Raw genomic sequence first — 57671 nt, forward strand, 5'->3', positions numbered from 1 at the left:
GACCCGAGGCGCCCCTCACCAACCCGAACGACGCCGCACGTATTCGCCTACAGGCCGGTGATACGAATACCGGCGTGGGTCTTGTAGCGGCGGTTGACCGCGATGAGGTTGGCGGTGAGCGCCTCCACCTGGTGGGCGTTGCGCAACCGGCCGCCGAACACGCCTCGCGCCCCGGGGATGAGCTCGGCCAGTGCCCGCACCACGTCCGTGGCCTCGCGGTCCTCGCCCAACACCAGCACGTCCAGGTCGATCTCCGCCACCTCCGGGTCCAGCAGCAGCACCGCGGACACGTGGTGGAAGGCTGCGGTGACCCGGCTGCCCGGCAGGACCTCGGCGGCCTGCTGTGCGGCGCTGCCCTCGGGCACGTTCAGCGCGAACGGCCCCTTCTTGTCGAAGCCGAGCGGGTTGACGCAGTCCACCACGATCTTCCCGGCGAGCTTGTCGGCCAACGAGACCAGCAGTTCGCGGTGACCCTCCCAGGGCACCGCGACGATCACGATGTCGCCTTGGGCGGCGGCCTCGGCGTTGTCCAGCCCGTGCACCCGCACCTGTGAGGACTTGCCCTCGACCAAGGCGTTCGCGGCCTTGGCGGCGCGCTCGGCGCTGCGAGAACCGATGTAGACGGTGTGTCCGGCCAGGGCGAACCGGCGGGCCAACCCTCGGCCCTGGTCGCCGGTGCCACCGAGCACGGCGATGGTCTTCCCGGTGATGTCCACGCCCTGCGGCGCCTTCTGTTCGCTCATGGGGCCGATCCTGTCAGAACGGGGTTCGGTACCGAGCGCGCAGGGCCGCGCTCAACGGTCACCTTCGTTCTCCTCTTGTTCCTCCCAGGCCTCGTTGCGTTCGGCGGCGATGCTCAACGCCCGCGACGCCGTCTCCCGGTCCGGGTAGGGCCCCAACCTCTCGCTGTTGGGACATCCCTTGCCGTGTTCGACCTCGTTGTGCCGCAGACAGAACCACCAAGCGTCCTCCCGAACGTCCACCATGGTCGACCGCCTTTCTCTAGCCGTTCTCGTGGGGGCATCTACCCGGACCTGGGGTGCTCCTCACACCGGTCGTCGCGCCCCACCGGTTCCACCCGCGAATACAATCAGTGTCCATGACTACTCCGCTGGTTCCTGGGCGCATCTCGCCGCAACGTTCGGTCCCCTCGCACATCGTCCGCCCGGAGTACGTCGGCAAGAAGCATCCGGTCGAGGGCGTCCTGGGCGACGTCCACGACACCGAGACGATCGAGCGCGTGCGCGTGGCGAGCCGGATCGCCGCGCAGGCCTTGGAAGAGATCGGCAAGCGCGTCGAGCCGGGCGTGACCACCGACGAACTGGACCGGGTCGGCCACGAGTTCCTGCTGGACCACGGCGCCTACCCGAGCACCCTGGGATACAAGGGATACCCGAAGTCGCTGTGCTCCTCCCTCAACGAGGTCATCTGTCACGGCATCCCCGACGACACGGTGCTCTCCGACGGTGACATCGTCAACATCGACATCACCGCCTACAAGGACGGTGTGCACGGCGACACCAACGCCACCTTCCTTTCGGGGAACGTCGCCGAGGAGAACCGGCTGCTGGTGGAGCGCACCCACGAGGCGACCATGCGCGCCATCAAGGCGTGCCGTCCGGGGCGCCAGATCAACGTGATCGGCCGGGTGATCGAGTCCTACGCCAAGCGGTTCGGCTACGGCGTGGTCCGCGACTTCACCGGCCACGGCGTGGGTCCGGAGTTCCACTCCGGGCTGATCGTCCCCCACTACGACGACCCGCGCGCCACCACGGTCATGGAGCCGGGCATGGTGTTCACCATCGAGCCGATGATCACCCTGGGCGGGGTCGAGTACGACCTGTGGGAGGACGGTTGGACCGCGGTGACCGCGGACCACTCCTGGACGGCCCAGTTCGAGCACACCCTGGTCATCACCGACTCCGGTGCCGAGATCCTCACCCTTCCCTAGGACGACCCGTGGAGTGCACGGGCCCCGGCCGCACCGCCGTGGCCCGTACCCGCGACGACCTGGGGCGCGTGTGCTCACGGGGGGTGTCGGGACCCTTCCTCTGCGCATGGGATTAGAATTCTGAATCATGCGTCTGAGCGCGCTGGTCGAGACCACCCGTACCTTCGGGTGCGAGTCATACGCCGGAGAGTGTCCGGCCCCGCGTGTACTACTGAGAACCCTGTACAAGGCTCGTGAGATCGGCAGCCGACACCTCCGACCGACAGGGATCCACCCCATGGCGTTCTTCGTCCATCTGACCTCCCGCGCCAACATCGCCCGCGTCCAGCGGTCCGGTGTGCGTACCTCCCCCGGGCAGGGGGACGTCCGCGGGGTCTTCTGCTTCCCCATGCTCGCCTCCTACGCGGTGACGCACCAGTGGTTGCACGCGCTGGAACCCCATCACGAGCCACAGGGCATGGTCGCGGTGGACGTGCGGATCCCGGACGACGAGCCGGTGACGGTGGGCCACTTCGATGACCGCGACGCCCGCCGGGTCACCGCCTTGGAGGCGGTCCGCGTGGTCAGGGCCCTGGAGGATCCCGGCGGCTGGGAGGTGGTGGTGCCCCGCCCGGTGCTGCGCCGCGAGGTGGAACGCATCCGGGAGGTCGGCCGGGCCGGCGCGCGGCCGCTCGTCCCCGAACCCTGTGCCCACACGGTGCCCACGGGCCCGCCCGCCCCCTTCCTTCCCCCGTTCCCCACCGAGCCGCCCGTCGGCGTGCCCGACGTCTTCCTCCACTTCGAGTGGGCCATTCCGGAACAGGTCCGCGGCGACTGACCGGACCCGGCCCCGCCACTATGGCCCCGCGAGGTGATGGGGCTCTAGGCTCTGCCGAATGAAGATCCTGATCTCCGCTGACATGGAGGGCGCCACGGGCGTCACCTGGCCCGCGGACTGTGAACCCGGAACCGAACAGTGGCAGCGCTGTCGTGGGATGTTCACCAGCGACGTCAACGCCGCCATCGCCGGACTCTTCGACGGTGGCGCCACCGAGGTCCTCGTCAACGAGGCCCACTCCACCATGCGCAACCTCCTGTTGGAGGAGCTGGACGAGCGAGCCTCCATGATCACCGGCAGGCACAAGGAACTCTCCATGGTCGAGGGGGTGCAGACCGGTGACGTGGACGGGATCGTGTTCCTGGGCTACCACTGCGGGGCCGGGGACGACGGGGTACTGGCCCACACCTACCTTCCCAACGCCATCACCGGGGTGTGGCTGGACGGCGAGCCCGCGAGCGAGGGCCGGCTCAACGCCGCTGTGGTCGCCGAGTACGGAACTCCCGTCATCCTGGTCACCGGCGACGACCGGGCCTGTGAGGACGCCGAGTCCTACGCGCCCTTCGCCCGCACGGTCGCGGTGAAGGACCACGTCAGCCGGTACGCCGCGCGCTGCCGACCGCCCGCGCGCACCGCCGCCGACATCCGTGCGGCCGCGGAACGGTCGATGACGCTGGCGGGCCGCATCGACCCGGTCGATTCCTCGCCCAAGGCCATGGAGATCGAGGTGGACTCCGCCCAGCTCGCCCAGGCCGCGGCGATCGTGCCGGGGGTGACCCGCACCGGCGCGCTCAGGGTCCGTTACACCTCCCCCGACGCCTACGAGATGATCCGTGCGTTCAAGACCGTCACCACGATGATCTCCAACGGCATGGAAAAGGATTACGGCTGAACCATCCCGGCCGTCCTGAAGTCCCACTTCCGGGCGGTTCACCGGACAATCGCACGTGAGAACCGGTAGAACTGTGCCCGGGACCCGGTAACGGCCGACCCCTGCCCCGAGCACGGTTCACCACCTCCCACCACCGAAAACCCCGAAGAAAGGCCGAGCCCGTGGGCCACACCGACACTTCCCTGCCCGACAGCGCCAGAGAAGAGGCGCTGGTCGCGGCAGGCGAGGACGCCATCCACCTGACCCGCGAGCTGATCAGACGCGACTCCACCAACCACGGCAAGGGCGAGGGCGACGAGCGCGCCGCCGCCGAGTTCGTGGCCGAGGCCCTGGGCGCCGCCGGCCTGTCCCCCGCGATCCTGGAGTCCGCCGACCGCCGCGCGAACGTGGTGGTGCGCGTCCCCGGCACCGACCCGGACGCCGACGCCCTGCTGGTGCACGGGCACCTGGACGTGGTGCCCGCCGACGCGCACGACTGGTCGGTGCCGCCGTTCTCCGGTGAGATCACCGACTGCCCGGTCACCGGCGCGCCTTCTCTGTGGGGTCGCGGCGCCGTGGACATGAAGAACACCATCGGCATGGTCACCGCGGTGGTGCGGTACTGGTCGAAGCTGGGGCTGCGTCCGCGCCGCGACATCGTGTTGGCGTTCGTGGCCGACGAGGAGGACAGCGCCGCCTACGGGGCGGACTACCTGGTGCGCGGGCACGCCGACCTGTTCGAGGACTGCACGGTGGCGATCGGTGAGGGCGGTGGCCACACGGTGCACACCCGCGACGCCGCCGGGGCTCCGGTACGGCTGTATCCGATCGGTTCGGCCGAGCGTGGCAGCGCGTGGCTGACCCTGCGCTCACACGGTACGGCCGGGCACGGTTCCAGGCCGCCGCGGGACAACGCGGTGGGCGCGTTGGCCGCCGCCGTGGCGCGGATCGACCGGCATGAGTGGCCGTTGCACCTGACTCCGGTGGTGCGCTCGGCGATCGACTCGATCGCCGACGCCCTGGGCACGGAGCGGATCCCGGGCGACACCGACACCAACGAGGCGGTGGACGCCCTGGTGGCCCGTCTGGGCACCGCCGCGTCACTGGTGGGACCGACGGTGCGCAACAGCGCCACCCCCACGATGCTCTCGGCCGGGTACAAGGTGAACGTGGTGCCGGGCGAGGCGACCGCGGGCGTGGACGGCCGGGTGTTGCCCGGTGGCGAGGACGCGTTCGCCGCCACCATGGACGAGCTGACCGGGGACAGCGTGAGCTGGGAGTTCGCGCACGATTCGCCTCCGGTGGCCGCGCCGGTGGATTCGTCGGCCTTCGACGCGTTCCGGAACGCGTTGATCGCCCACGACCCCGAGGCTCGGGTGGTTCCGGTGTGCCTGGCCGGCGGTACGGACGCCAAGGTGTTCTCGCGGTTGGGCATCGACTGTTACGGCTTCTCCCCGATGCGTCTGCCCGCGGGGGTGGACTACCCGGGGCTACTGCACGGGGTGGACGAGCGGGTGCCGTTGGAGGGTCTGCGGTTCGGGGTGCGGGTGTTGGACGGTTTCCTGCGCTCCTGACCGGTGGAGGGGACGACGACAGAGGATGGGGAGCGACGTGGGTGATTCTGTGGCCGAGGTACGCGAGGAGTTCACGGGTGGAGGGGCGTCGGTGGCCGGGCCGACGACACTGCGTCGGCCGCCGAGGCTGCGTGAGGGCGATCGGGTCCGGTTGGTGGCCCCGTGCAGCCCGGTACCGGACGATCGGTTGGACGCGTCGGTGGAGATCCTCACCGGGTGGGGGTTGGAGGTCGAACTGGCCCCGCACGTACGCGACCGGCATCCTGGTCTGCCCTATCTGGCGGGTCTCGATCGGGATCGTGCCGCCGACCTACAGGACGCCTGGTGCGACCCGGACGTTCGGGCGGTGTTCTGTGCCCGTGGCGGCGACGGCGCGCACCGGATGCTGGACCTGTTGGATTTCGAGGCGATGCGCCGGGCCGAGCCCAAGGCGCTGATCGGGTTCAGCGACATCACGGCGTTGCACGAGGCGTTCGCCGTGGAGTTGGGCGTGACGACGGTGCACGGTCCGGTGGTGGGCACCCTGTACTTCGTGGGTGACGAGACGGCCCAAACGGAGCTGCGCACCACCCTGTTCACCCCCGAGCAGCGGATGGTGCTCACCTCGCCGGGGGCCCGCGCCCTGGTGCCGGGCCGGGCCGAGGGTGTGCTGTTCGGCGGAAACCTGAGCCTGCTCAACGACGGGTTGGCCACACCGCACAGCCGTCTGTCGACCAACGGTGGCATCCTGGTCCTGGAGGACATCAACGAGGACGCAGCCCGGGTGGACCGGATGCTGACCCACCTGCTGCGCACCGGCTGGTTGGACGGGGTGGCGGGGGTGGCGATCGGCACCTGGACGGACTGTCCGCCGGCTCCGGAGGCGATCGCCGACCTGATCCGCGACCGGCTCTCTCCTCTGGGGGTTCCGGTGCTGTGGGGGCTGGAGTTCGGGCACTGCGCCGCCCAGCTCACCCTTCCGCTGGGGGTCATGGCCACCCTGGACACCGAACGTGCCCGTCTGGAACTGGCGGTCCCCGGCCTGGAGTGAGCCCGGTGGCCCCGGTGCCGGGCCCTCACACCACGACGGTCCGGCACCGACCATCGATGGCCTTGGCCAGGCGCAGGTCCGAGGTGAGCACCGGGCAATCGAGTTGGAGTGCGCAGGCGGCGTAGGCGGCGTCATATCCGCTCACGTTGTCCCGCAGCTCCCACATGAGGGGGAAGAGCCGCCGAACGTCCATCAGTTCGATCTCCATCTCCTCGGCCGGCACCGCCAGTGCGTCGCTCGCCCTGCCCCGGGTGATCCTGCCACCCAGGCAGAGTCCTCTGACCGCCGAGAACACCTCCATCGGCAGGTGTTCTGGGGCTGCCCAGGCATCGTCTTCGGACAATGCCGCACGCGCACGTTCCCCAGTCTCTCCGTCGAAGACCAGCGCGTTGACGAGGACACTCGCGTCGATGACGTGCACTAGCCACCTTCCGTTCCACCCTGGAGCCCGAAGCGGGCCATGCGTTCTTCGCGTTCGCGACGAATGATGTCGGCCGCGGAGGCCTCTCCATCATCGGCCCCGTCAGAGCGCCCCTCGAAGCGCCGTAGCGCCTCCGCGTTGCGGGACCGACGGGCCTCCGCCCTGACCAGTTCGAGCAGGAAACCCTGGAGCGACTGCCCCTTCTCACCGGCCCTGCGCACCAACACGTCTCTGACCTCGGGTTCGACGTCTCTGATCTGCAAAGCAACCATGCATGCATTTTACATGCACGAAGGTCCGGGCGTCCAGTACACGGCGTCAGGGCAGGGTGAGCACCACGGGTCCGTCGTCGGTGACGGCGATGGTGTGCTCGCAGTGCGCGGCACGGGTGCCATCGTCGCTGAGCACCGTCCATCCGTCGTCGGCGTGGGCGTAACCGTCCGAACCGCCGCGCGCCAGCATCGGCTCGATGGCGATGGTCAGTCCCGGACGCAACTTCAGGCCCCGTCCGGAGCGACCGTCGTTGGACACGTCGGGGGCCTCGTGCATGGTGCGGCCGATGCCGTGCCCGCCGTGGTCGGCAGTGAGCCCGTAACCGGCGGCGCGCGCGTCCCTGGCGATGGCGTGTCCGACGTCGCCCAGGCGGGCGCCGGGTCGGGCCGCGGCGATGCCTCGGGCCAGTGCGGCCTCCGTGGCCTCGATCAACGCCAGGTCGGAGGGGTCGGCCTCGCCCACCACGAAACTGATCGCGGCGTCGGCGGACCAGCCGCGTAGACGCGCGCCGCAGTCCACGGTCACCAGGTCTCCGTCGTCCAGCCGTCGGGGGGAGGGGACGCCGTGGACGATCTCGTCGTTGACGCTCACGCAGGCCACCCCGGGGAAGGGCATCGGCGCCCAGGCCGGGTGGTAGCCGAGGAAGAGCGCGTCCGCGCCGGCGTCGGCGATGACCTTCGCGGCGACGCGGTCCAGGTCGGCGGTGGTCCGGCCGGGCGCGGCCGTCTCGCGTGCGGCCTCCAACGCGTGGGCGACCACGCGGCCCGCTTCGCGCATGAGGACGATCTCTTCGGGGGTCTTCAGTTCGACCATGGGTTCGGGCACCTTTCGAGCCAATTCTTATACCGGTATAACTATGCCACACGCATCCGGCTCCCCCGAAGGGCTCCGGGTTAGACTCATCCCCATGGTTCGTGAACCACTGACCGAAGAGCAGATCGAGCGAGGCCGTGTCCTGGGCGCCATGTTGCGGGCGGCCCGGGCGGAGCGCACCATGGTGGACGTCGCCCGCCGTTCCGGGATCTCCGTGGAGACCCTGCGCAAGATCGAGGGCGGACGTATCCCCACCCCGGCCTTCTTCACCGTCGCGGCCGTCGCCGCGACCCTGGACCTGTCCTTGGACGACCTGTTGCGGCGCACGGACATGGCCGCCGCCCCCGGCACGGCTCCCTCGACCCCGCTGCGCGACGTCGCGGTCTGAAGGCCCTCACCCCGCTTCGGGGTGAGGCCCTCCCAGCTCCTCCACCAACCTTCCCACCAGTGGTGAGACCGGTTCGGTCGCCCTGAGCGCGGCCTCTCGCCTCCCCTCGGTCAGACACCAGTCCCACCACCGGTCCAGGGAAGCGGCGTCGAGCCCTCGCTCGGCCGTCGAGACCGTCAGCACCGGCCAGTCCCAGGCCCTGCCCTGGTCGGCGACCTTCGCGCCTTCCACCACCGGGTCCACCGCCAGCGCGGGCACGCCGTTGCGCAGGGCCAGAACGAGTCCGTGCAGGCGGGTCGTCACCACCAGGTCGGTGCGGCGCACCAAGGCGTCGAACTGGGCGGGATCGGCGCAGTGCATCCAGTCCGTCCGGTCGAGCCTGGTGTCCAGGGGCATGCGCGCGCAGTCCTTGGTGACCAACCACCCGCCGAGGGACTCGTGGATCCGCTCATGCGCCCCGCTCACGCCGTACTCGGGCTGTCGTGGGGCGGCGCACACCCCGACGACCGGGGGTTCGCGTCCCGGCGGCGCCCCGTGCGCCAGGTCACGCTGGGAGTGTGCTCCCACCCCATCCCGAGGCAGGACCACGTGGAACCCCAGGTACGCGAGGTCCTCGGGGTCCACGACGGATACCCCCACGGCCACGCGCCGGCAGTGCGCGAAGCGTCTGTGCAGTTCACGTAGCTGTTCACCGGCGAGCGGCCCGCAGACGAAGACCAGGGCGGAGTAGTCCCGGCCCTGCGCCGCCCTCAGGTCGATCCCTTCGGGCCTGAAGACGGGGCTCCACGCCACGTCGTGGGGTACTCCGGTCGCCCGAAGTGCCGCGCACACCGTCTCGGCCGCTCCGACGTCGCCCGCCGTCGCCTCCCCGTGCAGGAAGGAGAACCAGCCCGTCACCAGGACACGTCGGGGTGTCCTCTCCCCCGGTTCGGGCGGCGCTCCCTGACCCCCGTCGGTCTCGCTCATTCACTCACCTCCATGGTGGCCGGATGATTTCCGTCTCCGGTGACCCCGAAACAGGACGTCGGTAGCGCCCGGGAACCTACTACCTTTGGACTCATCACACCTGTGTCCGGGCGTGTTCGGTCCGCCGGTGTACGCGCTGGTGGTAGTCACGTGGGGACGCGGGTGCGCGTCGAAGAACGACCACAGGGGGAGCACATGAGCGAACAGGCACCGCTGAAGCCGAACGAGGCCGAGCTACGCGGCCTGTTGGACGGACGCTGGGCCAACGTGCGCGAAAAGGCCCGCGACGTCATCCGAGGCGACATGTACGCCCCGGTGCACGGCCTGTCCATGGAGGATCACCGCGCCCGCACCCTCGAACAGCTCCAGGCCTTGGCCGCCACCGACATGCCCGCCTACGGCTTCCCGAAGTCGGTCGGCGGGGCCGACGACGTCGGTGCCTCCGTGGTCGCGTTCGAGATGCTCGTCGCCGACATGTCCCTCATGGTGAAGATGGGCGTGCAGTTCGGTCTGTTCGGTGGGGCCATCAGCGCCCTGGGCACCGACGACCACCATCAGCGCTACCTGCCGGGCGTCATGAGCGTGGAGCTGCCCGGTTGCTTCGCGATGACCGAGACCGGTCACGGTTCGGACGTTCAGCGGTTGCGCACCACCGCCACCTACGACCCCGCCACCGAGGAGTTCGTGGTCCACACGCCCGACGAGTCGGCGCGCAAGGACTACATCGGCAACGCGGCCCGGGACGGGCGCGCGGCCGTGGTCTTCGCCCAGCTGCGCACCCCCGGCCCGGACGGCCCGGACGACCTGGTCGAGCACGGTGTGCACGCCCTGATGGTGCCGATCCGCGACGAGAAGGGCGACCCGCTGCCCGGGATCACCGTCGAGGACTGCGGCCCCAAGGCCGGCCTCAACGGGGTCGACAACGGACGACTGTGGTTCGACCAGGTGCGGGTGCCGCGCACCGACCTGCTCAACCGGTACGGCGACGTCGCCGCGGACGGAACCTACTCCAGCCCGATCGAGAGCCCCAACCGTCGGTTCTTCACCATGTTGGGCACCCTCATCCGTGGTCGGATCAGTGTGGCCGGGGGCGCCGGCACCGCCACCAAGGCGGCGCTGGCCATCGCGATCCGTTACTCCGACACCCGTCGCCAGTTCACCCGCCCCGCCACCGAGGACCGCCCCGAGCAGGAAGTGAGGGTCCTCGACTACCTGGCCCAACAGCGCAAGCTGCTGCCGGCGCTGGCCCGCACCTACGCCCTGCACTTCGCCCAGGAGGAGCTGGTCACCCGACTGCACGAGCTCTCCCGCGACACCGAACGCGACGAACACGCCCAGCGGGAACTGGAGTCGCGCGCGGCCGGCCTGAAGGCGATCTCGACCTGGCACGCCACCGCGACCATCCAGACCGCCCGCGAGGCGTGCGGTGGCTCGGGCTACATGGCGGAGAACCGGATCCCGCAGCTCAAGGCGGACTCGGACATCTTCACCACGTTCGAGGGCGACAACACGGTCCTGTTGCAGCAGCTGGCCAAGGCGATGCTGACCAACTTCAAGGACAACTTCGGCGACCTGGACCAGATGGGACTGGCCAAGTTCATGGCCGGCAAGGTGTTCGAGAACGTCATCGAGCGCACCGCCGCCATCCCATTGATCGAACGGCTCATCGCCGCCGCCCCGGGCCGCAGCGACGAGGCGGGGCTGTACAACCGGGGCTGGCACCTGGAGCTGTTCGAGGACCGGGAGAAGCACGTCCTCGAAAGTCTGGCGGCGCGTCTGCGCCGGTCCCGCAAGGACGGCAGTGACGCCTTCGACGTGTTCAACCAGGCCCAGGACCACGTCCTGGAGGCCGCGCGGGCGCACATGGACCGGGTGGTCCTGGAGGCGTTCGTGGCGGCCATCGACCGTTGCGGTGACAAGTCCACCACCAAGCTCCTCAACCGGGTGTGCGACCTGTACGTGCTCTCGGTGGTCGAGGAGAACAACGGCTGGTTCCTGGAGCACGAGCGGCTCTCCACCGCTCGTTCCAAGGCCGTCACGGCGGCCGTCAACGACCTGTGCCAGGGTCTGCGGCCCTACGCGGTCCAGCTGGTGGACGCGTTCGGTCTGCGCGACGAGTGGTTGGGCGCCCCGATCGCGCTGGGCGCCGAACACCGCCGCCAGGGCGAATAAGGACCGACCCGCGCCGTACTCCCCGGTACGAACGCACGGGCGCCCCATGTCCACCGGGTTCCGACCTGGGGCCGTGGGGCGCCCGCTTCGTTGCTCCCCTTCCCCCCCGATCGCCCATCGGTCTAACCTGATTCATCTTCATGTTAGGCAGGTCACACGTGCGCACACCCCCCGCGCCCTCTTCCCCTTCCTCGCCCGAGCAGCCCGTACCCGCGGCCCTCACCGAGCCCACCCGTCCCGTCCGCGCCCTGTGGGTGGCCGGGATCAGCCTGGCCAACCTCGGCATGTGGATGGCGTTCTTCGGCCCCCTCCAGGTGCTGTTGCCCGAACAGATCGGCCGGATCGTCCCCGCCGACAAGGAGACCGTCCTGGCGTGGGTGACCGGGGTGGGCGCCACCATGGCACTCATCGCCACCCCTCTGGCCGGCGCCCTGTCGGACCGCACCACCGGTCGTCTGGGCCGCCGACGTCCCTGGGTGCTGACCGGAGCGGTGCTCGGCGCTGCGGGGCTGGTGGTACTGGGCACCCAGGACACCGTCTGGGGCGTCCTGCTGGGCTGGTCGTTCGTACAGACCGCGCTTTCCTGCCTGAACGCCACCCTGCTCGCCGCGGTCCCCGACCACGTGCCCCGGAGCCAGCGCGGAGCGGTCTCCGGGTGGATCGGCGTCCCCCAGTCCGCCGGCGTGGTCGCCGCCGTGGTGCTGGTGACCATCGTGGTCACCGAGATCGCCCCCGGCTACACGCTCATCGGGGTGCTCACCCTGGTCCTCGCGCTGCCGTTCGCGCTGCTCGCACCCGATCCGCCGCTGCCGCGCGCGGCACGCCCACCCTGGCGCGGCATGCTGCGCGGACTGTGGGTGTCGCCCCGCCGGCACCCGGACTTCGGGTGGGCGTTCCTGACCCGGTTCCTCATCGGCACCGGCAACGCCATGTTCATCCTGTACCTGTTGTACTTCCTGCGCGACGCCGTGGGCTACGAGGAACTCTTCCCGGGGTCCTCCGCCACGGACGGGCTGCTCACGCTGATCCTGGTGTACACGGCGGCGGTGGTGGCCACCACCGTGGTGGCGGGCCTGATCTCGGACCGAATCGGCCGACGTCGCGTCATGGTCGCCTTGGCGGGCGTGGTCATGGGCGTACCGGCGTTCATGGTGGCCCTCTCCCCCACCTGGCCGACCCTGCTGGTGTGCGCGGTGGTGCTGGGTGTGGGCTTCGGTGTGTTCCTGTCCGTGGACAACGCCCTGGTCACCGAGGTGCTGCCAAGCGCCGAGGGACGCGCCAAGGACCTGGGGATCGTCAACATCGCCGGCTCCGGACCACAGGTGATCGCCCCGGCGCTGGCCGGCCCGATCGTGGTGCACCTGGGCGGCTACCCGGTGCTGTACACCGTGTGCGGCCTGGTCTCCCTGCTCGGCGCGGCCGTCGTGTGGAAGATCAAGGGGGTCCGCTGAGCCGCCCGGCACCCGCCCGGCGGATCAGCGCGCCCAGCGTAGGCAGGCGTAGGTGACCACGAAGAACAGCACGCCGAACAATGCCCCGTAGGCGAGCGCCTAGAGCCAGGTGTCCCCCATCAGGGCGCGCAACGGCACCAGGACGACGGCGGAGATCACCGCGGGCCCGGCCGCGTTCGGCAGCGGCCGTCGGGCGGGTTCGGGGGGGCACGCGTGGCTCCTTCGCGCGGACTTCAGTCGGTGACGGCGTCCAGCGAACCGGTGTCGGACCGGGACATCCCGGCGACCTCCTCACCGCGCCGGCGGGCCGGTTCCCACCACCACCAATGCGTCTCGGGCACCCAGGTGGGGATCTCCTCGACGCTGGTCGGCGCGGCCTCGGCGGCCACCGCCTCCAAGGCGTCGTCGATGCGCGGGATGGACTCCAGGTCGCCCGGGCGCATACAGCGTTCCCACGGCACGAACTCGTCGCCGAGGATCTGGAGCATGGAGCGGCGCCAGCACGCCGCGCGGTAACCCTCGTGCCTGCCGTTGTCGGCCGCGGTCTGGGTCCGCACCACGTACAGGCCCATCCTGTCGGGGTTGCTGCCGCTGACCAGGAGTTCGGAGAGGGTGGCGATGAGGTTCTGTCCGCCCTGGGAGCGGCGTTCGGACCGGTCGGTGGCCCGGTACAGGTCGAAGAGCCGGGCGAAGGCCGTGTCCATCAGGGCGTCACGGTCCCGACGCCGTGCGGCGCTCTCCGCGAACGCGTCCACCGCCCGCCTGGCCAGGCCGGGGAGGTCCCTGCCCGTATCCGCACCCACCGACGCACCGCCTTGTCCATCGAACCCGTCATGGCCGGGCCGAGGTGAGACCCGGCCCACTTCACGATCATAATCCCGGCGATGCCGGAGCGGATAGGAGGTTACCGCCTGGTATCCGCTTCTGGCACGTCCTCGCCGCGCAGGGTGTGTTCGAGCATGCGGGCCCACTGACCGACGACACGGCGGCGTCGTGCCCGGTCATCGGTGAGGAGGTTGGCCAACCCCAGCCCGCGGGCCAGGTCCAGGGTGGCCTGGACCGCCTCCCGGGTCCCGGGGACCGACTCGTCGGCGTCGAGCAGGTCCACCACCGCGTGGTGCAACTCCCGCCCCACCTGTTCCTCCAGGGGGATGAGCTGGGCGCTCAGGGCCGGCTCTCCGGCCGCTGCCGCCCACAACTGAAGGGCGGCGTCGAAGTCGGGGCCGCTGAAGGCGTCCACCACCATCTGCACCACGGCCTCGGTGCGTCCCGGCCCCGCCTGAACGGACGCCGCCCGCCGACGCAGGTCGGCGCCACGGCTGTCGACCATGTGCCGCAGCGCCGCCAGCAGTAGTTCCTCCCTCGTCGGGAAGTGGTGCTGGGCGGCGCCGCGGGAGACCCCGGCGCGTTCGGCGACGGCGCTCACCGTCGCGCCGGGAACCCCGCGTTCGGCCAGGCAGGCGACGGCCGCGTCCATCAGCCTGGCCCGGGTGAGCCGGCTGCGTTCCTGTCTGGGTCCACGGTCCGGTGCCGTCTCCACTCGCGCCTTCTCCCTTGAACTTCCCTTGGACGTCAGTACGACTTGGGCAACCCCAGGGACTGCTGGGCCACGTAGTTGAGGATCATCTCGCGGCTCACCGGGGCGATTCGAGCCAACCGTGAGGCGGCGATCATCGCTCCCAGCCCGTACTCGCTCGCCAGCCCGTTGCCGCCCAGGGTCTGCACGGCCTGGTCCACCGAACGCACGCACACCTCGGCGGCGGCGTACTTGGCCATGTTGGCCGCCTCCCCTGCGCCCGCGTCGTCGCCGGCATCGTAGCGGAGCGCGGCGTAGTGGGTCATCAGTCGCGCCTGCTCCATCTCGATCTTGATCTGCGCGAGCGGGTGCGCCAGCCCCTGGTGGGCGCCGATGGGCCGGTCCCGCCACACCACGCGTTCCTTGGCGTAGGAGACCGCCTGGTCGAGCGCGTGTCGGGCGAAGCCGGTGGAGAAGGCGGCCGCCATGATGCGTTCGGGGTTGAGTCCGGCGAACAGTTGTCGGAGTCCGGCGTCGGGGTCGCCGACCAGGGCGTCGGCGGGGAGGCGCACGTCGTCCATGAACAGTTGGAACTGGTGGTCGGGGCTGACGATGTCCATCTCGATCCGCCGGGCCTCGAAGCCGGGGGTCTCGGTGGGGACGATGAACAGCGCGGCGGACAGTCTTCCCGTGTCGGAGTCCTCGACGCGGCCGACCACGAGCACGGCGTCGGCGACGTCGACCCCGGAGATGAAGGTCTTGCGGCCGTTGAGCACCCATTCGTCACCGTCGCGTCGGGCGGTGGTGGTGATGCGGTGGGAATTGGAGCCCGCGTCGGGTTCGGTGATGGCGAACGCCATGATGGTCTCTCCGCTCGCCAGCCCGGGCAGCCGGCTCCGTCGCTGCTCCGGAGTGCCGAAGCGGGACAGGACGGTGCCGCAGATGGCCGGGGAGACGACCATCATCAGGGTGGGACAGCCGGCGGCGCCGAACTCCTCCATGACGGCGGCCAGGTCGCCGATGCCGCCACCGCCACCGCCGTACTCCTCGGGGATGTTGACGCCCAGGTAGCCGAGTTCGCCGGCCTCCTTCCACAGTTCGCTCATGTAGGCGCCCTCAGCGGCCTTGGCCCTGGTGTACTCGGGTCCGTATCGGGAGGCCAGGGCTGCGACGGCGGCCCTGAGTTCGACGCGTTCGGCGGGTTCGTCGAAGGTCATGGCACCGGTCACGGGTTCGTTCCTTCCTCGCCGGCGGGGGCGTGGTCTGTGGTCGGTTCGGTGTTCGTGCCGTAGTCGAGGACCGCGAGGGGCGCGCCGGCGCCGACCCGTTCCCCCGCCGACACGGGCAGTTCGCGGACGGTCCCGGCGGCGGGGGCGGTGACGCGGTGTTCCATCTTCATGGCCTCCATCCGCAGCAGGATCCGCCCCTGGGCCACCCGTTCGCCAACCTCGACGTCCACGGCGGTGACCGTGCCCGGCATGGGGGCCGGGAGCGCGCCGGGGTCGACCCTGGACTCGGGTGAGGGCAGCGGATCGACGGGAACGAGGGCGACCGGGCCGAGCGGGGACTCCACGTACACGGAGCCGGTCGTGTCCGGCCGCTCCCCGGGGACCCGGTGGACCTCGAAGGCGCGGCGTACCCCGCGCACCTCCAACACGACCAGTTCCGCCCCGGCCGACAGCACCCGCACGTCCTCCTGTTCGGGCAGGTGGGCGCCGCGCACCGACCGGAACTCCGTGGTGATCTCCCGGCCGTCGGAGGTGGTGTGCCTTCGAGTGTGCGGCGCCGAGGGCACGTTGCGCCATGCGGACGGGACCCCGGAGGGCACGGTGGCCGTGGAGCGGGCGGCCTCGACCGAGGCGAGCGAGGCCGCCAGTGCCGCCAGGTCCTCGGTGGCGGGGGTGGCCAACGGCAACGCCAGTTCGGTGAGCCGGTCGCCGGTGAGGAACCCGGTGTGCAGCCCCTCCGGTCGGGTCTCGGCACCGGCCATGAGGGGGTGACGCAGGGAGCGCACCAGCAGGTCCCGGTTGGTGCCGACGCCGTGCAGGCGGGCCCCGGCCAGGGCGGCCGACAGACGACGCAGGGCGTCGCGGCGGTCCCGGCCCACGGCGATGACCTTGGCGAGCATGGGATCGAAGTCGACGCCGACCTCGTCACCGGCCTCCACCCCGTGGTCCAGACGCACCCCGGGTTCGGTGAGCGGGGTGAAGGAGGTGTCCGTGGCCGGGACGTCGAACGCGTGCAGGACGCCGGTACGCGGTCGCCAGTCCTCGCGGGAATCCTCCGCGTACAGGCGGGCCTCGATGGCGTGTCCGCGTGGGGCGGGCGGTCCCTCCTTCGGGAGCGGTTCCCCCTCGGCCACGCGCAGCTGCCACTCGACCAGGTCGATCCCGGTGACGCACTCGGTGACGGGATGTTCCACCTGTAGGCGCGTGTTCATCTCCAAGAAGACGGGTTCACCCAGGCCGTCGTCGGTGACGGGGACGAGGAACTCGGCGGTTCCGGCCCCGGTGTAGCCGATGGCCGTGGCCAGGTCCTCGGCGGCCCGGTGCAGGCGTTCCCGGACCTCCTCGGGCAGGCCGGGCGCGGGGGCCTCCTCCAGGACCTTCTGGTGTCGGCGTTGCACGGAGCAGTCGCGTTCGCCGATCGCCCACACGGTGCCGTGCAGGTCGGCGAGCACCTGGACCTCCACGTGGCGGCCGCGTTCGACGTAGGGCTCGCAGAACACGGTGGGGTCGCCGAAGGCGGAGGCCGCCTCGGTCCGGGCCGCCTCGACCTCGGTGGACAGGTCCGCCAGGTCGAGGACCACACGCATGCCACGGCCACCGCCCCCGGAGACCGCCTTGACCAGCACGGGCAGGTGTTCGGCGCGGACCTCGGCGGGGTCGAGGGCGTCGGCCACCGGCACCCCGGCCTCGCGGGCGACCTTCTTGGCGAGGGTCTTGGAACCCATCTGTTCGACGGCCTCCGCCGGGGGACCCACCCAGGTGATCCCGGCCTCGACGACGGCGCGGGCGAAGCCGGCGTTCTCGGACAGGAAGCCGTAGCCGGGGTGGATCGCGTCGGCTCCGGCGGTGCGGGCCGCCTCGACCAGGGCATCGGGGTCCAGGTAGGCGTCCACGGGGCCGCCGCCCTCGGGAACGGGCAGCGCGACGGCCGCGTCGGCCTCGCGCACGTGTGCGGCGTCCTCCTCGCCCGGCGCGTACACGGACACGGAGGTCAGGCCCAGGGTGCGACAGGTGCGGATGATCCGGCGGGCGATCTCGCCGCGGTTGGCCACCAGCAGGGCGGTGACGGGGCGGAGGGCGCCGACCGTGTTCGGGACGCTCGTGGTCGGGTCGGTGGTGGGGGTGTGGGGCATGTCCTGGCCTCCTCTACATGCGGAAGACGCCGAAGGCGTCGGTGCCGGCGACGGGCGCGTTGTGCGCGAAGGACAGGCACAGTCCCAGGACGGTGCGGGTGTCGCGGGGGTCGATGACCCCGTCGTCGTAGACCCGGCCGGACAGGAACATCGGCAGGGACTCGGCCTCGATCTGGTTCTCGATCATCTCCCGCATGGCGCGGTCCTGTTCCTCGTCGTAGGGAAGCCCCTTCTTGGCGGCCGAGGCCCGGGAGACGATGGAGACGACCTCGGCGAGCTGCCCGGGGCCCATCACCGCCGAACGGGCGCTGGGCCAGGCGAAGAGGAAGCGCGGGTCGTAGGCGCGGCCGCACATCCCGTAGTGCCCGGCCCCGAAGGAGGCTCCGATGAGCACCGAGAAGTGCGGGACGGTGCTGTTGGAGACGGCGTTGATCATCATCGAGCCGTGCTTGATGATGCCGCCCTGCTCGTACTCGGCGCCGACCATGTAGCCGGTGGTGTTGTGCAGGAAGATCAGCGGGGTGTCGGAGCGGTTGGCCAGCTGGATGAACTGGGCCGCCTTCTGTGACTCCTCACTGAACAGCACGCCGTTCTCGTTGGCCAGGACGCCGACGGGGTAGCCGTGCAGACGCGCCCAACCGGTGACCAGACCGGTTCCGTAGGAGGGTTTGAACTCGTCGAACTCGGAGCCGTCGACGACGCGGGCGATGACCTCGCGGGGGTCGACGGGGACCTTGAGGTCGGGCGGCATGACGCCCAGGAGTTCCTCGGCGGGGTGGAGGGGTTCGGGTGCGGTGGCGCTCGGGGCGGGTCCGGCCTTGGTGTGGTTGATGCGGGCCACGATGCGCCGCCCTATCCGGATGGCGTCGTGTTCGTCCTCGGCCAGGTGGTCGGCGAGCCCGGACACCTCGGCGTGCATGCGCGCCCCGCCCAGGGATTCGTCATCGCTCTCCTCCCCGGTGGCGGCCTTGACCAGTGGCGGCCCGCCCAGGAACACCTTGGCCCGGTCGCGCACCATGACCACGTGGTCGCTCATGCCGGGGACGTAGGCGCCACCGGCGGTGGAGTTGCCGAAGACCAGGGCGATGGTGGGGATGCCGGCCCTCGACAGGCGGGTGAGGTGGCGGAAGGTGCCACCGCCGGGGATGAAGATCTCCTTCTGGGTGGGCAGGTCGGCGCCGCCCGACTCCACCAGGCTGATCATCGGCATCCGGTTGCGTTCGGCGATCTCCCCTGCGCGCACCGACTTCTTCAGAGACCAGGGGTTGGTGGCGCCGCCCCGAACCGTCGGGTCGTTGGCCACGATCACGCACTCGACCCCGCAGACCACGCCGACGCCGGTGACCACGCTCGCACCCACCTGGAAGTCGCTGCCCCAGGCGGCGAGGGTGGACAGCTCCAGGAAGGGACTGCCCTCGTCGAGGAGGAGTTCGACGCGTTCGCGGGCGAGCAGGCCACCTCGGGAACGGTGGCGTTCGACGTAGCGCTCACCACCACCGGCCAGGGCCTTGGCGTGTTCGGCGTCGATCTCGGCGAGCCTGCCGAGCATCTCCTCCCGCGCCCGGGCGTAGGCCGGGCCGCGGGTGTCGAGTCTGGAGGTCAGGACGCTCACGGGTTCTCCTCGTTGTTCGAGGTCGGGGGGTGTTCCAGTAGCGACACCGGAACGGGGAAGCGGCGCGCGCGCAGCCATTCGCCGAGCCCCTTGGCCTGGGGGTCCGGGCCCTCGCGGCGGGCGGTGCCGGGGGCCAGGATCCCTTCGATCCAGAAGTCGACGGCGCGCAGGTTGGGCAGCGGATGGCGGGTGACGGTCAGCTCCGCGATCTCGGGCAGCAGCTCGCGCAGGACGTCCACGGTGAGGGTGTGGGCGAGCCAGTGCCAGCCCTCGTCGGTGGTGGCCCACACGCCCAGGTTGGCGTGGGCGCCCTTGTCGCCACTGCGGGCGCCCAGCACCAGTCCGAGGGGGACGATGCGCGTGGGGCCCTCGGGCGGCGGCGCGGGCGGGGCCGGTTCCGGTACAGGGGCGAGCCCGAGGGTGCGTTCGGGTGGCGCGACCGCTTCCCGGTCACCGTCGGGGGTGATCACGGTGTGCTCGACCTCCGTGGCGGGGACGAGGGCGTGCGTGGCGGTGACCCCGTCGGGGCGTGCGTCGCGCGGTGGCGCGGTGATGTGGAACCCGGCGTAGCTGCCGAGGGCGAGTTCCACGGCGGCGGCGCCGAAACGGCGACCGATGACGGCCGGGTCGCCGTCACGGGCCACGACCTTCAGGCGTGCGGTCGCGTCGTCCTGGGTGCGGCCGTGGGGGTCGACTGCGGGGGTGAACTCGAAGCGCAGCTCCGTGGGCGGACGGTGTTCGAGGGCGGCGCGCATCTGCCGCTCGGCCCGCGCGGCCTTGGCCTGGGCGTCCAGTCCGGTGATGAGGAACTCGACCTCGTTGCGAAAGCCCGTGAGCCGGGTCAGGCCGACCTTGACGTCGGGTGGCGGGTCCTCCCCCCTCACCCCCTCGACCCGCACCCGGTCGGGTCCCTCCTGGGTGAGGCGGACGGTGTCGAGTCGAGTGGTGACGTCGGGTCCGGCGTAGCGGGCGCCGTCGATCTCGTAGACCAGTTGGGCGGTGACGGTGCCCACCGTGACCGCGCCTCCGGAACCCTCGTGCTTGGTGATGACGCTGCCGCCGTCGGCGGCGATCTCGGCGATGGGGAAGCCGGGGTGGTCCAGGTCGCGACCGACGAGCTCGTCGGTCAGCGCGTAGTTGCCGCCGGTGGCCTGGGTGCCGCACTCGATGACGTGTCCGGCCACGGTCGCGCCGGCCAGGGCGTCGACGTCCGCACGGGTCCAACCGAAGTGGGAGACGGCCGGGCCCACCACGAGGGACGCGTCGGTGACCCGCCCGGTGACGACGATGTCGGCGCCCAGGTCCAGGCAGCGGGCGATGCCGAACCCGCCGAGGTAGGCGTTGGCGGTGAGCGGGTGCCCGAAGTCGAATTCCTCGGCCCGGTGCAGGACGTCGTCACCGGTGACGCAGGCGATACGGGGCTCGAAGCCCAGGCCCTCGGCGAGTTCGGTGAGCTTGTCGGCCAACCCTCGGGGGTTGAGCCCACCGGCGTTGGTGACGATCCGGACCCGGTGCTCCATGATCAGCCCCAGGCATTCCTTCATCTGTTCGAGGAAGGTCTTGGCGTAGCCCCGTGCGGGGTCGGTCAGTTGGTCGCGGCCGAGGATGGCCATGGTGAGTTCGGCCAGGTAGTCACCGGTGAGGACGTCCACCGTGCCTTCGGTGAGCATCTCGCGTACCGCGCCGAGGCGGTCTCCGTAGAATCCGGAGGCGTTGCCGACCCGCAGGGAGGGGGCTGCTGTAGCGGTCATGGAAACGAGAGTGACACCGGACACAGAAAAAAACAAGCACCTGCGATTGTTTCTGATTCGCCCGGTTCAGGGCTCCTATCCGACGAAATGGCCGGAACCGGACGCGATCATCCCGTTACGGAGGGCGTCCTTCGGGACATGGGGCCGGTATTTTGACGCGGGTGAGCACCTCCTCAGAAGACACCAAGGACACCACCCCCACCTCCAAGGCATCCGAAGCCACCGAGGACGCCGAGACCCGGACGCCCGTCGAGGGCGGCGCGGGAGAAGCCTTCGTCTCCGGTGTCCCCGAACCCCGACCCGCCGGCCTGTTCGGACCCGAGACCTTCAGCGTGGCCGGGCTCCTACTGCTGGCCACCACCCTCTTGTCCACCGAACTGGTGGCGATCTTCAACCAGCACACCCTGACCGGCGCACAGGGCACCCTGAGCGCGGCGGTCCAGGGACAGCTGACCGGAGCCGGCCTGTTCTCCGCCTTGGCCGTGGTGAGCGCCGCCGTGGCGCTACTGCGCGCCGCGCCCACCACCCGACCGTGGGCACGCCACCTGGCCGCGGCCACGGTCATCGTCGGCCTGTTGCTGGTCCTGCTGACCGTGACCTCCTACGTCCTGTTGTCCCCCTGACCCCCGTTCCCGGGCCGGAGACCCCTCCGGCCCGGTTCCCTACGCCCACCAGGCGATTCTTAGGCACTGCTTATACACACCCCCGGGTACGTTGGCCGCGTGAGTACGACACCGGAAGAGAACACAGGGCCCGAGAACACCACGACCGATCCGGAGGAGTCCGGTCGGCCGAGCTTCGAACCGGCCGGGACCGAGCCCGAGCCCGAGGCCTCGACGGAGACGCCCCACGAGGCGGCCGAGGGGCAGGACCCCGACCAGGAAGGGGACCTGAACGACGACGCGGAGCCTGTCGCCGGGTCGACGGCCGATCACCGTCCCGGGGGCGCCCTGTCCGCGGAGACCTTCGGTATCGTCGGCCTGGTCCTGCTCGGCGTGACCATCATGTCCGGGCAGCTCCTGGAGATGCTCACCAGCATGATCCTGGTGAGCGGACAGCCCATAGCGCCCGAGCAGATCGGCCACATCGAGCTCCAGCTGATGATGGGCGGCGGGGTGGCGCTGCTCGCGGTGCTCTTCGCGGGTCTGTCGCTGGCGCTGCTCAACCCGGGCACCCGCCCGTGGGCCAAGTGGGGCGCGACCGCCACCGTGATCGTGGGACTGCTGTTCGTGATCATCGCGGCGGTGACCTTCTACATGGTCCCCGAGGCGGCCGAGCAGCAGATGATGCCGCCGATCATGGACTGACGCCCATAGGAGAGTCCACCCGATCGGCCGGGGCCCCTCGTGGGCCCCGGCCGGGGTCTGGACCTCAGGCCACGCGGTCGATGACCAGCGGCCTCGGGGTCCACTCGTCGGCGTCACCGATGTCGCAGGCGCCCTCCAGCGCCTCGGCGGCCCACTCGAAGCGCTCGGCCTCGTCGGTGCGCAGGGTGAACAGCGGTTCGCCCGCGACGACCTCCTCGCCCGGCTTGGCGTGCAGGGTCACGCCCGCGCCGAAGGACACCGCGTCCTCCTTGCGTGCCCGCCCCGCGCCGAGCCGCCAGGCGGCCAGACCGACCTGGTAGGCGTCCAGGCGGGTCACCACACCGGAGGCCGGGGCGAGCACCACGCGGCTCTCGGCGGCCTCGGGCAGGGGCGCGTCCGGGTCGCCGCCCTGGGCACGGATCATGTCCTTCCAGGACTTCAGGGCGCTACCGTCGCGCAGCGCCTCGGCCGGGTCCTTGATCCCGTTCTCGCCCGGGGTGAGCCCGGCGGCGGCGAGCATCTCCCGGGCCAGGGCCACGGTCAGCTCCACCACGTCGGCCGGTCCGCCACCGGAGAGCACCTCCACCGCCTCGGCCACCTCCAGGGCGTTGCCGACCTGACGACCCAGCGGGCTCTCCATGTCGGTCAGCAGCGCCACGGTGCGCACCCCGTGGTCGTTGCCGATGTCCACCATGGTGCGGGCCAGCTCACGGGCCGCGGGCAGATCCTTCATGAACGCGCCCGAACCGACCTTGACGTCGAGCACCAGCGAGCCGGTGCCCTCGGCCAGCTTCTTGCTCATGATCGAGGCGGAGATGAGCGGGATCGACTCGACGGTGCCGGTGACGTCGCGCAGGGCGTAGAGCTTGCGGTCCGCCGGCGCCAGCCCTGAACCGGCGGCGCAGATCACCCCGCCGGTGTCGACGATGACCCGCCGCATCTCCTCGGTGGACAGCGAGGCCCGCCAGCCGGGGATGGACTCCAGCTTGTCGAGGGTGCCGCCGGTGTGACCCAGCCCGCGCCCGGACAGCTGGGGCACCGCCGCCCCGCAGGCCGCCACGGTGGGCGTCAGCGGCAGGGTGATCTTGTCACCCACCCCTCCGGTGGAGTGCTTGTCGGTGGTGGGTCGGGTCAGGTCGGAGAAGTCCAGGCGTTCCCCGGAGTCCAGCATGGCCTCGGTCCAGCGGGCCACCTCGGTACGATCCATCCCCTTGATGAAGATGGCCATGGCCAGCGCCGACATCTGTTCCTCGGCGATCTCGCCACGGGTGTAGGCCGCGATCACCCAGTCGATCTGTTCGGGGGTGAGCTCCACCCCGTCCCGCTTGGCGCGGATGATCTCGATGACGTCCATGTCATGTCCCTTCCAACGACGTCTCCCCGGCCACGCGGGGCGGGACCGGGGAGACGCCTTGCGATCGACTGATCAGGTGAGGTTGTGCGGTCCGAACGCCTGGGGCAGCACCCGATCCAGGGAAAGGATCCCCTCGGGCGTGTCCAGGAGCATCTCGGGTCCGCCGTGTTCGTACAGCAGCTGACGACAGCGCCCGCACGGCATCAGGGCCTCGCCCCGCCCGTCCACGCACGCGAAGGCGACCAGTCGGCCGCCCCCGGTGGCGTGCAGGGCGCTGACGAGTCCGCACTCGGCGCACAGACCCACGCCGTAGGAGGCGTTCTCGACGTTGCAGCCGCTCACGACCCGGCCGTCGTCGACCAACGCGGCCGCGCCCACCGGGTACTTCGAGTAGGGCGCGTAGGCGCGCGTCATGGCTTGCCGGGCGGTCTCTCTCAGCGCCGCCCAGTCCACGCTCGTCCCGGGTCCGCTCATGATCGGCTCGCCCTCCACTGCTTGCCCACCCCGGCGGGTGCCCTGAGCCGTTGCGAGGCCAGGGACAACACCAACAGGGTGGCGACGTGCGGGCTGTAGGTGGCCAGCTCGCGGGGCAGCGAGTCGGTGCTGAAGTACCACAGCAGCAGCACGACCGCGGCGAGGAAACCGGCGATGGCGATGCCCTTGCGGTCCTTGCGCACCTGCCAGACGGCCACCACCAGCAGCACCACGGCCAGGAGCAGCAGCAGGGCGTGGATGGCCGCGCCGCCGCCGCGCACCTGGAGGGCGTCGGTGTAGCCGAACAGGCCCGCGCCCATGGCCAGGCCGCCCGGACGCCAGTTACCGAAGATCATCGCGGCCAGACCGATGTAGCCGCGGCCACCGGTCTGTCCCTCCTGGTAGATCTGCGAGGCGACGACCGCCAGGAACACCCCTCCCATACCGGCCAGGCCACCGGAGACGACCACGGCGATGTACTTGAGGGTGTACACCGGCACGCCGAGGGACTCCGCGGCGTCGGGGTTCTCGCCCACCGACCGCAACCGCAGACCGAAGGTGGTCTTCCACAACACCAGGTAGGTGATCGGGATCAGCAGGATGGCGATGAGGGTGAGCGCGGACATGCGCGTGGTGAGACCGATGACCAGCGACGCCAGGTCGCTGATCAGGAAGGTCCCGCTCTGGGCGACGGGGGCGAGGGCCTCGGGCAACCACGGAACGTTCAGGGTCGGGAACGACGGCGCCACCGGGGACTGGGCCGCGCCCGCGCCGGGGATGTCGGAGTAGATCAGGATCGACATGTAGCGCATGGCGCCCAGGGCCAGGATGTTGATGGCCACACCGGACACGATGTGGTCCACGGCGAAGGTCACCGTGGCCACCGCGTGCATCAGGCCACCGAGCATGCCGCCCATGGTCCCCGCGATAAGGCCGATCCACGGGTTGTCGAAGCTCCACGCGAAGTAGGCCCCGAACCAGGTTCCGAAGATCATCATGCCTTCGAGGCCGATGTTGATGATGCCCGCGCGTTCGGCCCACAGACCGCCGAGACCGGCCAGTCCGATCGGGACCGCGAAGGTCAGCGTGGTACGGACGGTGCCCGCGTCGGTCAGCATGTCCTGGCCGGTGATGACCCGCAGGCCCGCCAGGGACACGAAGACCGCCATCAACAGGGTGAGGACGCGCCAGCGCGCCCACCCCTTGGGTCGGCGCTTGGTCACCGACTCCATCACGTTGAGTTCCTGGCTCACTGTGCCTCCCCACCGCTCTTGTCGTCGGTGCCGTCTTCCTTGGAACGGCCGGGGACGCTGTCGTCACCCTCGTCGGAACCGTGCTCCGGTCCGTGGGACACGGCCGCGGGCTCCGGTGTGGTCTCGGTCGTCTGACCGAGCTGCCTGCCGATCTGCTGTTGCTCGTAGCGACGGCCCCAGCGGTGGACCACCTCGTAGACCACGACGACCGTGAGGACGATGGTGGCCTGCGCGATGACCGCGATCTCCTGGGGGATGCCGTCGAAGGGCAGGATGCCCGCCGCCTGGTTCAGGAAGGCCCAGAACAGGGAGGCGAAGACGATGCCCACCGGGTGGTTGCGGCCCAGCAGCGCGATGGCGATACCGATGAAGCCGATCCCGGTCGGGAAGTCCAGGGCGTAGTAGTGGGAGCTGCCGAGCAGTTGCGGCAGTCCCACGAGTCCCGCGACCATGCCGGAGAAGAGCATGGACAGGAAGACCATCTTCTTGACGTCGACACCACTGGCCTCGGCCGCCGTCTTGGACTGGCCGGTGGCCCGCAGCTCGAAGCCGAACCGGGTGCGGTTGAGCATGATCCAGTAACCGATGCCGACCGCGACGGCCAGGAAGATCAGGCCGAAGATCTCCCGCTCCGAACCGAGGAAGGTCGCCGGGATACCGGGGACCCAACCGGACTCGGGGATGGGCGGGGTACCGATGTTGTTGGTGCTGATCTCGACCGCGAGGCGCCCCTCGGTCAACAGGTAGGCGGTGATGCCGGTGGCGATCGAGTTGAGCATGATCGTGGAGATCACCTCGGACACGCCACGGGCGACCTTGAGGTAACCGGCGATGCCCGCCCACACGCCACCGACCGCGACCGCGGTGACGATGACGACGAACTGGCTGATCACCGGTGGCAGGACCAGGTACCCGCCGACCGCGGCCGCCAAAAGCGCCGCCAGCCGGTACTGACCGTCGACGCCGATGTTGAACAGCTTCATCTTGAAGCCGATCGCCACGGCCACGGCGGCCAGGTAGTAGGTGACGCCGTCGTTGATGATCTGCACCATGCTGTTGGGCCTGGTGCCGTACTCCAGCATCCGCTCGAAGGTGGCCAACGGCGTGATGCCACTGAAGTACAGCACCGCCGCGGTCACCGCGATGGCGAGGATCCCCGCGGCGAACACCGCGGCGAAGGACAACGCCAGCATGGCGGACAGGCGATGGAACAGCAGGAACGCCAGCGCGGCGCCGATGGCACCGCCGAGCAGGGCCGCTGCCCACTCCTGGAGTTGCAGGTCCAGCAACCAGGCGGACAGCAGACCCGACACCACGGCCAGGAGCAGCGCCGTGGGCACCACCAGGGTCTTGTGGAGGGCGGTCCCCTCCTCCGTGGCGCCGCCGGATCCGGCACCTCGCTCATCCGGAATCAGTGGGGCGGCCCAGGCCACGAAGCCGAAGGCCACCACCACGCCGATGATGACCGCCACCCACCACAGCAGCGCCAGGTCGAGCCCCGCGGTGACCCCGGCGCCCAGGACGACCGCGATCGCGGCGACCACGGGCCCGGACATGGTCATGTCGGGGCGGGGAAGCTTACTCATGCGCCGCCCTCGTTCTCTTCTTCGTCGGTACGGTCGCTCGCACCGGAATCGCTTTCCCGGTCGCCCGACAGGCCGGCGCCGGTCATGGCGGAGCCGAGCTGTTCGGGGGTGACGTCGGTCGGGTCGGCCTCGGCCACCAGTCGGCCGCGCAGGATGACGTGCAGCGTGTCGGACATGCCGATCAGCTCGTCCAGGTCCGCCGAGATCAGCAGCACGGCCAGGCCTTCGGCCCGGGCCTCGCGCAACTGCTCCCAGATCGCGGACTGGGCGCCCACGTCCACGCCCCGGGTGGGGTGCGCGGCGACCAGGAAGCGCGGTTCCCCGCTCATCTCCCGACCGATGATGAACTTCTGCTGGTTACCGCCGGAGAGCGCGTCCGCGATGACGTCGATGCCGGGGGTGCGCACGTCGTACTCGGCGACGATGCGCTCGGAGTCCGCCCTGGCACCGGCCCTGTTGATCCAGGGTCCGCGGACGCTGGGTTCACGGGTCTGGTGACCGAGGACGCGGTTCTCCCACAGCGGGGACTCCAACAGCACGCCGTGGCGGTGCCGGTCCTCGGGGATGTAGCCGACGCCCGCCTCACGGATGCGCAGCGTGGACCACGAGGTGACGTCGTCCTCCTCCAGGCGAATGTGACCGGAGGAGACCCGACGCATGCCCATGATGGCCTCGATGAGCTCCGACTGGCCGTTGCCCTCGACTCCCGCGATGCCGACGATCTCACCCTTGTGGATGTCCACGGAGACGTCGTCCACGACCTTGCGGCCGTCGGCGGAGGTCACGGTGATCCCGTCCAGGGACAGGACCACGTGGTCGGTGACGGTGGACTCGCGCAGCTCGGGGACGGGCAGTTCGCCACCGACCATCAGTGTGGCCAGTTCCCGCGCGGTGGTGGTGCGCGGGTCAGCGGTGGCGACGGTGGTACCACGTCGGATGACGGTGATCTCGTCGGCGACCGACAGGACCTCGTCGAGCTTGTGCGAGATGAAGATGACGGTCAGGCCCTCGCGCTTGAGTTCGCGCAGGTTGTCGAAGAGTTCGTCGACCTCCTGCGGGACCAGGACCGCGGTGGGCTCGTCCAGGATGATGGTCTCGGCGCCTCGGTAGAGGACCTTGAGGATCTCCACGCGCTGGCGGTCGCCGACGCCCAGGTCCTCCATCAGGCGGTCGGGTTCGACCCCGAGACCGTACTGACCGGACAGGGCGCGGATCTGTTCACGGGCCTTGTTGCCGATGCCATGACGGCGTTCGGCGCCCAGGACCACGTTCTCCAGGACGGTCAGGTTGTCGGCGAGCATGAAGTGCTGGTGCACCATGCCGATGCCGTTCTTGATCGCGTCGGAGGGCGAGTGGAACCGCACCTCCCGACCCTTGACGTGGATGGTGCCCTCGTCCGGCCTGTGCATGCCGTACAGGGTCTTCATCAACGTGGACTTACCCGCCCCGTTCTCGCCGACGATGGCGTGCACGGTACCGGGAGCCACGGTGATGTCGATGTCGTGGTTGGCCACGACGCCGGGAAAACGCTTGGTGATCCCGCGCAGCTCAACGGCGGCGGGTCCGTTCGACCCGCCGCCCGATGGCGTGCTGCTCATCAGACTCCTCTTGGGGAACTTGCGGCGGGGCGCGGGCGGGCCGGGGTACGGCCACGTCCGGACACCTTCGTCGCGGTGCGGCTACCGGGCGGAGCCGAAGGGGGTCTGCGCCCCCTCCGGCTCCGTTCCTCGTGACCGGTGTGGATCACGGCGCGGGCCCGGTGCCCGCTCGGTGGTGGGTTCCGTGCCCGTCAGGGCTCGGTGGGAACCTCGATGTCACCGGCGATGATCTGCTCCTTGAGCTCGTCGAGCTCCTCCTGCAGCGGAGCGATCTCCTCTTCGTTGGTGGTGGTGTAGTCCACGCCGCCCTCGCTGAGGTCGAAGCGCTGGATGCCACCCTCGACACTGTCCTCGGTGGCGGCCTTGATCAGCTCGAACACCGAGAGGTCGACCTGCTTGATGGCGGAGGTCAGCACGTGCGGCTTCTGCTCGTCGTCGGCGTTCTCGTACTGGTCGCTGTCGACGCCGATGAAGGTGAAGTCGTTGTCCACGGCCGACTCCAGGACACCGTTGCCGGAGGCGCCGGCGGCGTGGTAGATGACGTCCGCGCCACGGTCGTACTGGGCCTGGGCGACCTCGCGGCCACGGGCCGGGTCGCTGAAGCCGCTCATGTCCGGCGGCTGGCTCAGGTAGTCGATCTCGACGTCGATGGCCTCGTCGACGTGTTCGACGCCCGCGCTGAAGCCCGCCTCGAACTTGTGGATCAGCGGGGTTTCGACACCGCCGACGAAACCGACGTGGTCCTCCTCGGTGGTCAGCGCCGCGGCGGCACCGGCCAGGAAGGAGGCCTGCTCCTCGGCGAAGACGAGGCTGGTGACGTTGTCGATCCCATCGATCTCGGAGTCCACGATCGCGAAGTGGACCTCCGGGTACTCGGGCGCGACCGCCTGGATGGCGGCGTCGTAGGCGAACCCGACCGCGATGACGACGTCATAGCCCTCATCGGCCATGGTTGCCAAACGCTCCTCCTTGGCGGAGTCCGGCTCGCCGTCGGACGGCTCGAAGTCCTGGGTCTGCACGCCCAGCTCCTCGGCCGCCTGCTCCAAGCCTCGGAACGCGGAGTCGTTGAAGGAACGGTCGCCGCGACCACCGACGTCGTAGGCCAGGCCCACGCGTACTTCGGAGGTCTCGTCCCCGCCCTCGGCACCGCCGTTGTCGCCGTCTTCGACCGCGTTGTCGCACGCGGTGAGTGCCAGCATGCCCGCCGCGGCGACCGCGGCGAACTTGGCTGCGTTACTACGCTTCACTTGGGTAACTCTCCCCTTCGCCCTCTCAGCGGTGCCGCATTCCGCGCGGGACCGGCCTGAGTTCTGCAGCCGGACGATATCCCGTTGCGGAAAGTACACCTAACCCACGGTCGGAGTTGTTATGAAGGCGAGAGCCAAGTGACACGGGGGCCTTACTCGAAAGTTGCCGAGAGCGCACCGGGAGGGGCCGCCCGTTCGGCCTTTCTCGGTTTTCGACCCCCTCTTCCCTGGCAGAACACGGGATTACGACCGGTTGTACCGTGACCCTCACCTTTGGTCACACATCCACGTGGAAGCCGGCCGGTCTAGACCGGCCTGACCCAATATTCCGGGCCCGCCCGCTCAGCCGGCGAGGAAGTCCACCGCGGCCTGCTTGAACACACGGGAGGAGACCGCGTTGGCGTGGTCCCGTCCGGGGATCTCCACGAAGACGCCCTCGCAGGAAGCGGCCAGGTCGGTGGCGCCCTCGGCCACCGTGTCCTTGGCCCCGGCCACCAGCAGGATCGGCACGCCCTCGGGGCGGGGTTCGACGGTGAAGGGATCGGCGGCCTGCCCCCGTGCGCAGGCGGCGAGCGCTTCGGGGTCGTTGCCCGGCAGTCCGCCGACCGCGCGGAAGACGTGGTCGAAGGGGGTGTCTCCCGCTCCGGGTTCGTCCGCGCCCAGGCAGGCCGGCGCGTCGACCGGGCCGAACCCGCCCAACACCACGCGGCGCACGCGTTCGGGTGCGGTGAGCGCGAGAGCCCAGGCCAGTCTGGACCCCATGGAGTAGCCGACCACGTCGACGCTCGGCAGACCGAGCTCGTCGAGGAGCCGGAGAAGGTCGGCGACGAAGTGTTCGGGCAGATAGAGCCCGCTGTCGGTGGGTTTGTCACTGCCTCCGTGGCCGCGCAGGTCCGGACCGATCACCCGGCGCCCCTCGGTCTCCAGTGTCCGGAGCCAACCGGTGGCCCGCCAATTCATGTCGAAGGAGCTCCCGAAACCGTGCAACAGAAGCACCGGAACGGAGTCACTCGGGACCTGCGGCGGAAAATCCGTATAGCTTATTGTCACGTCTCCGACGAGATTCGCTGTCATGAATCCTTCTGCACCTTTCCCGGTTCGGGTATTTCACCAAAGAGAACGGAGACCCATTCAGATGTTCCTCTGAGTGAATGGTCGGCACAAGGGCTTTCACTCGTGCCGACATCCGAACGGGTCTCCGATGAGGACGGGGCTTTCGGACCGAGGGGTCGGTCGGTCAGTCCGTCGGGGGTTTGAGGCGGACCCTTCGTCGCGGCGTGGCCTCCTCGGTGGGCACCTTGCCCACGATGCCGGCCCGAGGTGTCTCCTCCACCTCCACCGCGAAGGTCACCAGCGGGTCGCCGACCGGGACGACCCCCTCCTCCTGTGCGTGCAGCTCCACCACGCGTCCGGCCTTGGGCGAGGGGATCACCACGGCGGACTTGGTGGTCTCCACCTCGACCAGCGGATCGTTGCGGCCGATCACGTCGCCGACCGACACCTGCCACTCCAGGACGGTCGCCTCGACCAGTCCCTCACCGAGGTCGGGAAGGGCGAAGGTGATGTTCTCTTCTGGCATGTGGGCTAGTACTCCAGGGTGCGCTGGACCGCGAGCAGGACGCGGTCGATCGTCGGCAGGTACTGGGACTCCAGGGGACCGGCCGGGTAGGGGACGTCGAAGCCGGTGACGCGCTGGACCGGGGCGGCCAGTTCACGGAAGCAGCCGTCGGTGATCAGGGTGGCGACCTCCGCGCCGAGCCCCGCGGTGAGCGGCGCCTCGTGGACGACCACGGCACGCTTGGTGCGCGAGACCGAGGCCACGAGCCCGGCGGCGTCGATGGGTTTGAGCCAGCGAAGGTCCAGCACCTCCAACTCCACGCCGTCCTCGGCCGCGAGTTCGGCCACCCGCACGCACTGGTGCACCATGGCGCCCCAGGCGACGAGGGTGGCGTGCCGGCCCGGGCGGACGATCCGACTGGTTCCGATGGGGTCGGTGGGCTCGCTGAGCCGAACCGGTCGGCGGTCCCAGTAGCGGGCCTTGGGTTCCATGTACACGACCGGATCGTCGGAGCGCACCGACTGCAACAACAGGCCGTAGGCCTCACCCGGGTCGGAGGGGGCCACGACCTTCAGACCGGGGGTGTGCGCGAAGAGCGCCTCCAGGCTCTCCCCGTGGTGTTCGGGGGCCTGGATGCCGCCGAAGGAGGGCAGCCGCAGGGTGATCGGCATGGGCGCGGCGCCGCGGGTGCGGTAGTTCATGCGCGCCACCTGGTTCACGATCTGGTCGATGGCGGGGTAGGCGAAACCGTCGAACTGGAGCTCGGGCACGGGCCGCAGGCCGTTCATGGCCAGACCGACCGCCATGCCCATGATGGCGGACTCGGCCAGGGGGGTGTCGAAGACACGCTGCGCCCCGAACTCCTTCTGTAGCCCGTCGGTGACGCGGAAGACACCGCCCAGGGCGCCGACGTCCTCACCGAAGACGAGCACCTTCGGGTCCTCGGCGAGCAGGACGCGCAGGGCCCGGTTGATGGCCTGCTGCATGGACAGTTCGACCGTCTCGCCTCGGGGATCCGGTGCGGCGGCGCGCTCGATCAGCTCGGTCACAGCTCGACCTCTTCCTGCCAGGTTCGGTGCTGCCGGGTGAGTTCCTCCGTGGTCTCCCGGAACACGTGGGTGAACAGTTCGGAGCCGTGGGGCTCGGGGGCCTCGGCGACACCGTCGCGGATCCGCTCGGCCCGTTCGGCGGACTCGGCGTCGATCCGGTCCAGGTCGACCTCATCGGCGTGACCGGCCTCGACCAGCGCGGCGCGCAGCAGTGTGAGGGGATCGCGTTCGCGCCAGCGGGCGGCCTCCTCCTCGTCCCGGTAGCGGGCGGAGTCGTCCGAGGTGGAGTGCGGTTCGACCCGGTAGGTGAGGGCCTCGATGACGGTGGGGCCGCCGCCCTCCCTGGCCCGCTGGACGGCCTTGGCGGTCGCGGTGTGGACGGCACCGACGTCGTTTCCGTCCACCAGGACGCCTTCGATGCCGTAGCCCTGGGCGCGCGCGGCGATGGAACCACCGGCGACCTGGCGGTGGTTGGGCACCGACAACGCCCACTGGTTGTTCTGGCAGAAGAAGATGACGGGCGCCGTGAAGACCCCCGCGAAGTTCATGGCCTCGTGGACGTCGCCCTCGGAGCTGGCTCCATCGCCGAAGTAGGCCATGGCCACGCCCTCGCCACCTCGGAGTCTTTCACCGATCGCCCAACCGACGGCGTGCGGCACCGGCCCGCCCACGACCGCGTTGATGGCGCCGAACCGGGCGTCCATGACGTCGTAGAGGCCGCCGTGCCACAGGGCTCGGTGGGTGGCCATGTAACCGACCATCTCGACGCCGTAGGCGAGGGCGGCGGCCATCTCTCGGTAGGTGGGGAAGACGAAGTCGCGGGTGGGATCGAGCGCGGTGGCCCCGCCGACCTGTGCGGCCTCCTGTCCTCGGACGGAGACGTAGGCGGGGAAGACGCCCTGGCGTTGCAGGGCGATGGCCTCGGTGTCCAGGTCTCTGGCGGTACGCATGTCGCGATAGAGACGGCGGGTGAGTTCGGGTGACAGGTGTTCCACGGTGATGGAGTCCTGGCCCGTGGACTCTCGGGGTGGCATGGCGAGCGGCTCCCAACATGGCCTTTGGGCGCGCGGTGGCACGCCACCGGGCTCGGGGTGGTCACGTTCCTACCCTCGATTCTCCGTACGACTGGACGGTTTCGCTAGATACAGCCGAACAGTCGAGACGTTCAAGCACATTCGAGCCAGGGTTGTTCTCTTACGTCCAGGATTCGATGTCTGGAGAAGCGAAAAACGACACGCTACGCCAAACATCACGAATCATGATCAACCACCCGTGACTCGGGCCGCCCGACGCGGCGAACGTCCACCGCTTGCCGACACCCCGCTCACCCCGGAACGGACACCGACGCGTTGCGATCCGAACACGAGGGGTGCCTGAGCGGCACCGAGGCCCGTACCTTCGGAACCCCGCCCACTGGAGTCGTTGCATGTCCCCACAGTTACGACAAATAGCACCGAAATGGCCGATTCAGCGAGAAAATATGTCTGATTCAGGACACCACGGTGTAGTTACCGACCAGTCGGGGAAACCCACCACCCATCCCGCGCGTCAACCATGAGTACAGTCGATCGTCCACCAACGCGTTCGCCACTTGGTGATTCGCACAAGAGTTCCGGAGCGCGTCCCTCGTCCCCCGACCCTCATCGCCCGAACCCGCGCCCGTATCTCGCCGACTGAGATTTCAATGGACGAAAACAACGTTCACCTGGTATTTCCTTAGCTCCCTGTCAACGTTGACAGCAAGGAGCCGAGCACTACGACAAGAGCACACGAGGAGCACGCAATGGCCATGGGCGACCAGCGCAGGAACGGCCGGCGGCCGGACTCGACCGACCAGACCATCCTGAGCGCTCTCGCCAAGGACGCTCGAACCGGCATCACGGAGATCGCCGCACTGGCCAACGTCTCCCGCGCGACGGCCTACAACCGGATCAAGCGGCTCACCGATGAAGGCGTCATCCGCGGCTACTCCGTGGTGACCGACCACTCCAAGATGGGTCTGGGCGTCACCGCGCTCGTGCTCATCTCCGGCAGCCAGCCCGACTGGCGCGCCAACCGGGAGATCCTCTCCTCCTACCCGGAGATCGAGTACTGCTGGTACGTGGTCGGGTCCGCCGACATCGTCCTGCTCGTCCGGGTCGCCAACACCAACCAGTTGCGCGATCTGATCCTGACCCGGCTCCAGGCGCTCCCCGGAGTCACCTCGACCCAGACCCTCACCGTCATAGACGAGGTCGTACACCGCCCCGTCGTCGAACCCACCGAAGAGGCGGAGTGAACCCCGCCCCGATCATCCCCTGACCGCTTCGGCGACCGAGGCCATCAGCTCGGACAGCACCTTCGAGCCCTGCGCGCGGATGGCCGCGACGTCGCCCCCGACCCCCGACACCACCTCGGCGTAGGCCTTCAGCTTGGGTTCGGTACCCGAGGGGCGCAGCGTGACCCGCCCCCGCACCGCGCCCTGGAGTTCGAAGCGCAGCGCGTCGGTCGGCGGCAGCCCCTCGTGACCGCCGGCGAAGTCGACGACCCCTGACACCTTCAAGGGACCGAACGCGGTGGGCGGTTCGGCGCGCAACCGCCGCATCGCCGCGGAGATCTCCGACAGGTCCTGGACCCGCACCGAGAGCTGATCGCTCAGGTGCAGGCCGAACTCGCGGGCCTGCTCGTCGATCAGGTCCAGGAGGGTCCGTCCCTCGCGCTTGGCCGTCGCGGCCAGGGCCATCGCCATCAGGGCGGCGCCGATCCCGTCCTTGTCCGCGACCGGTCTCCCGCCGTCGCCGCCCACGCAGTAGCCCAGGGCCTCCTCGTAGGAGAACACCCGCCGCTGTCCCGGCGCGCCGGCCCTGGCCAGCCACTTGAACCCGGTGAGGGTCTCCTCGTAGTGCACTCCCCGGGCGCGGGCGATCTTCTCCAGCAGACTGGAGGAGACGATGGAGGTGGCCACGACCCGTTCGGCGCCGCTGGTGTGGTCCAGGACGTAACGCGCGAGCAGCCCGCCCACCTCGTTGCCGGTGAGCATCCCGTACCCGGGGATCCCCAGGGCGAGCCGGTCGGCGTCGGGGTCGTTGGCCACGATCAGGTCCGCGCCGGTCCGCTCCCCCAGGGCCAGCGCCAGGTCCATGGCGCCCGGTTCCTCCGGGTTGGGGAAGTCCACCGTGGGGAAGGCGGGGTCGGGCTCGAACTGTTCGGCGACCACCGTGGGGGCGGCGAACCCGGCGCGACGGGCCGCCTCCACCAGCACCCGGCCGCCCACACCGTGCATGGCCGTATAGACCACCGACAGGTCCCGGTCACGGCCCAAGGGCAGCGCGGTGACCGCGTCCAGATAGCGCTCCAGCGCCTCGGGCCCCAGCACCGTCCAGTCCCGACCCGACGGCAGGTCGCCCACGGGTCCGACCGCGTCGATGGCGGCGGAGATCTCGGCGTCCACCGGGGAGACGATCTGGCTGCCCGCGTCGTCCCCGGCACCGCCCACGTAGACCTTGTAGCCGTTGTCCTTGGGCGGGTTGTGGCTGGCGGTGACCACGATCCCCGCGTCCGCGCCCAGGTCGCGCAGGGTGTAGGCGAGCACCGGGGTGGGCAGCGGCTCCGCCAGCAAGGACACGCGGTGACCGGCCCCGGTGAGGACGGCGGCGCTGTCGTGGGCGAAGTCCTCCGACCGGTACCGGGCGTCGTAACCGATCACCACGTGCTTGCCACCCTCCCCCAACCAGGAGGCGATGCCCGCGGCGGCGCGCATGACCACCACCCGGTTCATCCGGTCGGGTCCGGCCCCGAGCTCACCGCGCAGACCGGCCGTGCCGAACTCCAGTCCGGTGGCGAACCGGTCCCCCAGGTCGGCCAGGGCGGCGGCGTCCCCGGTCTCGGCTCGGACGATCAGGTCGGACAGTTCGGCCCGGGTGACGGGGTCCGGGTCCTGGTCGTACCAGTCCCGGGCCCGGGCGAGGAGTTCGGTGGCGGTCAAGGCGGATACCTTCCGGGTGGGTCGCTGGGAGGGGCGCTGCGAGCGAGTTCGTTCGGTCAGATCTTGGCGACGATGTCGGCCAGCAGGCGGCCGACGGCCTGGGCGGAGTCGCGTCCGGTCGCCAGGACCTCCTGGTGGTCGAGGTTGGCGCCCTCCAGGCCCGCGGCGATGTTGGTGACCAGGGACATGCCGAGCACCTCGGCGCCGGCGGCGCGGGCGGCGATGGCCTCCAGCACGGTGGACATGCCGACCAGGTCGGCGCCCAGGGCCCGGAGCATGCGGACCTCGGCGGGCGTCTCGAAGTGCGGGCCGGGCATGGCCGCGTAGACGCCCTCGTGCAGGTCCGGGACCACGTCGTGGGCGATGGCGCGCAGTTCGGGGCTGTAGGTCCGACTCAGGTCGACGAAGTCGGCGCCGGACAGCGGCGACTTCGCGGTCATGTTGATGTGGTCGCAGAGCAGTACCGGGGAACCGACGGCGTAGTCGGTGTTGATGCCGCCCGCGGCGTTGGTGAGCACGATCTTGCGGGCCCCGGCGGCGACGGCGGTACGCACACCGTGCACGACGGAGTCGGTGCCGTGGCCCTCGTACAGGTGGGTGCGCCCCAGGAACGCGAGGATGTTCCGGTCGCCGTCACCGATGGAGCGAACGGTGCCACTGTGGCCGTCCACGGCCGGCTTCAGGAAGCCGTGCAGCTCCGACGAGGGCAGCTCGTACTCGGCGTCGCCGAGCAGGTCGGCGGCGGGTGCCCATCCGGAGCCCATCACCAGGGCGATGTCGTAGCCGTCCACACCGGTGCGTTCACGCAGTTCGGTTGCGGCCTGTTCGGCGGCGGCCTGGGGTGTGCGAGTCACTGCGGGTTCTCCGTTCGTCGGTGCCGCGGGCGCGGCTCGGGGCGGGCTTCGATGTCCAGGGGTCGTGCCATCACGTACTGGGGGCCCGCGTTGCCCGGGACGGTGGTCCCGGTGAAGGCGAAGCCCGCGGCGGTGTAGACACGCTGTGCCGAGAGGTTGTCCCGGTTCACACAGAGCACGATCTTCTCCGCGCGCGGGGCGATCGTCGAGGCGGGCCGGTCGAGCAGGGGCGGGGCACAGGAGGTACGACCGATGCCTCGGCCCTGCCATTGTGGTGTGACGTAGTAGGCGCGCATGAGCACCGCGCGCTCCGGCTCGTCGACCGGTAGGGCTCCCACGTTCCCGTCGAGGACACCGAACCCCGCGCAGCGTGCACGCGCGTCCCGCTCCCCGTCGATCGTCGCCGCCCCGACCACGATCGCGTAGGCAAGACGCGCGGGGTCGGCGTCCGCCTCGGGCAGGGTCCGCGCGGGCAGCCCGGTGAAGCGGAGCTGTTCGGGCGGCAGGTCGTGGTCGAACAGCGCCTCGCGCAGGTCGGTGGTCTCCGGCGTGGCCCGGCCCAGCGGGACCAGGCGCACGTCGGGGCGTTCATGGTCCACGGTCAACGTGGCTCCGGGAGCCGTGGCACCGGGTGCGATCCGGTCTGTAGTGGTCGGGCGAACACGCGCTGGGGCCCGTGTTCACCGGCGTCGTAGTGGCGACCGGTGGGTGCGAACCCGGCGGCGCGGTAGGTGCGTTCGCCGTCCTCGTTGCCCTCGTTGAGGCACAGGACGATCTGTTCGGCGCGAGGGGCGACCTGGGCGACGAGCAGGTCGAGTAGTGGGGCCGAGCACGCGGTGCGGCCGATCCCCTTGCCCTGGTGTTCGGGTGCGACGTAGAAGGCGCGCAGCAGCACCGCCTCGTCGGGTTCGTCGACGATCTCGCGCAGGACCCCGCGCCGGTCGACGATACCGAACCCGACGCAGGCGTTCAGGGCGCCGGCATGGTCGGACAGGTCGCCCTCGGTGAGGACGATGGCGTACGGAAAGCGTTCGGGGTCGTCGTCGGCGCGGGGCAGGGTGTGCACCGCCTCGTCGACGAACCTGCGCTGCCCGGGGGCGACCCGTTGACGGGCCACCACCTCACGCAGCAGATCGACCTCGGGGTTGTGGCGGTCCAGACGGACCAGGCGCAGTCCGGGGACCGTGCGGTGTTCGGGAACGGGGGGCTGAACCTCTTCGGGGGTGTTCGCCGGCACCTTCATCCTCCACTCGCTGTCGGAGCGGGCCCTTCTCGATCGCGAAGCGGGCCCGCCCGTCAGTCTTACACTCCGACCGGATGCCAAACCGTCTTGGTCTCCAGGAACGGCGTCAGGCGAGAGGTTCCGGGGTCGGTGTCGAGCCAGGCCTGCTCGCCGCCGTCGGCCTCCGGTCCGGGGCGCAGTACCCGGGTGAGGGTGGTGGCGGCGGCCCTCTCGAACTCCACGGCCCGGTCGCCCGTACCGGCCAGGTCCAGGGCGTCGACGTCGGCGTGCGCGGTCAAATGCGGGCCGAGCTCACCCACGTTCCCGGTGAGGACGTTGACGACCCCGCCGGGAACGTCGGAGGTGGCGAGCACCTCGGCGAGCTCGATCGCCGGCAGCGGAGCGGTCTGGGAGGAGACCACCACCGCGGTGTTGCCGGTGGCGATGACCGGGGCCAGCACCGAGGTCAGGCCCAGAAGCGGCGCGCCCTGGGGCGCGAACACCACGACCACACCGGTCGGTTCGGGCGCCGAGTGGTTGTAGTACGGTCCGGCGACGGGGTTGGCGCCCCCGATGACCTGGGCGAACTTGTCGGTCCAGCCGGCGTAGTACACCCAGCGGTCCACGGCGGCCCGCACGTAACGGTCGGCCTTGGCCCGGGTGATCCCTTGGGCGGCGACCAGTTGCTCGGCGAACTGGGCGTGCCGTCCCTCCATGACCTCGGCGATCCGGTAGAGGATCTGGCCGCGGTTGTAGGCGGTGCGTCCGGACCAGCCACCGAAGGCCTTGCGGGCCGTGGCCACGGAGTCACGGGCGTCCTTGCGGGAGGCCAGCGAGGCGTTGGCCAGATGGGTACCGTCCGCTGAGGTCACGGGGTAGCTCCTGCCCGACTCCGAGCGGGGGAAGGCACCGCCCAGGTAGAGCTTGTAGGTCTTCTTCACCGCCAGGCGGGCCGGGACCTCGGCGTCGACCTGGGTCGGGGCCTTGGCTCCGTCCTTGGTCGGGGCCTTGGCCTCGCCCTTGTCCTTCTTCTTGTTCTCGCGCCGCTCAGCCAAGGTAGGCCTCCAAACCGTGTCGCCCGCCCTCGCGGCCGTATCCCGACTCCTTGTAGCCACCGAAGGGGCTGGTCGGGTCGAACTTGTTGAACGTGTTGGACCAGATGACGCCGGCGCGCAGACGCTCGGCGGTCCAGAGCATGCGCGAGCCCTTCTCGGTCCACACCCCGGCGGAGAGCCCGTAGGGGGTGTTGTTGGCCTTGGTCACGGCCTCTTCGGGAGTGCGGAAGGTCAGCACCGACAGCACGGGGCCGAAGATCTCCTCGCGGGCCACGCGGTGGGCCTGGCTGACGCCGGTCAGCACGGTGGGCGCGAACCAGTAGCCGGACTCGGGCAGGTCGCGGGCCGGCGACCAGCGCTCCACTCCCTCCTCGTCGGCGGTGTCGGTGAGCTCGCGGATCCGCTCCAGCTGGGCGGCGGAGTTGATCGCGCCGATGTCGGTGTTCTTGTCCAGCGGGTCGCCCAGGCGCAGCTTGGCCACGCGCGCCTTGAGCCGGGGCAGGAACTCCTCGGCGATGGACTCCTGGATCAGCAGACGCGAGCCGGCGCAGCACACGTGGCCTTGGTTGAAGAAGATCCCGGTGACCACGCCCTCCACGGCCTGGTCGATGGCCGCGTCGTCGTAGACGATGTTGGCGCCCTTGCCGCCCAGTTCCAGGGTGAGGCGCTTGTCGGTGCCGGCCACGGACCGCGCGATCTGTCGGCCCACCTCGGTGGAGCCGGTGAAGGCGACCTTGTCGGTGCCCGGGTGCTCGACCAGGGCCCGGCCGGTCTCGCCCGCGCCGGTGAGGATGTTGACCACGCCCGGGGGAAGCTCGGCCTCCTGGCAGATCTGGGCGAAGACCAGCGCGGTGAGCGGGGTGGTCTCGGCCGGCTTGAGTACCACGGTGTTGCCGGTGGCCAGCGCCGGGGCGATCTTCCACGCCAGCATCAGGAGCGGGAAGTTCCACGGGATGACCTGGGCGGCCACGCCCAGCGGCCTCGGGTTCGGGCCGAACCCGGCGTGGGCGAGCTTGTCGGCCCAACCGGCGTAGTAGAAGAAGTGCGCGGCGACCAGCGGAACGTCGACGTCGCGGGTCTCCTTGATGGGCTTGCCGTTGTCCAGTGTCTCCAGGACGGCCAGCTCGCGCGAACGCTCCTGGATGATCCGGGCGATGCGGAACAGGTACTTGCCGCGTTCGGCGCCGCTCATGCGGCCCCACACGGTCTCTTGGGCGCGGCGGGCGGCGGCGACGGCGCGGTCGACGTCGGCCGCCCCGGCCACGGCCACCTGGGCGAGTTCCTCCTCGTCGGCCGGGTTGAGGCTGGTGACGTACTCACCGCCCTGGGCCGGGACGAACTCTCCGTCGATGAACAGGTCGTAGGTCTGGCGCAGACCGACGACGGAGCGGGACTCCGGTGCGGGCGCGTACTCGAAGATCACGGCTAGTCCTGCGTGTAGTAGTCGGGGCCCGGGTAGGTGCCGGTGGACAGCCTGGTGCGCTGCATGAGCAGGTCGTTGAGCAGGCTGGAGGCACCGATCCGGAACAGGTCCGGGGTGAGCCACGCGGGCCCGGCGGTCTCGTTGACCAGCACCAGGTTGCGGATGGCGTCCTTGGTGTTGCGGATGCCTCCGGCGGGCTTGACGCCGACGCGGCGACCGGTCTCGGCGTGGTGGTCGCGCACGGCCTCCAGCATGATGAGCGTGACCGGGAGCGTGGCGGCCGGGGCCACCTTGCCGGTGGAGGTCTTGATGAAGTCGCCACCGGCGCGCATGGCCAGGTGGGAGGCGCGGCGCACGTTGTCGTAGGTGTTCAGCTCACCGGTCTCCAGGATGACCTTCAGGTGGGCGTCCCCGCAGGCCTCCTTGACCGCGACGATCTCCTCGTGCACCTTCAGGTAGTCGCCGGACAGGAACGCGCCGCGGTCGATGACCATGTCGATCTCGCTCGCGCCGTCGGCCACGGCCCGCCGAGTGTCGGCGAGCTTGACGTCCAGGGGCGCGCGACCGGCGGGGAAGGCGGTGGCGACCGAGGCCACCCCGATGCCGGTGCCGCGCAGCGCCTCCACCGCGGTGGCGACCATGTCCGGGTAGACGCACACGGCGCCCACCTTGGGCACGGTGCGGTCGGCCGGATCGGGCAGGGCCGCCTTGGCGCACAGGGACCGGACCTTGCCCGGGGTGTCGGCGCCTTCGAGGGTGGTCAGGTCCACCATGGAGATCGCCAGGTCGATGGCGGCCGCCTTGGCGGTGGTCTTGATGGACCGGGTGGACAGGTCCTGGGCCCGGGCCCGGGCGCCGACCTCGTCGACACCGGGCAGGCCGTACAGATGGGCCCGGAGCGCGTGGTTCGTGGTCGCCTCGGGCGCGGTCGCGGTGTGTGACACGGGCACCTACAGCTTCGTCGGTTCACTGTGACCGTCCGCCACCGGATGGGCGGGGACGGCGGGTCCCGGGTCGGCCGCGGGGGATCCGCGTCCCGGCCGGGGCCGTCAGGCAGTCACCATAACCCCGGGCCCCGTCGGTGGCATCGCCTCGTGTGTTCGGGGCCATCAAGGTTGGAGGAGTCTCCAATGCACATGTCTCGTGAGCGTTGTTCCTTCCTCCCAACAGCCGCTCGAATCACCCCAAAACGGCACTTTCTCCGGCCTGGCTCATCGCCCCCACCCCAAGCGCGGTCTAGACCGGACCACTCCCCTGGGCGGTTCGGAGCCGGCGCCCAGCGTCGCCCCTCGCGGCTACGCTGGGCGCCATGGCGGAATTCCGGATCAGTAGCGACGACACCCAGGTCGACCTGCGGAAGATGGCGCTCGCCCTGGCCGAGTCCCAGGGGTGGGCGCGCGATGACGTGAGCATCTGGGACAACCGGCGAGGCGAGGTGATCGTGACCGTCGACGACGCACTGCTGCGCAAACCCGTCGCGGACCCTGACCACCGACCACGGCACACCCCGCACGCCGTGCACGAGGCCTGTGAGCTGATCCGTCGACAGGACCCGTCACTGCGGGGGGTGGACTTCGCTTTCCTCAAGGCCGAGTCTGCTCGCTTCTTCTCCGCCGGGTGGACCCTGGCCGACCTGCGGCACGCCCTCCTCGAACGCCCGGACGGGTCGGTCTGGGACCGGGGCGAGGAGTTCCGGGGCGGGCGTTGGTTCGTCCAGCGTCTGGCCGCTTGGAAGACCCCCGACGGCGACATCCGCCCCTCCCTTTCCCAGGAGGCCTCCCAACTGCGGGTGATCGGCAAGGCCGGGCTGCCCATGGACATCGGACTGCCCGAGGACGCCGAACTCGCGCAGCGGCCGGTGGCCCGCCCGGAGGTGGCGCGCTCGGCCGCCGACGACGCCCGTCGACTGATCCGACAGAACACCCGGACCACCACCGACTCGCTCGCCCACCGGGACCGCACCTCGGCCAACATCCGACGGCCCGGGGAACGTTGACCGGTTCGTTCGACCGACCCGTTCAGCCGCGCCGGTCCCGGCCGCCGGCCTCGTCCATCAACACCGCCGCGCCCTCGGAGACCTTGCCCAGGCCGAGTTCGAGCGGCCCACGCCCGAGCAGCAGGCGCCACGAGGTCGCGAAAACGAACGAGCCGAGGATGAACCACTCCAGGTAGAACGGTCCGCCCGCGGCGTTCTCCGGGTGGAAGGCGACGATGACCGCCAGGACGAGGATGTGCCCGGTGTAGACGGTCAGCGGCATCCGGCCCACCGAGGCGAGCGGGTACATCACGCGCGGTAGCCGCTCGGCCAGCGACACGCAGATCACCAACACCAGCAACGCCTGGCCGACGGCCTCGAAGATCTCGAAGGTGGTCCCGGTGTGCGGGGTGCCCACCGCCAGCCACCACCAACTGTCCGTGTGCACCTGACCGCTGATGCTGTGCATGGCGTCGATGGTGTTCCAGCGCAGTTCCTCGGCGGTCCCGGCGTCCACCGAGCCCAGCGGCGAACCGTTGAGGAAGGTGCTGTGGGCCTCGGTGAGCCGGTCCAGGCCGCCCAACGGGTAGAGCAGCACCCACGGTCCCAGGTAGCCGAGGGCGGTCATGATCGCACCGCCCACGGCCATGCGCACGCGCACCACCGTCGCGGTCAGGTCCGTGCGCCCCACCGCCATACCCGCGAACATGAACGCCATGAAGGTGATGGCCGGGTAATAGCCGGTGAGGAAGAACTCCGAGAAGGAGGTGACGGCGCCGGTACGCGGCTGCGCGGGGAACAGGTCCTGGCGCAGCAGGAAGGACACGACCGGACCGAACACGGCCAAGGTCGCGGCGACGATCCACAGCACGGCCGCCCGGGCACGGAGCAACGGCAGCGCCAGGACGAAGAATCCGGCGTAGTAGGTGAGGATGATGGCCACCGGGACCGCGAGCGAGTCCAGGAACAGACCGAGCAGACCGATGACCAGCGACCGGGCCACGATCTTGACCATCACCCGACGCAGTGGCCGGCCCGAGACCGGTTCGGCCCGTCCGCTCATCAGGGCCAGCGACACCCCGGCGAGGAAGGCGAAGAGCGCCGAGGAGTTACCCCGGACCAGTCCGTGCAGCTCCCAGCCCTGTTCCTCGGGCAGCAGCCCGAAGGAGACCACCCCGAGGTGGACCGCGAACATGCCGAAGACCGCGAGCGCCCGAGCGGCGTCGATGCCGTCGACACGGTTCTTGGCCGGGGGACGGTCGTCGGGAAGGGTGCCGGTGTCGTCAGACTGGTTCTGTGCCACGTTCGTCAGGCTATGCCGCTCGCGCGTGGGTCTCCAACGTCCTGACGTTCTTCTAACGGCCACACCCGGCCGGCCGCAGGGCCCGGGGCGCGTGCGCGTCCCGGGCCCGGTGTTCGACGTGGGACGACCGTTCGTGGGCCGGATCAGTCCCCGTCGACCATCTCGCTGAAGTGGTCCAACGCCTCGGGGTCGGCCAACGAGTCGCGGCTGGCCACCTTCTCCGGGCTCTCACCCATGAGGATCCGCTTGACCGGAACCTCCAGCACCTTGCCGGACAGGGTCCGTGGCACGGCGGCGATGGCGCGGACCCGGTCCGGGACGTGCCGGGGCGAACAGTCGGTACGGATTCTGCGGGCGATCTCCTTGGGCACGTCGCCTTCCAGGTCGGCGCCCTCGCGCAGCACCACGAACAGTTCGATCCGCGAGGAGCCGTCCTGCTGCGGGACGTCCACCACCAGGGCGTCCAGGACGTCCTCCAGGGCCAGGACCGCCCGGTAGATCTCACTGGTGCCCATGCGCACGCCACCGCGGTTGATGGTGGAGTCCGAACGGCCGTAGATGATCGCCGTGCCGCGGTCGGTGATCTCGATCCAGTCGCCGTGCCGCCAGACCCCCGGGTAGACGGCGAAGTAGCTGTCGTGCAGGCGCGAACCGTCGGTGTCGCCCCACAGGAACACCGGCATGGACGGTGCGGGTTCGGTGACCACGAGCTCGCCGACCTCCCCGACGAGTTCCTTGCCCTCGGGGTCCCAGGAGGCCACCGCCATGCCCAACCCGCGAGACTGGATCTCGCCCTCGTACACGGGGAGGGTGGGGGTACCGCCGACCAGGCAGCTACAGATGTCCGTGCCGCCGCTGGTGGAGAAGAGCCACAGGTCCGGGCCGAGTTCCTCGTACACCCAGGAGAACGCCTCGGGACTGAGCGGGGAACCGGTGGAACCGATCGCCTTGAGCGCGGACAGGTCACGGCCCTCGCGCGGGACCACGCCCTGCTTCATGCAGGAGGACAGGTACCCGGCGCTGGTGCCGAACACGGTCACCCCGGCCTCGGCGGCCAGGTCCCACAACGCGTCCATGTTCGGGGCGGCGGGACTGCCGTCGTACAGGACTATGGAGGCCTTGGTCAGCAACACGCTGACCAGGAAGTTCCACATCATCCACCCGGTGGTGGTGAACCACAGGACCCGGTCGTGTTCCTGGGCGTCCAGGTGCAGGTTCAGGTTCTTGAGCTGTTCGAGGAGGATTCCGCCGTGGCCCTGGACGATGGCCTTGGGCAGACCGGTGGTGCCCGAGGAGTAGAGCACCCACAGGGGGTGGTCGAAGGGGACGGGGGCGAAGGTCAGTTCGGTGCCCGCTCCGGAGGCCACCAGGTCGGCCCAGGGCAGAGCGCCCTCCAGCTCGGCGTCGGGAGTCAGGTGGGCGAGCAGGACCGTGCGTTCCACGGTGGGCAGGGCTTCGCGCAGTTCCTCCACCACGGGACGGCGGTCGAAGTCCTTGCCGCCGTACCGGTAACCGTCCACGGCCAACAGCACCTTCGGCTCGATCTGGGCGAACCTGTCGATGACGCTGCGCACGCCGAAGTCGGGTGAGCAGGAGGACCAGACGGCGCCGAGGGAGGCCACCGCGTAGAACGCGGCGGCCGTCTCGGGCAGGTTCGGCAGGTAGGCGGCCACCCGGTCGCCCTCGCCCACACCGAGTTCGCGCAGCCCGGCCGCTATGGCGGCGGTGCGCTCGCGCAGCTCGCCCCAGGTCCACTCTCCGAGTCCGCGCAGTTCGGTGGCGTGCCGGATCGCGACGGCGTCGTCGTCACGGCCCTCGAAGATGTGCCGGGCGTAATTGAGGGTGGCACCGGGGAACCACCGCGCCCCGGGCATGCTCCGGTCGGCCAGGACCGTCTCGTAGGGGGTGTCGGCCCGGACCCCGTAGTAGTCCCAGATGGAGGCCCAGAACCCGTCGACGTCGGTGACCGACCAACGCCACAGGGCGTCGTAGTCGAAGTCCCGTGCCTCGGTGGAGTCGCCGCCGAAGGCGTCGACACCCTTCTCCCGTGCGGCCCATCGTGCGAACGCCACGACGTTGGCGGAGTCGATCCGCCGCTCGTCGGGTTCCCAGAGCACACGGGGCACGCTGCTCTCCGTCATTGGCCCGCCTTCCGATCGCGTGGCTTTGCGTTGCTTCGAGACCCATCTAACAACACGCCGTGTCCGCGATCACGGGCCGGCCCGACCTAGTGGATTCCCTGGAGTTCGCAGGTCACCACGGTCTTGGAGGTACGTGGGAACCCCACTTCCGAAGCGCCGGGAAGAGTGGGGTTCCTACCTTGGCCCATGCTTTGGCCCATGGCCGGTGGGCTCAGTTGAGGGACATGACGGTGGCGACGGCTTCGGCGGGCGAGTCGACGACCACGGCGCCGGTGGCCTCCAGGCGCTCCCGGGACATCAGTCCGCCGGCGACCAGGATCGGTTGCGCGCCGGCCTCGCGGGCGGCTCGGGCGTCGTCGTCGATGTCGCCGATGAGGACGACCCGGGCCGGGTCCAGTTCCTGGTGGCGCAGGTGGTGGACCAGGTGCTCGGCCTTGGAGTCCTGTTCGGTCTCGAACCTGCGTCCGTCGATCCGGGTGAAATGCGAGGTGAGCCCGCGTTCACCGATCAGCGGGACCAGGTGGTCGTGGGAGGCCATGGACAGCAACGACTGTGTGCCGCCCTTGCCGGTCCAATCGCGCAGGACGTCGGGGACTCCGGGTGCGAGGTCGCACGTGGGCAGGTGCTTCACGTAGTTGGTGTCGTACAGTTCCTCGGCGCGGTCCCACTCCCCTTCGGCGAAGGAACGCCCGAGGAGTTCCTCGTAGCAGGGAATGAGCGGGCGACGGAAGATCGAACGCCAGTACTCCAACTCGATGGGTTCGCGGCCGAACCCCGCGCAGACGGCGTTGACCGCGGCGAGGTTGGCGTGGTTGTCGTCCAGGAGGGTTCCGTTCCAGTCCCAGACGATGTGGCGAGGGTCGCTGTTCTCGAAAGTCATCTCAGGCATCGGATGCACCCTACGACCACAGGCCGATTTCCGGTATGCGGTTTCGGACACCCTCAGGCGGGGCCTCCCAGGTCATGGCCTTCCCGATCGACCGACCGACGTTCCTCACGGATCCGTCGGCGTCGGCGCACGACCCACACCGCGAACAACACCATCAGTGGGAACACGATGATGATGAGCACCGGTAGCAGGATCGCCATCACCGAGGTCAGGAAGCTGACGACGTCCTCCAGGAAGGAGACCACCGGGGCTGCCACACCGAAGCTCATCGCGTTCATCACCGGCCGGGCCAGCGCCTTGACCACGTGGAAGGCCAGGGCGATGAGGGCACCGGCGATGACCGCGCCCCACGCCACCCCGCCGGAGGTGGCCACCGCTCCGGAGGCCTCACCGGTGATCTCGGCCAGTTCCACCGTCGAGGCGCCCGCGCCGAACGTGATGCCGCCGGCGGACGGCCGGACCACGGTCTGAACGACGTCGTTGAGGCTGTCCAGCGCGGGAATCTTGTCCGCCGCGAACTCCACCACCAACAGCACGGTGAGGCTGATCAGGGTGATCGGGTGTTCCAACCAGGTCCAGGACGGGCCGAGCGGGACCAGCTCGGTGAATCGGGCTATCAACCCCACCAGCAGCAGGGGGACGTAGGCGTTGAGTCCGGACGCGGAGGCCAGACCCAACCCGGTCAGGGTGGCGAACATGCGGTTCCTTCGTACGCGACGGACAGGGATCGGCGCCGACTCCTCGAAGCCGGCGGTCATCCATGTTGACGCTCCGGAAGGGCCTCTGGTTGTGGATTCCGCGTAGCCGCCGGCGCCGAGTCACTGCCGGTAGTTCTCGACCTCGGAGACCGGCCGGACCCTGGTGTCGTCGGGATCCTGCCCGAACTCGTCCTTGGCCCGTCGCTGACGCAGCAGGTCCCAGCACTGGTCGAGCGCCTCCTCGACCTCCCTCATCCGATCGCGTTCGGCCGGTTCCAGTCCACCGGGTGTGGAACGGAGCGCGTGCTCCTCGTCCATCAACCCGCGGATGGTCGTCATGATGTCCTGTTCGGCGCTGTCGCTCATAACGCCATGGTCCGTGCGGTCCGGAGATCGGGGCAAGGGCCGGGCACCCCGGGTTGTCCGGTTCGCACCGAACATTTACGCGAGGCCGGGAACGGCCTCGGACCCCTGGCCCGGGGCCGAAGGTCCCGGCGGTCTGGGAAACTCCTACTACGGCCGCGTTGGTGGTATTTCGTTCCGGAGCGGCGGCCGGCCGGGCGGAATAGACCACGAGGCCCCGCCCTTGAATACCTTAAGGGGGTATTGTTATGGCAGCTGAGCAGGCACAAGAGGGAAACGGCGGCATGACGGCGAACCACGGTTACAGCCACGACAAGCAGAGCCACATCAACCGGCTCCGCCGCATCGAGGGCCAGATCCGCGGCCTTCAGCGCATGGTCGAGGACGACCAGTACTGCATCGACATCCTCACCCAGACCTCCGCGGTCAACAAGGCGTTGCGTTCCTTCGCCCTGTCCATGCTCGACGAACACCTCAAGCACTGCGTCGCGCACGCTGTGGCCAACGGCGGCGAGGAGGCCGAGGAGAAGGTCCGCGAGGCCTCCGAGGCCATCGCCCGCCTGGTCCGTTCCTGACGATCATCCCACGTCCCACTCGGCCGGACCCGGCCACGGGTCGCCGGCACCTCCCCTGATCAGGCTACGTTCTCGCCATGGCCCCCGAACAGAACAGTCTCTCCGACTCGCTCGAACGCCACCTGGCGACCCCCGTCCTGCTGAGCGCCGTCCTCTCCGTTCCGGCGGTCTTCCTCTCCCTGTGGGGCGGGGGGATCTGGTCCGAGATCGGGGCGCGGGTCAATTGGTTGGCGGGATTGGTCCTCTGGGCGGAGTGGATCCTGCTCATCGCACTGGCCGAGAACAAGCTCGACTGGCTGCGCACCCACCGGTGGAGCACCTTCGTCGCGGTGTTGACGGTGCCGGCGATCGTCTTCACCCTCGGCCCCGCCCAGCTCCTACGGTTGGCCAGGGTCGCCGGGACGCTGCGGTTGGCCCGGGTGACCCGCATCATCGAGGCGGGCGGGGTACTGCGGCGACGTATGGGGCTGCGGGGACTCTGGGGGAAGGTGGCCCTGGTCGTCACCATCGCGCTGTCCGCGGTGTTCGTCGCGACGATCCTCGCCGATCCCGATTCCCCCACCCGTCGTCTCCTGGCCGACCCGCCCGACCTCTTCGACCCGTGGAAACTCCTCTCGGCGCCGGCCCTGATCGTGGTCGCGGCCGCGGTCATCCTCGTCATCCGTCGACGCGGTGCCCGGAACGCGAAGGGCCCCGGAACCACGTCCTCCGACGCTTCCGGGGCCCTCGACGAGGGTTCGACTCAGTCTCCGTAGCGATCCTCTTCGTTCTCCCGCAGGCGCGCGCCCGCCTTCCGCGCGCTCTCCGCGTCCAGGTAGTCCACCTTCTCGTTGGCCACGAACGAGGACGGGCGCCCCTCGTCGGCGAACCCCATCCGGGCGACCTCTCCCCCGGTGACGGCGCGGATTCCCCAGTTGGCGATGATTCGCGCCCGTGCCGTGGTCGAAGGCACCGACATCACGTGGTAGCCGCGGGTGACGCCCAGCGCCGGCAGCCCGCTCAGGTCGAACTGCATGATGCGGGCGAGCGCGTCACTGCCGCTCAGGTCCACCACGAGCCCCATGTCCTTGTGTTTGAACTCGCGCAGTGGCCGCCCCAGGATCGAGTTGACCACGTTCTGGGCCACGGTGGCCGCCTGCCTGCTGGCGTACTGGGCGGTGGGCGGGCAATAGGCGCTCTCGGCGCTCGACAGGTTGGGCACGGCGGCCGCGTCGCCGATCGCGAACACGTCCGGCTCTCCGGGAACGGACAGGTCCGCGCCGACCTCCAGTCGGCCGCGCATCGTCGGCTTTCCGAGTGTCTCCATGAGCGGGCTGGGCGAGACCCCCGCGGTCCAGATCAGGGTCCGGCACGGCAGGGCGCGCCCGTCGGTCAGCACGACCTTGTCGGCGGTGACCTCCCGGACGGTCACCTTGAGCTTGACCTCGATGCCCAGGTTCCGCAGCAGGTTCAGGGCCTTGCGGCCGAGCCGGTCACCGAGTTCGGGCAGGACCTTGGGCGCGATGTCGACCAGGTGCCACCGGATCACCGAGCGCAGTTCCGGGTAGAGGTGGGCGGCCTCCTGGCACAGGCGCATGAGCGAGGCCGCGGTCTCCACACCGGTGTAGCCGCCACCGACCACCACGAAGCGGCAGCGTTCCTCCCGTTCGATCGGGTCCTTGGAGTCGTTGGCCAGCTCCAGCTGGCCCAGTACGTGGTCGCGGAGCAGGACCGCTTCGGCGAGGGTCTTGGCCCCGTAGGCGTGCTCGGTCAACCCGGGGATGTCGAACTCCCGGGTCAGGCCACCGGGCGCCAGGACGAGCCGGTCGTAGGGCACGGGCGCGAGTTCGCCCGTGGGTCGCCGGACCACCACGGTGTGGTCCTGGGTGTCCACGCCCACCGCGTACCCGGGCACGAACCGGGTCTTCTTCATGAGCCGGTGCACCGACATGGCCACCGACTGCGGGGTGAGGAGCCCCGAGGCCACCTGGGGTAGCAGCGGGCTGTAGAGCATGTAGTCGTTCGGTGCGACCAGGGCGATGTCCGCCGCACCATTGGGGATACGGCGTTCGAGGTGGCGCACGGTGTGGAGTCCACCGAATCCCGCACCGACCACCACGATCCGAGGCCGAGACATGTATTCACCGCTCCTTCTTCGTATCGGGGGCGGGACGTCCTTCGCGTCTGCGGGCCGTCGGACGCAGGAGTACCCACTTCACCGCCGTCGAATGTACGAGTCCACGTCCTGTTTTCCCGGGAACCCACACGGAACGTGCCCGGGACTTTATTCCGCGTTGGTCGTTCCACGTGATGGCATACGGGAACTTCGCGAGGACGAAACCTCCCGTTAGTTGCCAGATCTGCCACTCGGCACACACGGTTGATTACCGTAAGTAGTCAGGCACGTATGGAACGTGCCGACCCGTGACAGGAGAGGGGCAAGGAACTCGTATGCGATCGTTCACCAGGATCGCCGCCACCACCGTGCTGGCCACAGGACTGACCGTGTTCGGACTCGGGGCGGCCTTCGCCGACCCGTCGGACGAAGTGACCGAGCCGAGCGAGGAGGTCACCGACACCACCGACGAGGTCACCGAACCGGCCGAGGGGCTGTCGCCCGATGCGGCGGCGCTCCTAGAGGACCCGGAGGTTCAGGAGCTCCTCGCGAACGAGGACGCCGTCGAACTGCTCAGCGACCCTCGGGCGCTGGAGATGTTCGGAGCCCTCCTGGAGGTGAAGAGCCCGGCGGAAGCCCTGGAGGAGCTCGACCTCCCGGCGTTCAACGACGACGCACCGCAGGACGAGGCCCCGGAGGCCGAGGAGGCCGACGAGGTGACCGGCGACGCACCGGAGGAGACCGAAGAGACCCTGGAGGCCGAAGAAGCCGACGAGGTGACCGGCGACGCGCCGAACGAGAACGTCACCCAGCCGGTGGAGAGCGCCACCGAGGACACGGAAACCTCCTAGGTTCCCGACCCGTGTGAAGGGGGAGGGCGGCACGAGTGCCGCCCTCCCCCTTCACACGGATCCGGTCAGACGTCGTCGGCGAGCAGGGCCGCCGCACCCATCCGCAGGAGCAGGTCGGCCATGGACTCTCGGGAAAGCGGACCACGACTGTGCGGGGTGGAGTTGAGCAGGCCGAACGCGGCGTGCACCGAGGCGCGCAGGGTGGGCGCCGGGGTGTCGGGACGCAACCCGGCCAGAACACCGACCCATTCCTCCACGTAGCCGCGCTGGAGTCGACGGACCCTGCGCCGGTCTTCGACGGTGAGGTTGCCGAGTTCACGGTCGTGCACGGTGATGAGGTCGGGTTCGTCGAGCGCGAAGGCGATGTGTCCGCGCAGCAGGGCGGTGAGGGCCTCGCGTGGATCGTCGGCCCCGGACACGAGGGCGCGACCGCGTTCGGCGAGGCGTTCGCTGATGTCCACCAGGACTGCGCCCAGCAGGGCCTCCTTCCCCGGGAAGTGCCGGTAGAGCGCGGGGCCGGTGGTGCCCACCGCCCGCCCGAGGTCGTCGATGGTCACCCCCCGGTAGCCGTGGGCCGCGAAGAGTCGAGCCGCCGCGCCCAGGATCGCCGCCCGTCGCCCACCCGTCCTGGGTCCCATAGCCCTCGCCGCCATCCGCCCGCCTTCCGATTCACCTCGACCCTGGACAGCCATGTTAGTAGTTACTAACATCACCGTTGTTAGTGAGCATTAACATCCCTCCACGAGAGGACAACATGAGCAGGGCACCTGTGCTCGGTTCGGCGGTGGACACCGCCGGGCCCACGTTCGCCGCCAACGAGGCCGCGAACCGCGCCCTCGCGTCGGAGCTGCGGGAGCGGATCGCCACCGCGGCCCTCGGCGGCCCGGAGAAGACCCGTGCGCGTCACGTCGAACGCGGCAAGCTCCTCCCCCGCGACCGCGTCGACCTACTCCTGGACCCCGGATCCCCGTTCCTGGAGATCGCCCCCCTGGCCGCCTACGGTCTCTACGGCGAGGACGGCCAGGACGCGCCGGGCGCCGGCATGATCGCCGGGATCGGACGCGTGGCCGGACGCCCCATGGTGGTGGTCGCCAACGACGCCACCGTCAAGGGCGGCAGCTACTACCCGATGACGGTCAAGAAGCACCTGCGCGCCCAGGAGATCGCGCTGCACAACCGGCTTCCGTGCGTCTACCTGGCCGACTCCGGCGGCGCGTTCCTACCCATGCAGGACGACGTCTTCCCCGACCGAGAGCACTTCGGCCGCATCTTCTACAACCAGGCCACCATGTCCAGGCAGGGCATCCCGCAGATCGCCGCGGTCCTGGGCTCGTGCACCGCCGGCGGCGCCTACGTGCCCGCCATGAGCGACGAGGCCGTCATCGTCCGCGAACAGGGCACCATCTTCTTGGGCGGGCCTCCCCTGGTGAAGGCCGCCACCGGCGAGGTCGTCACCGCGGAGGAACTGGGCGGCGGCGACCTGCACTCGCGGGTCTCCGGCGTGACCGACCACCTCGCCGACGACGACGCCGACGCCCTGGGCAAGGTGCGTCGGATCGCCGACACCCTCGGCCCCCTCGACCCACCGGCCTGGGAGACCCGCGCCCCGCGTCCACCCAAGCTGGACCCCCAGGAGCTGTACGGGGTCGTGCCCGCCGACACCCGTACCCCCTACGACGTGCGCGAGGTCATCGGCCGCGTCGTCGACGGCAGCGAGTTCACCGAGTTCAAGTCCGAGTACGGCACCACCCTGGTCACCGGATTCGCGCACGTCAACGGGCACCCGGTGGGCATCGTCGCCAACAACGGCATCCTGTTCGCCGAGTCCGCGCTCAAGGGCGCCCACTTCATCGAACTGTGCGACCGCCGCTCCATCCCGCTGGTGTTCCTACAGAACATCTCCGGGTTCATGGTCGGCCGCGACTACGAGGCCGGCGGCATCGCCAAGCACGGCGCGAAGATGGTCACCGCCGTGGCCTGCGCCCGGGTCCCCAAGTTCACCGTGGTGATCGGCGGCTCGTTCGGCGCCGGCAACTACTCGATGTGCGGCCGTGCCTACTCCCCCAGGTTCCTGTGGATGTGGCCCAACGCCCGCATCTCCGTCATGGGCGGCGAACAGGCCGCCTCCGTACTGTCCACGGTGCGCCGCGACCAGAAGGAGGGGCGTGGCGAGGAGTGGTCGGCCGAGGACGAGGAGGCCTTCAAGGCCCCCATCCGCGACCGGTACGAGGAGCAGGGCAGCCCCTACTACTCCACCGCACGGTTGTGGGACGACGGCGTGATCGACCCCGCCGACACCCGCGACGTGCTCGCCATGGCCCTGTCCGCCGCCCGCCACACGCCCCTGGAGCCGGTGGGCTACGGCGTCTTCCGGATGTGAGGAACCCTTGAGCACGACACCACGAACCGGTCCGGGGACCCACGTGCCCTCGCGCGTGCTGGTCGCCAACCGGGGCGAGATCGCACTACGCGTCATGCGCACCCTGCGCCGGATGGGCGTTGGCACCGCCGCCGTGTACACCGACGCCGACGCGAACGCCCCCCACGCCCTCGCCGCCGACGTGGCGCTGCGGGTGGAGCACTACCTGGACGCCGACGGGATCGTCGCCCTGGCCCTGGACTGCGGGGCCACCGGCGTGCACCCCGGCTACGGTTTCCTGTCGGAGAACGCCGACTTCGCCCGCGCCTGCACCGACGCGGGTCTGGTCTTCATCGGCCCGCCGGCATCCGCCATCGAGGCCATGGGCGACAAGATCCGTGCCAAGGACACCGTGGCCGCCGCCGGTGTGCCCGTGCTGGGCGGGTTCACCGAAAAACCCGGACAGCCCCTGAGCGACGAGGAACTGCTGCGCGCCGCCGAGGAGACCGGCTACCCCCTGCTGATCAAGCCTTCGGCCGGGGGTGGCGGCAAGGGCATGCGGGCCGTACAAGCGGCCGACACGCTACTCGCCGACGCCGCGTCCGCCCGCCGCGAGGCCTTGGCCTCCTTCGGCGACGCGACCCTGCTGGTGGAGCAGCTGGTCCAGCGGCCCCGCCACATCGAGGTCCAGGTGCTGGCCGACACCCACGGCAACGTCCTGCACCTGGGCGAACGTGAGTGCAGCCTGCAACGCCGGCACCAGAAGGTGGTGGAGGAGGCCCCCTCTCCCCTGCTCACCGACGCCCAACGCCAGGCCATGGGCGAGGCCGCCGTGGCCGCCGCCCGCTCCTGCGGGTACGTGGGCGCCGGCACCGTGGAGTTCATCGCCGAGACCGGTCCGGGCGAAGAGCTGTCGTTCTCCTTCCTGGAGATGAACACCCGGCTCCAGGTGGAACACCCCGTCACCGAAGAGGTCGTCGCGGTACGCGACGAGCGCGGCGTCGACCTGGTGGAACTCCAAGTGGACGTGGCCCACGGGAAGGCGCTGCCCTTCACCCAGGAGGACGTGTCCTGGGTCGGACACGCGGTGGAGTCCAGGATCTACGCCGAGGACGCCGATCGGGGCTTCCTGCCCTCGGGCGGACCGATCCTGCTCTTGGACGAGCCCGACGGCCCGCACGTGCGCGTGGATTCGGGTATCGCCGAGGGCGGGGCGGTCACCTCCGACTTCGACCCCATGCTCGCCAAGGTCATCACCTGGGGCGCGGACCGGTCCGAGGCACTGAACCGAATGGACGCGGCCCTGGCCTCCTACACCCTGTTGGGCTGCGTGACCAACACCGCCTACCTGCGTCGATTGCTGCGCCATCCGCGCGTGGTCGAGGGCGACCTGAGTACCGACCTCATCGCCTCCGACCCGCCCGAACCCGCGCCCGACCGTCTGCCCGAGGTGTACGTCGCCGCGGCCCTGGACCATCAACTCGACCTGGAGAACGGCCCTACCACCGACCGGTTCGCGGTTCCGGACGGCTGGCGGATGGGTGGTCCCGCCTGGACCCCGTGGCGACTACGGGTTCCCGGACACGACGCGGTCATCGTCCGGGTTCGGCGCGACGGCGGTCCGGGCCACTACCGGGTGAGCGTGCGAGACCGGGAACCCGTCTCCCTGCGCGCCCACCGCTCCGCCGACGGCACCCGACTCACCGTCACCGGGCCCGAACACACCCGCACCTACCCGCGCGCCGACGACCCCGAGACCGGTCACCGGTGGCTGGGCATGTCCGGCGCCACCTGGAACGTGCACGAGGAACCCGTCACCGCGGCCTCCCGTGAGGACGAGGCGACCGCCGACGGCACCGTGCGCAGCCCCATGCCCGGCACCGTCCTGGACGTTCCCGTCCAAGTGGGCCAACGGGTCACCGCCGGCACCACTCTCGCGGTGGTCGAGGCGATGAAGATGGAGCACTCCGTGCCCGCACCGATCGACGGCACCGTCGCCACCGTGGCGGTCCATCCCGGTTCCTCCGTGCCCATGGACGCCGTCCTGGTCACCGTCGAGGCCGACGCCCTGGCCGAAATCCCGGCCGACACCCCTTCCACCTCCACCGAGGAGCAGCGATGAAGCGCCACGAACTCTCCACCGAGCACGACGACCTGCGGGCCGCCGTGGAGACCTTCGCCCAGACCGAGGTCAAGCCGGTGATCGGCGACTTCTATGAGCGAAACGCCTTCCCCTACGAGCTCGTCGCCAAGATGGGGACGATGGGGCTGTTCGGGCTGCCCTTCCCCGAGGAGCACGGCGGGATGGGCGGCGACTACTTCGCCCTGTGCCTGGCCCTGGAGGAACTGGCCCGGGTCGACTCCTCCGTGGCGATCACCCTGGAGGCCGGGGTTTCGCTGGGCGCGATGCCGATCTTCCGGTTCGGCACAGAGGAGCAGAAGAAGGCCTACCTGCCCAAGCTGACCTCCGGTGAGGCGCTCGGCGCGTTCGGTCTGACCGAACCCGACGGTGGTTCGGACGCCGGGGCGACCAAGACCACCGCACGGCTGGAGAACGGCGAGTGGGTGATCAACGGGACCAAGTCGTTCATCACCAACTCCGGGACCGACATCACCGCGCTGGTCACCGTGACCGCCGTGACCGGGCGCCGCGAGGACGGGCGGCCGGAGATCTCAGCCATCCTCGTGCCCACGGGCACCCCGGGCTTCTCGGTGGGACAGAAGTACTCCAAGGTCGGGTGGAACGCCTCGGACACCAACGAGCTGGTGTTCGAGGACTGCCGGGTCCCCGAGGCCAACCTCGTGGGCGAGCGCGGTCGCGGATACGCCCAGTTCCTGCGGATCCTCGACGAGGGACGTATCGCCATCGCGGCGCTCTCCGTAGGTCTGGCCCAGGGCTGCGTGGACGAGAGCGTGCGCTACGCCCACGAGCGCCAGGCCTTCGGTAACAGCATCGCGGCCTACCAGGCGATCCAGTTCAAGATCGCCGAGATGGAGGCCCGCGCGTACACGGCACGTTTGGCCTACTACGACGCGGCTTCCCGGATGCTGGCCGGCGAGCCGTTCAAGAAGGAGGCGGCGATCGCCAAGCTCATCGCGTCGAACGCCGCGATGGACAACTCCCGCGACGCCACCCAGGTGTTCGGTGGGTACGGGTTCATGAACGACTACGCGGTGGGTCGGTTCTACCGCGACGCCAAGATCCTGGAGATCGGGGAAGGAACGAGCGAAGTGCAGAAGATGCTCATCGCGAGGGAGTTGGGCCTGCCCGCCTGATACCGCCGCAGAGCCGACTCGGCCCCGGACGGCGCCATCGGAACCCGGTGACGTCGGCCGAGGCCGAGATCTATTGCCAGGCTTGAGATGGGAGTTGTCCACAGCCCTTCCCACGTGGGCCGGCGGGGAGGGGGCTCGGTGTGATCTTCTCGATATGGGGGAGCCGCTGGTTTCGCCGGTTTTGTGCTGCCCGGGGTGGGGGCGGGCGGTGGGGTTGGTGGGGCGGTGGGGCGGT

The 57671-nt window shown here is 70.0% G+C and carries 54 protein-coding genes; 18 read left to right on the plus strand and 36 right to left on the minus strand.

Annotated elements, in window-relative coordinates; genetic code table 11:
• Positions 1-47 precede the first annotated feature (47 nt).
• Complete coding sequence (gene npdG / locus NLI01S_RS17620; protein WP_067605970.1) at positions 48-743, minus strand: NADPH-dependent F420 reductase; 696 nt, start codon at positions 741-743, stop codon at positions 48-50.
• Between the two features lie 51 nt (positions 744-794).
• Positions 795-986, minus strand: coding sequence for a hypothetical protein (locus tag NLI01S_RS17625; RefSeq protein WP_067605972.1), 192 nt, complete (start codon positions 984-986; stop codon positions 795-797).
• Positions 987-1099: 113 nt separating this feature from the next.
• On the opposite strand from NLI01S_RS17625, the gene map (NLI01S_RS17630) reads away from it, so the two are divergent.
• The 5 genes from map (NLI01S_RS17630) to NLI01S_RS17650 all read left to right on the plus strand — a co-directional run bounded on the left by map (NLI01S_RS17630) (position 1100) and on the right by NLI01S_RS17650 (position 6243).
• Positions 1100-1951: a type I methionyl aminopeptidase gene (gene map, locus NLI01S_RS17630; RefSeq protein ID WP_223809285.1), complete on the plus strand. Its 852-nt coding sequence runs from the start codon at positions 1100-1102 to the stop codon at positions 1949-1951.
• Positions 1952-2228: 277 nt separating this feature from the next.
• A complete protein-coding gene (locus tag NLI01S_RS17635) occupies positions 2229-2768 on the plus strand; it encodes a hypothetical protein (RefSeq protein WP_067606071.1) in 540 nt (179 codons plus the stop codon).
• Positions 2769-2826: 58 nt separating this feature from the next.
• Positions 2827-3660 (plus strand): M55 family metallopeptidase, encoded by an 834-nt coding sequence (locus NLI01S_RS17640; RefSeq protein WP_067605974.1) that lies wholly within the window; start codon positions 2827-2829, stop codon positions 3658-3660.
• A gap of 161 nt (positions 3661-3821) precedes the next feature.
• The gene (locus NLI01S_RS17645; RefSeq protein ID WP_067605976.1) at positions 3822-5213 is read left to right on the plus strand and encodes a M20/M25/M40 family metallo-hydrolase; all 1392 of its coding nucleotides are present in this window, start codon (positions 3822-3824) and stop codon (positions 5211-5213) included.
• A 25-nt stretch (positions 5214-5238) separates the two neighbouring features.
• Positions 5239-6243 (plus strand): S66 peptidase family protein, encoded by a 1005-nt coding sequence (locus NLI01S_RS17650; protein ID WP_067605978.1) that lies wholly within the window; start codon positions 5239-5241, stop codon positions 6241-6243.
• 25 nt (positions 6244-6268) lie between these two features.
• On the opposite strand, the gene NLI01S_RS17655 is transcribed toward NLI01S_RS17650, so the two are convergent.
• The 3 genes from NLI01S_RS17655 to map (NLI01S_RS17665) are packed head-to-tail and all read right to left on the minus strand — an operon-like array spanning position 6269 to position 7750.
• The gene (locus tag NLI01S_RS17655; protein WP_067605980.1) at positions 6269-6664 is read right to left on the minus strand and encodes a type II toxin-antitoxin system VapC family toxin; all 396 of its coding nucleotides are present in this window, start codon (positions 6662-6664) and stop codon (positions 6269-6271) included.
• Entirely contained in the window at positions 6664-6936 is a 273-nt protein-coding gene (locus NLI01S_RS17660) for a hypothetical protein (protein ID WP_067605982.1), read from the minus strand. Before NLI01S_RS17660 ends, NLI01S_RS17655 begins: the two co-directional genes overlap by 1 nt.
• Before the next feature lie 46 nt (positions 6937-6982).
• The gene (gene map, locus NLI01S_RS17665; RefSeq protein WP_067605984.1) at positions 6983-7750 is read right to left on the minus strand and encodes a type I methionyl aminopeptidase; all 768 of its coding nucleotides are present in this window, start codon (positions 7748-7750) and stop codon (positions 6983-6985) included.
• Between the two features lie 94 nt (positions 7751-7844).
• On the opposite strand from map (NLI01S_RS17665), the gene NLI01S_RS17670 reads away from it, so the two are divergent.
• Positions 7845-8138 carry a helix-turn-helix domain-containing protein gene (locus tag NLI01S_RS17670; RefSeq protein ID WP_067605986.1) on the plus strand — a complete coding sequence of 98 codons (294 nt, stop codon included), beginning with the start codon at positions 7845-7847 and terminating at the stop codon, positions 8136-8138.
• A 6-nt stretch (positions 8139-8144) separates the two neighbouring features.
• Here NLI01S_RS17670 and NLI01S_RS17675 read toward each other — a convergent pair whose 3' ends face one another.
• Positions 8145-9104, minus strand: coding sequence for a polysaccharide pyruvyl transferase family protein (locus NLI01S_RS17675; RefSeq protein WP_067605988.1), 960 nt, complete (start codon positions 9102-9104; stop codon positions 8145-8147).
• A gap of 195 nt (positions 9105-9299) precedes the next feature.
• Between NLI01S_RS17675 and NLI01S_RS17680 the strand changes: the two genes are divergently transcribed.
• A complete protein-coding gene (locus NLI01S_RS17680; protein WP_067605990.1) occupies positions 9300-11276 on the plus strand; it encodes an acyl-CoA dehydrogenase family protein in 1977 nt (658 codons plus the stop codon).
• A 158-nt stretch (positions 11277-11434) separates the two neighbouring features.
• Positions 11435-12727, plus strand: a complete 1293-nt coding sequence (locus tag NLI01S_RS17685) for an MFS transporter (protein WP_067605992.1) — start codon at positions 11435-11437, stop codon at positions 12725-12727.
• 233 nt (positions 12728-12960) lie between these two features.
• Here the strand turns inward: NLI01S_RS17685 and NLI01S_RS17690 are convergent, their stop codons facing one another.
• From NLI01S_RS17690 to NLI01S_RS17715, 6 genes are all read right to left on the minus strand, one after another.
• The gene (locus tag NLI01S_RS17690) at positions 12961-13530 is read right to left on the minus strand and encodes a hypothetical protein (RefSeq protein ID WP_067605994.1); all 570 of its coding nucleotides are present in this window, start codon (positions 13528-13530) and stop codon (positions 12961-12963) included.
• Positions 13531-13631: 101 nt separating this feature from the next.
• Positions 13632-14267, minus strand: coding sequence for a TetR/AcrR family transcriptional regulator (locus tag NLI01S_RS17695; RefSeq protein WP_067605996.1), 636 nt, complete (start codon positions 14265-14267; stop codon positions 13632-13634).
• Between the two features lie 32 nt (positions 14268-14299).
• Positions 14300-15472, minus strand: a complete 1173-nt coding sequence (locus NLI01S_RS17700; RefSeq protein WP_067605998.1) for an acyl-CoA dehydrogenase family protein — start codon at positions 15470-15472, stop codon at positions 14300-14302.
• A complete protein-coding gene (locus tag NLI01S_RS17705; protein ID WP_067606000.1) occupies positions 15469-17604 on the minus strand; it encodes an ATP-binding protein in 2136 nt (711 codons plus the stop codon). The genes NLI01S_RS17700 and NLI01S_RS17705 overlap by 4 nt, the downstream gene beginning before the upstream one ends.
• Positions 17605-17617: 13 nt before the next feature.
• Positions 17618-19216 (minus strand): acyl-CoA carboxylase subunit beta, encoded by a 1599-nt coding sequence (locus tag NLI01S_RS17710; RefSeq protein ID WP_067606002.1) that lies wholly within the window; start codon positions 19214-19216, stop codon positions 17618-17620.
• The gene (locus tag NLI01S_RS17715; protein ID WP_067606073.1) at positions 19213-20967 is read right to left on the minus strand and encodes an acyclic terpene utilization AtuA family protein; all 1755 of its coding nucleotides are present in this window, start codon (positions 20965-20967) and stop codon (positions 19213-19215) included. The genes NLI01S_RS17710 and NLI01S_RS17715 overlap by 4 nt, the downstream gene beginning before the upstream one ends.
• A gap of 161 nt (positions 20968-21128) precedes the next feature.
• On the opposite strand from NLI01S_RS17715, the gene NLI01S_RS17720 reads away from it, so the two are divergent.
• Positions 21129-21590 (plus strand): hypothetical protein, encoded by a 462-nt coding sequence (locus NLI01S_RS17720; protein ID WP_067606004.1) that lies wholly within the window; start codon positions 21129-21131, stop codon positions 21588-21590.
• Positions 21591-21689: 99 nt separating this feature from the next.
• A complete protein-coding gene (locus NLI01S_RS17725) occupies positions 21690-22274 on the plus strand; it encodes a hypothetical protein (RefSeq protein WP_067606005.1) in 585 nt (194 codons plus the stop codon).
• A 64-nt stretch (positions 22275-22338) separates the two neighbouring features.
• Here NLI01S_RS17725 and NLI01S_RS17730 read toward each other — a convergent pair whose 3' ends face one another.
• From NLI01S_RS17730 to NLI01S_RS17775, 10 genes are all read right to left on the minus strand, one after another.
• Positions 22339-23628: a thymidine phosphorylase gene (locus tag NLI01S_RS17730; protein WP_067606007.1), complete on the minus strand. Its 1290-nt coding sequence runs from the start codon at positions 23626-23628 to the stop codon at positions 22339-22341.
• A gap of 72 nt (positions 23629-23700) precedes the next feature.
• A complete protein-coding gene (locus NLI01S_RS17735; protein ID WP_067606008.1) occupies positions 23701-24120 on the minus strand; it encodes a cytidine deaminase in 420 nt (139 codons plus the stop codon).
• Positions 24099-25355, minus strand: coding sequence for an ABC transporter permease (locus NLI01S_RS17740; RefSeq protein ID WP_067606010.1), 1257 nt, complete (start codon positions 25353-25355; stop codon positions 24099-24101). Before NLI01S_RS17740 ends, NLI01S_RS17735 begins: the two co-directional genes overlap by 22 nt.
• Entirely contained in the window at positions 25352-26941 is a 1590-nt protein-coding gene (locus NLI01S_RS17745) for an ABC transporter permease (protein ID WP_067606012.1), read from the minus strand. The genes NLI01S_RS17740 and NLI01S_RS17745 overlap by 4 nt, the downstream gene beginning before the upstream one ends.
• The gene (locus NLI01S_RS17750; protein ID WP_067606014.1) at positions 26938-28539 is read right to left on the minus strand and encodes an ABC transporter ATP-binding protein; all 1602 of its coding nucleotides are present in this window, start codon (positions 28537-28539) and stop codon (positions 26938-26940) included. Before NLI01S_RS17750 ends, NLI01S_RS17745 begins: the two co-directional genes overlap by 4 nt.
• Before the next feature lie 191 nt (positions 28540-28730).
• Positions 28731-29786: a BMP family lipoprotein gene (locus tag NLI01S_RS17755; protein ID WP_067606015.1), complete on the minus strand. Its 1056-nt coding sequence runs from the start codon at positions 29784-29786 to the stop codon at positions 28731-28733.
• A gap of 342 nt (positions 29787-30128) precedes the next feature.
• Positions 30129-30860: an alpha/beta fold hydrolase gene (locus tag NLI01S_RS17760; protein WP_067606017.1), complete on the minus strand. Its 732-nt coding sequence runs from the start codon at positions 30858-30860 to the stop codon at positions 30129-30131.
• Between the two features lie 163 nt (positions 30861-31023).
• Complete coding sequence (locus tag NLI01S_RS17765; protein ID WP_067606019.1) at positions 31024-31365, minus strand: biotin/lipoyl-containing protein; 342 nt, start codon at positions 31363-31365, stop codon at positions 31024-31026.
• A 5-nt stretch (positions 31366-31370) separates the two neighbouring features.
• Complete coding sequence (locus NLI01S_RS17770; RefSeq protein ID WP_067606021.1) at positions 31371-32393, minus strand: alpha-ketoacid dehydrogenase subunit beta; 1023 nt, start codon at positions 32391-32393, stop codon at positions 31371-31373.
• The gene (locus tag NLI01S_RS17775) at positions 32390-33427 is read right to left on the minus strand and encodes a thiamine pyrophosphate-dependent dehydrogenase E1 component subunit alpha (protein WP_067606023.1); all 1038 of its coding nucleotides are present in this window, start codon (positions 33425-33427) and stop codon (positions 32390-32392) included. The genes NLI01S_RS17770 and NLI01S_RS17775 overlap by 4 nt, the downstream gene beginning before the upstream one ends.
• Positions 33428-34176: 749 nt before the next feature.
• Between NLI01S_RS17775 and NLI01S_RS17780 the strand changes: the two genes are divergently transcribed.
• Positions 34177-34671, plus strand: coding sequence for an Lrp/AsnC family transcriptional regulator (locus NLI01S_RS17780; RefSeq protein ID WP_067606025.1), 495 nt, complete (start codon positions 34177-34179; stop codon positions 34669-34671).
• Between the two features lie 12 nt (positions 34672-34683).
• Here NLI01S_RS17780 and NLI01S_RS17785 read toward each other — a convergent pair whose 3' ends face one another.
• The 7 genes from NLI01S_RS17785 to deoC form a co-directional block, all read right to left on the minus strand.
• Complete coding sequence (locus tag NLI01S_RS17785) at positions 34684-36357, minus strand: phospho-sugar mutase (protein ID WP_067606027.1); 1674 nt, start codon at positions 36355-36357, stop codon at positions 34684-34686.
• 56 nt (positions 36358-36413) lie between these two features.
• Positions 36414-37211, minus strand: a complete 798-nt coding sequence (locus tag NLI01S_RS17790) for a purine-nucleoside phosphorylase (RefSeq protein ID WP_067606029.1) — start codon at positions 37209-37211, stop codon at positions 36414-36416.
• Positions 37208-37810: a GNAT family N-acetyltransferase gene (locus NLI01S_RS17795; RefSeq protein ID WP_307602068.1), complete on the minus strand. Its 603-nt coding sequence runs from the start codon at positions 37808-37810 to the stop codon at positions 37208-37210. The genes NLI01S_RS17790 and NLI01S_RS17795 overlap by 4 nt, the downstream gene beginning before the upstream one ends.
• A 2-nt stretch (positions 37811-37812) precedes the next feature.
• On the minus strand, positions 37813-38448 hold the full coding sequence (locus tag NLI01S_RS17800) for a GNAT family N-acetyltransferase (protein WP_223809286.1): 636 nt from the start codon (positions 38446-38448) through the stop codon (positions 37813-37815).
• Positions 38449-38513: 65 nt separating this feature from the next.
• Complete coding sequence (locus NLI01S_RS17805) at positions 38514-39488, minus strand: aldehyde dehydrogenase family protein (protein WP_067606035.1); 975 nt, start codon at positions 39486-39488, stop codon at positions 38514-38516.
• Positions 39481-40911 carry an aldehyde dehydrogenase family protein gene (locus NLI01S_RS17810; protein ID WP_067606037.1) on the minus strand — a complete coding sequence of 477 codons (1431 nt, stop codon included), beginning with the start codon at positions 40909-40911 and terminating at the stop codon, positions 39481-39483. Before NLI01S_RS17810 ends, NLI01S_RS17805 begins: the two co-directional genes overlap by 8 nt.
• A gap of 2 nt (positions 40912-40913) precedes the next feature.
• Positions 40914-41861, minus strand: coding sequence for a deoxyribose-phosphate aldolase (gene deoC, locus NLI01S_RS17815; RefSeq protein WP_067606039.1), 948 nt, complete (start codon positions 41859-41861; stop codon positions 40914-40916).
• A 359-nt stretch (positions 41862-42220) separates the two neighbouring features.
• Here deoC and NLI01S_RS17820 point away from each other — a divergent pair, with 359 nt between their 5' ends.
• A complete protein-coding gene (locus tag NLI01S_RS17820; RefSeq protein WP_067606042.1) occupies positions 42221-42907 on the plus strand; it encodes a hypothetical protein in 687 nt (228 codons plus the stop codon).
• A gap of 22 nt (positions 42908-42929) precedes the next feature.
• On the opposite strand, the gene NLI01S_RS17825 is transcribed toward NLI01S_RS17820, so the two are convergent.
• From NLI01S_RS17825 to NLI01S_RS17845, 5 genes are all read right to left on the minus strand, one after another.
• Positions 42930-44189: a heparan-alpha-glucosaminide N-acetyltransferase domain-containing protein gene (locus tag NLI01S_RS17825; protein ID WP_067606044.1), complete on the minus strand. Its 1260-nt coding sequence runs from the start codon at positions 44187-44189 to the stop codon at positions 42930-42932.
• 143 nt (positions 44190-44332) lie between these two features.
• Positions 44333-46330, minus strand: a complete 1998-nt coding sequence (locus NLI01S_RS17830; protein WP_067606046.1) for an acetoacetate--CoA ligase — start codon at positions 46328-46330, stop codon at positions 44333-44335.
• Between the two features lie 211 nt (positions 46331-46541).
• Entirely contained in the window at positions 46542-47219 is a 678-nt protein-coding gene (locus NLI01S_RS17835; RefSeq protein ID WP_067606048.1) for an HAD family hydrolase, read from the minus strand.
• Between the two features lie 53 nt (positions 47220-47272).
• Complete coding sequence (locus NLI01S_RS17840) at positions 47273-47917, minus strand: DUF4126 domain-containing protein (RefSeq protein ID WP_067606050.1); 645 nt, start codon at positions 47915-47917, stop codon at positions 47273-47275.
• 120 nt (positions 47918-48037) lie between these two features.
• Complete coding sequence (locus NLI01S_RS17845; protein ID WP_067606052.1) at positions 48038-48283, minus strand: DUF2630 family protein; 246 nt, start codon at positions 48281-48283, stop codon at positions 48038-48040.
• A 281-nt stretch (positions 48284-48564) separates the two neighbouring features.
• Between NLI01S_RS17845 and NLI01S_RS17850 the strand changes: the two genes are divergently transcribed.
• Together NLI01S_RS17850 and NLI01S_RS17855 are read left to right on the plus strand one after the other, a co-directional pair.
• Positions 48565-48855, plus strand: coding sequence for a metal-sensitive transcriptional regulator (locus NLI01S_RS17850; protein WP_067606054.1), 291 nt, complete (start codon positions 48565-48567; stop codon positions 48853-48855).
• Between the two features lie 77 nt (positions 48856-48932).
• The gene (locus NLI01S_RS17855) at positions 48933-49610 is read left to right on the plus strand and encodes a metal-sensitive transcriptional repressor family protein (protein ID WP_067606056.1); all 678 of its coding nucleotides are present in this window, start codon (positions 48933-48935) and stop codon (positions 49608-49610) included.
• Here NLI01S_RS17855 and NLI01S_RS17860 read toward each other — a convergent pair.
• A complete protein-coding gene (locus NLI01S_RS17860; protein WP_067606058.1) occupies positions 49598-50971 on the minus strand; it encodes an NAD(P)/FAD-dependent oxidoreductase in 1374 nt (457 codons plus the stop codon). The two genes, NLI01S_RS17855 and NLI01S_RS17860, sit on opposite strands and share 13 nt — an antisense overlap.
• Before the next feature lie 314 nt (positions 50972-51285).
• Between NLI01S_RS17860 and NLI01S_RS17865 the strand changes: the two genes are divergently transcribed.
• Complete coding sequence (locus tag NLI01S_RS17865) at positions 51286-51801, plus strand: hypothetical protein (RefSeq protein WP_067606060.1); 516 nt, start codon at positions 51286-51288, stop codon at positions 51799-51801.
• Between the two features lie 65 nt (positions 51802-51866).
• Here the strand turns inward: NLI01S_RS17865 and NLI01S_RS17870 are convergent, their stop codons facing one another.
• Positions 51867-52439 carry an SACE_7040 family transcriptional regulator gene (locus tag NLI01S_RS17870; RefSeq protein WP_084392687.1) on the minus strand — a complete coding sequence of 191 codons (573 nt, stop codon included), beginning with the start codon at positions 52437-52439 and terminating at the stop codon, positions 51867-51869.
• Between the two features lie 131 nt (positions 52440-52570).
• On the opposite strand from NLI01S_RS17870, the gene NLI01S_RS17875 reads away from it, so the two are divergent.
• From NLI01S_RS17875 to NLI01S_RS17885, 3 genes are read left to right on the plus strand one after another with little or no spacing between them, the layout of a single operon-like run.
• A complete protein-coding gene (locus NLI01S_RS17875; RefSeq protein ID WP_067606064.1) occupies positions 52571-54181 on the plus strand; it encodes a carboxyl transferase domain-containing protein in 1611 nt (536 codons plus the stop codon).
• Positions 54182-54188: 7 nt separating this feature from the next.
• The gene (locus NLI01S_RS17880; RefSeq protein WP_067606066.1) at positions 54189-56282 is read left to right on the plus strand and encodes an acetyl/propionyl/methylcrotonyl-CoA carboxylase subunit alpha; all 2094 of its coding nucleotides are present in this window, start codon (positions 54189-54191) and stop codon (positions 56280-56282) included.
• A complete protein-coding gene (locus NLI01S_RS17885; protein WP_067606067.1) occupies positions 56279-57436 on the plus strand; it encodes an acyl-CoA dehydrogenase family protein in 1158 nt (385 codons plus the stop codon). Before NLI01S_RS17880 ends, NLI01S_RS17885 begins: the two co-directional genes overlap by 4 nt.
• Positions 57437-57671: the final 235 nt, after the last annotated feature.

Origin of the sequence: Nocardiopsis listeri NBRC 13360 (assembly GCF_001570765.1) — a bacterium.
Taxonomy (GTDB): domain Bacteria; phylum Actinomycetota; class Actinomycetes; order Streptosporangiales; family Streptosporangiaceae; genus Nocardiopsis; species Nocardiopsis listeri.

Bases quoted from the DNA above. Each gene is read 5' to 3' on its own strand.
- npdG (WP_067605970.1), bottom strand. From the start codon at position 743: ATGAGCGAACAGAAGGCGCCGCAGGGCGTGGACATCACCGGGAAGACC.
- NLI01S_RS17625 (WP_067605972.1), bottom strand. From the start codon at position 986: ATGGTGGACGTTCGGGAGGACGCTTGGTGGTTCTGTCTGCGGCACAAC.
- map (WP_223809285.1), top strand. From the start codon at position 1,100: ATGACTACTCCGCTGGTTCCTGGGCGCATCTCGCCGCAACGTTCGGTC.
- NLI01S_RS17635 (WP_067606071.1), top strand. From the start codon at position 2,229: ATGGCGTTCTTCGTCCATCTGACCTCCCGCGCCAACATCGCCCGCGTC.
- NLI01S_RS17640 (WP_067605974.1), top strand. From the start codon at position 2,827: ATGAAGATCCTGATCTCCGCTGACATGGAGGGCGCCACGGGCGTCACC.
- NLI01S_RS17650 (WP_067605978.1), top strand. From the start codon at position 5,239: ATGGGGAGCGACGTGGGTGATTCTGTGGCCGAGGTACGCGAGGAGTTC.
- NLI01S_RS17660 (WP_067605982.1), bottom strand. From the start codon at position 6,936: ATGGTTGCTTTGCAGATCAGAGACGTCGAACCCGAGGTCAGAGACGTG.
- map (WP_067605984.1), bottom strand. From the start codon at position 7,750: ATGGTCGAACTGAAGACCCCCGAAGAGATCGTCCTCATGCGCGAAGCG.
- NLI01S_RS17670 (WP_067605986.1), top strand. From the start codon at position 7,845: ATGGTTCGTGAACCACTGACCGAAGAGCAGATCGAGCGAGGCCGTGTC.
- NLI01S_RS17675 (WP_067605988.1), bottom strand. From the start codon at position 9,104: ATGAGCGAGACCGACGGGGGTCAGGGAGCGCCGCCCGAACCGGGGGAG.
- NLI01S_RS17680 (WP_067605990.1), top strand. From the start codon at position 9,300: ATGAGCGAACAGGCACCGCTGAAGCCGAACGAGGCCGAGCTACGCGGC.
- NLI01S_RS17705 (WP_067606000.1), bottom strand. From the start codon at position 17,604: ATGCCCCACACCCCCACCACCGACCCGACCACGAGCGTCCCGAACACG.
- NLI01S_RS17715 (WP_067606073.1), bottom strand. From the start codon at position 20,967: ATGACCGCTACAGCAGCCCCCTCCCTGCGGGTCGGCAACGCCTCCGGA.
- NLI01S_RS17730 (WP_067606007.1), bottom strand. From the start codon at position 23,628: ATGGACGTCATCGAGATCATCCGCGCCAAGCGGGACGGGGTGGAGCTC.
- NLI01S_RS17745 (WP_067606012.1), bottom strand. From the start codon at position 26,941: ATGAGTAAGCTTCCCCGCCCCGACATGACCATGTCCGGGCCCGTGGTC.
- NLI01S_RS17750 (WP_067606014.1), bottom strand. From the start codon at position 28,539: ATGAGCAGCACGCCATCGGGCGGCGGGTCGAACGGACCCGCCGCCGTT.
- NLI01S_RS17760 (WP_067606017.1), bottom strand. From the start codon at position 30,860: ATGACAGCGAATCTCGTCGGAGACGTGACAATAAGCTATACGGATTTT.
- NLI01S_RS17765 (WP_067606019.1), bottom strand. From the start codon at position 31,365: ATGCCAGAAGAGAACATCACCTTCGCCCTTCCCGACCTCGGTGAGGGA.
- NLI01S_RS17775 (WP_067606023.1), bottom strand. From the start codon at position 33,427: ATGCCACCCCGAGAGTCCACGGGCCAGGACTCCATCACCGTGGAACAC.
- NLI01S_RS17780 (WP_067606025.1), top strand. From the start codon at position 34,177: ATGGCCATGGGCGACCAGCGCAGGAACGGCCGGCGGCCGGACTCGACC.
- NLI01S_RS17820 (WP_067606042.1), top strand. From the start codon at position 42,221: ATGGCGGAATTCCGGATCAGTAGCGACGACACCCAGGTCGACCTGCGG.
- NLI01S_RS17830 (WP_067606046.1), bottom strand. From the start codon at position 46,330: ATGACGGAGAGCAGCGTGCCCCGTGTGCTCTGGGAACCCGACGAGCGG.
- NLI01S_RS17835 (WP_067606048.1), bottom strand. From the start codon at position 47,219: ATGCCTGAGATGACTTTCGAGAACAGCGACCCTCGCCACATCGTCTGG.
- NLI01S_RS17840 (WP_067606050.1), bottom strand. From the start codon at position 47,917: ATGTTCGCCACCCTGACCGGGTTGGGTCTGGCCTCCGCGTCCGGACTC.
- NLI01S_RS17845 (WP_067606052.1), bottom strand. From the start codon at position 48,283: ATGAGCGACAGCGCCGAACAGGACATCATGACGACCATCCGCGGGTTG.
- NLI01S_RS17850 (WP_067606054.1), top strand. From the start codon at position 48,565: ATGACGGCGAACCACGGTTACAGCCACGACAAGCAGAGCCACATCAAC.
- NLI01S_RS17855 (WP_067606056.1), top strand. From the start codon at position 48,933: ATGGCCCCCGAACAGAACAGTCTCTCCGACTCGCTCGAACGCCACCTG.
- NLI01S_RS17860 (WP_067606058.1), bottom strand. From the start codon at position 50,971: ATGTCTCGGCCTCGGATCGTGGTGGTCGGTGCGGGATTCGGTGGACTC.
- NLI01S_RS17865 (WP_067606060.1), top strand. From the start codon at position 51,286: ATGCGATCGTTCACCAGGATCGCCGCCACCACCGTGCTGGCCACAGGA.
- NLI01S_RS17870 (WP_084392687.1), bottom strand. From the start codon at position 52,439: ATGGGACCCAGGACGGGTGGGCGACGGGCGGCGATCCTGGGCGCGGCG.
- NLI01S_RS17885 (WP_067606067.1), top strand. From the start codon at position 56,279: ATGAAGCGCCACGAACTCTCCACCGAGCACGACGACCTGCGGGCCGCC.